Origin of the sequence: Ectopseudomonas oleovorans (assembly GCF_003052605.1) — a bacterium.
Taxonomy (GTDB): Bacteria; Pseudomonadota; Gammaproteobacteria; order Pseudomonadales; family Pseudomonadaceae; genus Aquipseudomonas; species Aquipseudomonas oleovorans_A.
In genome coordinates this window covers 1-57,094 of record NZ_QASO01000028.1, presented here as the reverse complement: position 1 = coordinate 57,094, position 57,094 = coordinate 1, and the positions used below count along the sequence as shown (strand labels likewise).

53 protein-coding genes and 2 pseudogenes (1 of these 55 cut by a window edge) are annotated in these 57,094 nt (G+C 62.9%); 18 read left to right on the top strand and 37 right to left on the bottom strand.

Annotation, left to right across the window (positions count from 1 at the left end):
- On the bottom strand, positions 1-672 hold the 5' end (the start) of the coding sequence (locus DBO86_RS04585; protein ID WP_108233094.1) for a methanol/ethanol family PQQ-dependent dehydrogenase. 1,104 nt of this gene lie to the left of the window's left edge; 672 of the gene's 1,776 nt are visible here — the first part of the coding sequence; it begins with the start codon at positions 670-672; its stop codon lies beyond the left edge, outside the window.
- A 217-nt stretch (positions 673-889) separates the two neighbouring features.
- Here DBO86_RS04585 and DBO86_RS04580 point away from each other — a divergent pair, with 217 nt between their 5' ends.
- Positions 890-1,276 (top strand): hypothetical protein, encoded by a 387-nt coding sequence (locus tag DBO86_RS04580; protein WP_074858991.1) that lies wholly within the window; start codon positions 890-892, stop codon positions 1,274-1,276.
- A 190-nt stretch (positions 1,277-1,466) separates the two neighbouring features.
- Here the strand turns inward: DBO86_RS04580 and DBO86_RS04575 are convergent, their stop codons facing one another.
- The 4 genes from DBO86_RS04575 to pedF form a co-directional block, all read right to left on the bottom strand.
- On the bottom strand, positions 1,467-2,396 hold the full coding sequence (locus DBO86_RS04575) for a quinoprotein relay system zinc metallohydrolase 1 (protein WP_108233093.1): 930 nt from the start codon (positions 2,394-2,396) through the stop codon (positions 1,467-1,469).
- Positions 2,397-2,515: 119 nt separating this feature from the next.
- Positions 2,516-3,265: a quinoprotein dehydrogenase-associated SoxYZ-like carrier gene (locus DBO86_RS04570; RefSeq protein WP_108233092.1), complete on the bottom strand. Its 750-nt coding sequence runs from the start codon at positions 3,263-3,265 to the stop codon at positions 2,516-2,518.
- Between the two features lie 21 nt (positions 3,266-3,286).
- Complete coding sequence (locus DBO86_RS04565; RefSeq protein ID WP_108233091.1) at positions 3,287-4,159, bottom strand: substrate-binding periplasmic protein; 873 nt, start codon at positions 4,157-4,159, stop codon at positions 3,287-3,289.
- A 148-nt stretch (positions 4,160-4,307) separates the two neighbouring features.
- Complete coding sequence (gene pedF, locus DBO86_RS04560; protein ID WP_003461185.1) at positions 4,308-4,727, bottom strand: cytochrome c-550 PedF; 420 nt, start codon at positions 4,725-4,727, stop codon at positions 4,308-4,310.
- Positions 4,728-5,017: 290 nt separating this feature from the next.
- Between pedF and exaA the strand changes: the two genes are divergently transcribed.
- Both exaA and DBO86_RS04550 read left to right on the top strand, forming a co-directional pair.
- Entirely contained in the window at positions 5,018-6,880 is a 1,863-nt protein-coding gene (exaA, locus tag DBO86_RS04555) for a quinoprotein ethanol dehydrogenase (RefSeq protein WP_084341924.1), read from the top strand.
- Between the two features lie 99 nt (positions 6,881-6,979).
- On the top strand, positions 6,980-7,639 hold the full coding sequence (locus tag DBO86_RS04550; protein WP_039964713.1) for a pentapeptide repeat-containing protein: 660 nt from the start codon (positions 6,980-6,982) through the stop codon (positions 7,637-7,639).
- A 236-nt stretch (positions 7,640-7,875) separates the two neighbouring features.
- Here DBO86_RS04550 and DBO86_RS04545 read toward each other — a convergent pair whose 3' ends face one another.
- From DBO86_RS04545 to DBO86_RS04535, 3 genes are read right to left on the bottom strand one after another with little or no spacing between them, the layout of a single operon-like run.
- Positions 7,876-8,526: a response regulator transcription factor gene (locus DBO86_RS04545; RefSeq protein ID WP_108233090.1), complete on the bottom strand. Its 651-nt coding sequence runs from the start codon at positions 8,524-8,526 to the stop codon at positions 7,876-7,878.
- Positions 8,523-9,788: a sensor histidine kinase gene (locus DBO86_RS04540; protein ID WP_108233089.1), complete on the bottom strand. Its 1,266-nt coding sequence runs from the start codon at positions 9,786-9,788 to the stop codon at positions 8,523-8,525. Before DBO86_RS04540 ends, DBO86_RS04545 begins: the two co-directional genes overlap by 4 nt.
- 13 nt (positions 9,789-9,801) lie before the next feature.
- Positions 9,802-10,239 carry a cupredoxin domain-containing protein gene (locus tag DBO86_RS04535; protein ID WP_108233088.1) on the bottom strand — a complete coding sequence of 146 codons (438 nt, stop codon included), beginning with the start codon at positions 10,237-10,239 and terminating at the stop codon, positions 9,802-9,804.
- A gap of 248 nt (positions 10,240-10,487) precedes the next feature.
- On the opposite strand from DBO86_RS04535, the gene DBO86_RS04530 reads away from it, so the two are divergent.
- The 8 genes and pseudogenes from DBO86_RS04530 to DBO86_RS04495 form a co-directional block, all read left to right on the top strand.
- A complete protein-coding gene (locus DBO86_RS04530; protein ID WP_108233087.1) occupies positions 10,488-11,444 on the top strand; it encodes a tetratricopeptide repeat protein in 957 nt (318 codons plus the stop codon).
- Between the two features lie 121 nt (positions 11,445-11,565).
- Positions 11,566-12,747: an ABC transporter substrate-binding protein gene (locus DBO86_RS04525; protein WP_108233086.1), complete on the top strand. Its 1,182-nt coding sequence runs from the start codon at positions 11,566-11,568 to the stop codon at positions 12,745-12,747.
- 208 nt (positions 12,748-12,955) lie between these two features.
- Positions 12,956-13,921, top strand: coding sequence for a YVTN family beta-propeller repeat protein (locus tag DBO86_RS04520; protein ID WP_108233085.1), 966 nt, complete (start codon positions 12,956-12,958; stop codon positions 13,919-13,921).
- Positions 13,918-14,766 (top strand): ABC transporter ATP-binding protein, encoded by an 849-nt coding sequence (locus DBO86_RS04515; RefSeq protein WP_108233084.1) that lies wholly within the window; start codon positions 13,918-13,920, stop codon positions 14,764-14,766. The genes DBO86_RS04520 and DBO86_RS04515 overlap by 4 nt, the downstream gene beginning before the upstream one ends.
- Entirely contained in the window at positions 14,763-15,554 is a 792-nt protein-coding gene (locus DBO86_RS04510) for an ABC transporter permease (RefSeq protein WP_003461155.1), read from the top strand. Before DBO86_RS04515 ends, DBO86_RS04510 begins: the two co-directional genes overlap by 4 nt.
- A gap of 248 nt (positions 15,555-15,802) precedes the next feature.
- On the top strand, positions 15,803-16,378 hold the full coding sequence (locus DBO86_RS04505) for a PQQ-dependent catabolism-associated CXXCW motif protein (protein ID WP_108233083.1): 576 nt from the start codon (positions 15,803-15,805) through the stop codon (positions 16,376-16,378).
- Positions 16,379-16,401: 23 nt separating this feature from the next.
- Positions 16,402-17,067 (top strand): response regulator transcription factor, encoded by a 666-nt coding sequence (locus DBO86_RS04500; RefSeq protein WP_074859020.1) that lies wholly within the window; start codon positions 16,402-16,404, stop codon positions 17,065-17,067.
- Between the two features lie 86 nt (positions 17,068-17,153).
- Positions 17,154-17,282 (top strand): annotated as a pseudogene (locus DBO86_RS04495) (IS110 family transposase); the annotation flags it as partial.
- A gap of 72 nt (positions 17,283-17,354) precedes the next feature.
- Here the strand turns inward: DBO86_RS04495 and DBO86_RS04490 are convergent.
- From DBO86_RS04490 to DBO86_RS04455, 8 genes are all read right to left on the bottom strand, one after another.
- Positions 17,355-17,849 carry a hypothetical protein gene (locus DBO86_RS04490; protein WP_003461147.1) on the bottom strand — a complete coding sequence of 165 codons (495 nt, stop codon included), beginning with the start codon at positions 17,847-17,849 and terminating at the stop codon, positions 17,355-17,357.
- A gap of 89 nt (positions 17,850-17,938) precedes the next feature.
- Positions 17,939-18,610, bottom strand: coding sequence for a hypothetical protein (locus tag DBO86_RS04485; protein ID WP_108233082.1), 672 nt, complete (start codon positions 18,608-18,610; stop codon positions 17,939-17,941).
- A complete protein-coding gene (locus DBO86_RS04480) occupies positions 18,607-19,179 on the bottom strand; it encodes an RNA polymerase sigma factor (RefSeq protein WP_108233081.1) in 573 nt (190 codons plus the stop codon). The genes DBO86_RS04485 and DBO86_RS04480 overlap by 4 nt, the downstream gene beginning before the upstream one ends.
- The gene (locus DBO86_RS04475) at positions 19,176-20,864 is read right to left on the bottom strand and encodes a vWA domain-containing protein (RefSeq protein ID WP_108233080.1); all 1,689 of its coding nucleotides are present in this window, start codon (positions 20,862-20,864) and stop codon (positions 19,176-19,178) included. Before DBO86_RS04475 ends, DBO86_RS04480 begins: the two co-directional genes overlap by 4 nt.
- Positions 20,865-20,949: 85 nt before the next feature.
- Positions 20,950-22,395, bottom strand: a complete 1,446-nt coding sequence (locus DBO86_RS04470; protein ID WP_104727841.1) for an aminotransferase-like domain-containing protein — start codon at positions 22,393-22,395, stop codon at positions 20,950-20,952.
- A 177-nt stretch (positions 22,396-22,572) separates the two neighbouring features.
- Positions 22,573-23,385 (bottom strand): OmpA family protein, encoded by an 813-nt coding sequence (locus DBO86_RS04465; RefSeq protein ID WP_074859028.1) that lies wholly within the window; start codon positions 23,383-23,385, stop codon positions 22,573-22,575.
- Positions 23,385-23,735 carry a DUF4398 domain-containing protein gene (locus tag DBO86_RS04460; protein WP_075747068.1) on the bottom strand — a complete coding sequence of 117 codons (351 nt, stop codon included), beginning with the start codon at positions 23,733-23,735 and terminating at the stop codon, positions 23,385-23,387. Before DBO86_RS04460 ends, DBO86_RS04465 begins: the two co-directional genes overlap by 1 nt.
- Positions 23,736-23,744: 9 nt before the next feature.
- Complete coding sequence (locus tag DBO86_RS04455; RefSeq protein WP_108233079.1) at positions 23,745-24,578, bottom strand: substrate-binding periplasmic protein; 834 nt, start codon at positions 24,576-24,578, stop codon at positions 23,745-23,747.
- A gap of 107 nt (positions 24,579-24,685) precedes the next feature.
- Between DBO86_RS04455 and DBO86_RS04450 the strand changes: the two genes are divergently transcribed.
- A complete protein-coding gene (locus tag DBO86_RS04450; RefSeq protein ID WP_108233078.1) occupies positions 24,686-25,612 on the top strand; it encodes an alpha/beta fold hydrolase in 927 nt (308 codons plus the stop codon).
- Positions 25,613-25,677: 65 nt separating this feature from the next.
- Here the strand turns inward: DBO86_RS04450 and DBO86_RS04445 are convergent, their stop codons facing one another.
- Entirely contained in the window at positions 25,678-26,607 is a 930-nt protein-coding gene (locus tag DBO86_RS04445; protein WP_003461133.1) for an electron transfer flavoprotein subunit alpha/FixB family protein, read from the bottom strand.
- Positions 26,608-27,357, bottom strand: coding sequence for an electron transfer flavoprotein subunit beta/FixA family protein (locus DBO86_RS04440; protein WP_024307880.1), 750 nt, complete (start codon positions 27,355-27,357; stop codon positions 26,608-26,610).
- Between the two features lie 324 nt (positions 27,358-27,681).
- Here DBO86_RS04440 and DBO86_RS04435 point away from each other — a divergent pair, with 324 nt between their 5' ends.
- Positions 27,682-29,346 (top strand): electron transfer flavoprotein-ubiquinone oxidoreductase, encoded by a 1,665-nt coding sequence (locus DBO86_RS04435; protein ID WP_108233077.1) that lies wholly within the window; start codon positions 27,682-27,684, stop codon positions 29,344-29,346.
- Between the two features lie 122 nt (positions 29,347-29,468).
- Here DBO86_RS04435 and DBO86_RS04430 read toward each other — a convergent pair whose 3' ends face one another.
- From DBO86_RS04430 to leuC, 15 genes are all read right to left on the bottom strand, one after another.
- Positions 29,469-30,245 (bottom strand): SDR family oxidoreductase, encoded by a 777-nt coding sequence (locus tag DBO86_RS04430; protein WP_108233076.1) that lies wholly within the window; start codon positions 30,243-30,245, stop codon positions 29,469-29,471.
- A 2-nt stretch (positions 30,246-30,247) separates the two neighbouring features.
- Positions 30,248-31,459 carry an O-succinylhomoserine sulfhydrylase gene (locus tag DBO86_RS04425; protein WP_108233075.1) on the bottom strand — a complete coding sequence of 404 codons (1,212 nt, stop codon included), beginning with the start codon at positions 31,457-31,459 and terminating at the stop codon, positions 30,248-30,250.
- A 47-nt stretch (positions 31,460-31,506) separates the two neighbouring features.
- A complete protein-coding gene (purF, locus tag DBO86_RS04420; protein ID WP_003461126.1) occupies positions 31,507-33,015 on the bottom strand; it encodes an amidophosphoribosyltransferase in 1,509 nt (502 codons plus the stop codon).
- Positions 33,016-33,090: 75 nt separating this feature from the next.
- Entirely contained in the window at positions 33,091-33,612 is a 522-nt protein-coding gene (locus DBO86_RS04415) for a CvpA family protein (RefSeq protein ID WP_108233074.1), read from the bottom strand.
- Positions 33,613-33,698: 86 nt separating this feature from the next.
- Positions 33,699-34,316, bottom strand: a complete 618-nt coding sequence (locus tag DBO86_RS04410; protein ID WP_003461124.1) for an SPOR domain-containing protein — start codon at positions 34,314-34,316, stop codon at positions 33,699-33,701.
- Between the two features lie 14 nt (positions 34,317-34,330).
- The gene (gene folC / locus DBO86_RS04405; protein WP_108233073.1) at positions 34,331-35,608 is read right to left on the bottom strand and encodes a bifunctional tetrahydrofolate synthase/dihydrofolate synthase; all 1,278 of its coding nucleotides are present in this window, start codon (positions 35,606-35,608) and stop codon (positions 34,331-34,333) included.
- Positions 35,605-36,489 carry an acetyl-CoA carboxylase, carboxyltransferase subunit beta gene (gene accD, locus DBO86_RS04400; RefSeq protein WP_092374952.1) on the bottom strand — a complete coding sequence of 295 codons (885 nt, stop codon included), beginning with the start codon at positions 36,487-36,489 and terminating at the stop codon, positions 35,605-35,607. The genes folC and accD overlap by 4 nt, the downstream gene beginning before the upstream one ends.
- Before the next feature lie 138 nt (positions 36,490-36,627).
- Complete coding sequence (locus DBO86_RS04395; RefSeq protein WP_108233072.1) at positions 36,628-37,281, bottom strand: phosphoribosylanthranilate isomerase; 654 nt, start codon at positions 37,279-37,281, stop codon at positions 36,628-36,630.
- Positions 37,282-37,305: 24 nt separating this feature from the next.
- Positions 37,306-38,169 (bottom strand): tRNA pseudouridine(38-40) synthase TruA, encoded by an 864-nt coding sequence (gene truA, locus DBO86_RS04390; RefSeq protein WP_003461110.1) that lies wholly within the window; start codon positions 38,167-38,169, stop codon positions 37,306-37,308.
- Between the two features lie 7 nt (positions 38,170-38,176).
- A complete protein-coding gene (locus DBO86_RS04385) occupies positions 38,177-41,011 on the bottom strand; it encodes a motility hub landmark protein FimV (protein ID WP_108233071.1) in 2,835 nt (944 codons plus the stop codon).
- 155 nt (positions 41,012-41,166) lie between these two features.
- Positions 41,167-42,177 carry an aspartate-semialdehyde dehydrogenase gene (locus DBO86_RS04380; RefSeq protein WP_108233070.1) on the bottom strand — a complete coding sequence of 337 codons (1,011 nt, stop codon included), beginning with the start codon at positions 42,175-42,177 and terminating at the stop codon, positions 41,167-41,169.
- Between the two features lie 135 nt (positions 42,178-42,312).
- On the bottom strand, positions 42,313-43,425 hold the full coding sequence (asd, locus tag DBO86_RS04375; protein WP_003461106.1) for an aspartate-semialdehyde dehydrogenase: 1,113 nt from the start codon (positions 43,423-43,425) through the stop codon (positions 42,313-42,315).
- Positions 43,426-43,481: 56 nt separating this feature from the next.
- Positions 43,482-44,564, bottom strand: coding sequence for a 3-isopropylmalate dehydrogenase (leuB, locus tag DBO86_RS04370; RefSeq protein WP_041978574.1), 1,083 nt, complete (start codon positions 44,562-44,564; stop codon positions 43,482-43,484).
- A gap of 87 nt (positions 44,565-44,651) precedes the next feature.
- Positions 44,652-45,299, bottom strand: coding sequence for a 3-isopropylmalate dehydratase small subunit (leuD, locus tag DBO86_RS04365; protein ID WP_108233069.1), 648 nt, complete (start codon positions 45,297-45,299; stop codon positions 44,652-44,654).
- A gap of 11 nt (positions 45,300-45,310) precedes the next feature.
- Positions 45,311-46,738 carry a 3-isopropylmalate dehydratase large subunit gene (leuC, locus tag DBO86_RS04360; protein WP_108233068.1) on the bottom strand — a complete coding sequence of 476 codons (1,428 nt, stop codon included), beginning with the start codon at positions 46,736-46,738 and terminating at the stop codon, positions 45,311-45,313.
- Positions 46,739-46,961: 223 nt separating this feature from the next.
- On the opposite strand from leuC, the gene DBO86_RS04355 reads away from it, so the two are divergent.
- Both DBO86_RS04355 and DBO86_RS04350 read left to right on the top strand, forming a co-directional pair.
- On the top strand, positions 46,962-47,843 hold the full coding sequence (locus DBO86_RS04355; RefSeq protein WP_108233067.1) for a LysR family transcriptional regulator: 882 nt from the start codon (positions 46,962-46,964) through the stop codon (positions 47,841-47,843).
- 102 nt (positions 47,844-47,945) lie between these two features.
- A complete protein-coding gene (locus DBO86_RS04350; RefSeq protein ID WP_108233066.1) occupies positions 47,946-51,233 on the top strand; it encodes a sensor domain-containing protein in 3,288 nt (1,095 codons plus the stop codon).
- A gap of 99 nt (positions 51,234-51,332) precedes the next feature.
- On the opposite strand, the gene DBO86_RS04345 is transcribed toward DBO86_RS04350, so the two are convergent.
- Together DBO86_RS04345 and DBO86_RS04340 are read right to left on the bottom strand one after the other, a co-directional pair.
- Positions 51,333-51,782: an Hsp20 family protein gene (locus tag DBO86_RS04345; RefSeq protein WP_003461095.1), complete on the bottom strand. Its 450-nt coding sequence runs from the start codon at positions 51,780-51,782 to the stop codon at positions 51,333-51,335.
- Positions 51,783-52,028: 246 nt separating this feature from the next.
- On the bottom strand, positions 52,029-52,976 hold the full coding sequence (locus DBO86_RS04340; protein ID WP_108233065.1) for a tRNA dihydrouridine synthase: 948 nt from the start codon (positions 52,974-52,976) through the stop codon (positions 52,029-52,031).
- Between the two features lie 96 nt (positions 52,977-53,072).
- On the opposite strand from DBO86_RS04340, the gene DBO86_RS04335 reads away from it, so the two are divergent.
- Positions 53,073-53,468, top strand: coding sequence for a hypothetical protein (locus DBO86_RS04335; protein ID WP_104726984.1), 396 nt, complete (start codon positions 53,073-53,075; stop codon positions 53,466-53,468).
- 6 nt (positions 53,469-53,474) lie between these two features.
- On the opposite strand, the gene DBO86_RS04330 is transcribed toward DBO86_RS04335, so the two are convergent.
- Positions 53,475-53,924: an acyl-CoA thioesterase gene (locus DBO86_RS04330; RefSeq protein WP_084341169.1), complete on the bottom strand. Its 450-nt coding sequence runs from the start codon at positions 53,922-53,924 to the stop codon at positions 53,475-53,477.
- 311 nt (positions 53,925-54,235) lie between these two features.
- On the opposite strand from DBO86_RS04330, the gene DBO86_RS04325 reads away from it, so the two are divergent.
- Positions 54,236-55,990, top strand: a complete 1,755-nt coding sequence (locus DBO86_RS04325) for a sensor domain-containing diguanylate cyclase (RefSeq protein ID WP_244185510.1) — start codon at positions 54,236-54,238, stop codon at positions 55,988-55,990.
- On the opposite strand, the pseudogene DBO86_RS04320 reads toward DBO86_RS04325, so the two are convergent.
- Positions 55,960-56,606: pseudogene (locus DBO86_RS04320) on the bottom strand (alpha/beta hydrolase); the annotation flags it as partial. The gene DBO86_RS04325 and the pseudogene DBO86_RS04320 sit on opposite strands and share 31 nt — an antisense overlap.
- A gap of 186 nt (positions 56,607-56,792) precedes the next feature.
- Between DBO86_RS04320 and DBO86_RS04315 the strand changes: the two are divergent.
- On the top strand, positions 56,793-57,094 hold a 302-nt coding region (locus tag DBO86_RS04315; RefSeq protein WP_482764203.1), incomplete at its 3' end, for a hypothetical protein.

The following is a 57,094-nucleotide window of genomic DNA, read 5'->3' as shown; positions in this document are numbered from 1 at the left end:
TTCGACGGTCGGGCGACTCCAGAGCAGCTCACCGTTCTTCGGATCGTAGGCTTCGATCTTGCCAACCACGCCGAACTCACCACCGGAGACGCCAGTGATCAGCTTGCCGTTGACCACCAGCGGCGCCGCGGTGATGGAGTAACCCGCCTTGTGATCGGCGACGTTCTTGCGCCATACCACCTTGCCGGTGTCCTTGTTCAACGCCACCAGCTTGGCATCGAGGGTGCCGAAGATCACCAAATCGTCGTACAGGGCGACGCCCCGGTTGATCACGTCGCAGCAAGGGCGGATATCGTCCGGCAGGCGCGCTTCGTACTGCCACAGCTCGCGCCCGGTGCGCGCATCGACGGCGAACACCCGCGAATAGGAAGCGGTGACGTACATCACACCGTCCTTGATCAGCGGCTGCGCCTGCTGACCACGCTGCTTCTCACCACCGAAGGACATGGTCCAGACGGGGCGCAGTTCCTTGACGTTCTGCTCGTTGAGGATGTTCAGCGGGCTGTAGCGCTGGCCTTGCAGACCGAGGCCATTGGTGACGATCTCGTCGGTGGTGGTGGCGTCCTTGAGAATCTCGGCGTCGGTGACCGCCAGCGCGGCGGCGGACGGCAACAGCATGGCGGCACAGAGTGCGGTGAGGAGGAAAGGCTGGCGAAGACCGGCGTGTTTCATTGCGGCTACCTCTGCGGGTTCATTGTTATTGCCGGGAAATTTTCCCGGTCTGCCGCAAATTCTTGGCTCGCACAGGCCACCCAACAATTGCACCCCCAGCCGATTTTCCTCGTTCCTTGGTAGCAATACCTGCTCCACAAGCCATGATCATGACGATTGCGGCGGCCCCGGCTTTGCCCGACACTTGGCCGCCCGCACATTCTGATCGGAGACGCCCGTGCCCCACCCTCGCCAGGAAATTCTCAACCATCCCGATGCACTGGACTGCACGGTCTATCGCCCGGACGAGCAGGACCCGGATGCCGAAGAGCAGGATCTAGGCGACGGCAAGGTGCTGATCACCGGTGCCTTCGAGCCGCCGCAGGATTGGGATGCGCACCAGCGCGAGGACTATTTCGGCGAAGAAGACCCCACCCACTTCGTCAGCGCCCATATCGAATGCCTGGCCAAGCCAGCCACCCGGGAATTCTTCATGCCCGACAGCGGTGACTACGTGGCCGTGCAGTCCAACCAAGGCGACGTGGTGATGTATTACGTCTACGACCACGAAGAGACCGAGCACGGCCGTCATTACGTGCTGATTCGTGATGACGAAGAGCTCTAGGCACCAGGCTCGCAACGCCGAGCGCTCGTAGCGCAGGTTGTAGGGTGGACTCCGGAGCGCAGCGAACAGTCCACCAACTGCTCCCGGCGTACTACTTCGCGAGTACGCCCTACTCGGCTGGTGCTCTTGTAGGAGCCGGCTTGCCGGCGATAAAGCCCACCGGCCAACACCATCGCCCGCAAGCGGGCTCTTACGGATTGGCATCCACCCGCGCCATGGCCTGGCGCTCGTAGCGTGGGTAGAGGTGGCTGACGCTGCGGATTAGCTCGTAGCGCGACAGGTTGACCTGAGCGAAGCGCTCAGGGATCGGAGCGCGGATCAGTTCGTTCATCTCCGCGCCCTGCTCTGCCCCCTGACGCAGCAAGCCATCGAGCCAGCCCAGGTAATCACGCATCTGCACGAACGGCGCCGCATCCGTGGTTACCGGCCCATGGCCGGGCACGATCTGCTTCCATGGCATTGCTTCGAGCCGATCCAGATCGGCCAGCCACACGTCCAGCCCCGGACTGTTCGGCGTGGTCAGCGCACGCTGATAGAACAGGATATCGCCGGCGAACAGCACGCCCGTACGCTCATCCAGAATTGCCAGGTCGGCGCCGGTATGCCCTCTTAGCGCAAGCAGTTGCAGGCGCCTGCCGCCAAATTCCAGCGTGCCTTCCTGCACCACCTCGGTGGGCAACACCACTTCGGTGCCGCGCATCCAGTCGCCGACCAGGCGATACATGTTCTCCGCCATGGCGTCGCCCTGTTCGGCCAGCAACCGAGTGGTCTCAGGCAATGCCGCGATGGGCACCCCGGCGAAAGCCTGGTTGCCCAGCACATGATCGGGGTGATGGTGAGTCAGCAACACGCGCAGCACCGGTTTGCCGGTGGTTTTCTCGATGCTCTGGCGCAGCGCCTCGCCATAACGCCGCGACGGACCGGTGTCGATCACCACCACGCCGTCCGCGGTTTCGATGAAACCGACGTTGACGATATTACCGCCATTGTCCACCGCAAAATTGTCGGTACTGCCCTCCAGCAACCAGACGCCCTCGGCGATCTGTCGGGGTTGCAGGTGGTAATCGAGCGCCTGCGCAAACCCGCTACCGAGAGCCAGCAGAAACAGTATCCAGCGCATGCTTTTCTCCTCGAAATCTGCCTGAGCCGCGAGCTTCGCCCCGAGGCGGGGCTCCTACAGACAGGGCGAACATTGTTGCTTCTTGTAGGAGCCGCGCCCCGCGGCGAATGAAAACACGGTCAGAACGCGGCCCGGAATTCGTTGCCGTTGTTGTCGCGCAACCACAGCTCGGCCTGCCGGTCGCCGCGCAGGTCGAAGGTCAGCGTCGGGTTCTCGCTGACAGCGGGGAACAACTCGATACGCCCCAGCACCTGGCCATCGGCATCGCGCAGCTCAGCTTCTTCGATGTAAAACTCGGGGATGCCGCCGACCAGACCGTTGTCCATCGGGTGCGAAACCTGCAGGCGCAGGCGGCTGTCCTCACCACGTACGAAGCGCTTGCCCAGCACTTGCCCCAGGCGTTCCTCCCAGCCAGCCTCGGCACGTACCACGCTGGGCGCGGTACAGCCGCCACCTGCTGCTTCGACGCGAGCCGAGCCGATATGCCAGACGCCATCGTCGGTGAGCACCGCCGCGCGAATCGGCGTGGCCTGCTCGACGCGGATGCGGATGGCCAGGCTAGGTTCGAGCTGCGCGCCGGGAGCAAAATCGAAGATCTGCGGGATGGGGTTGAGCTCGGCCCAAGCCAGAATGCGCTTGACCTTGCCACGGTAGGCGCTGGCGTTGATCTGGATCGGCACCTGGCGCGCATCCTCGGCGAATGGCGGCACCTCGAGGCGAATCTTGTCGTCGAAGACGAAGGCCTCACCGTTGAGCAGGCGCTGGTGGTAGTAGTCCCACATCACCGAGGTGACCGGATCGGGCGCGGCGGCCCTTGCTTCCCAGGCCCAGGCAAACAGGGCCAGCAATATCAGGCTACGCCAATCCATCGCCCACCTCCGGCTCGACTCTTATTGGTATTGTTCCGGCTTCTCAAAGCGCAGCCCGTAGCGCGCGTACAGGCGTTCGAGCGAGCCGTCGAGAATCAGGTTTTCCAGCTGTTCTTCCAGGGCATAGGCCAGTTGCCGATTGGTTTCGTGCACCGCCATGCCGATTTCCCAGATCTGCCGGCCCATGTCCGGATAGGCGTTCTCGGCCAGCGCCAGCTGCGGGTCATTGGCCTCGTGCAGCAGCCAGTCCACCTCGCCACGCAGCGCCATCACCGCATCCACTTCACCACCCTGCATGGCCGCAAAAGCCAGCTTCGGCGTTGGGTAATGGCGGGTTTCCTGGCTGAGCATGCCGCCCTGCACCGAACTCAGGTAGAACGAGGGCACACTCTCGACTTCCACGCCCACTGGATGCTGGCGCAAGGCATGAATGCTCGGCACCTCGGGCAGACGCCGACGATCGAACGCCAGTTGCCAGCGCTCGCGCTGATAGGGGCCGAACATCACCACGCGTTCGTTGACCAGCTCGCCCAGCTCATTGCGCATCTGCGCGTAGTCGCGGTCGTATGGCACGCGCAACATCACATCGGCCAACTTCCCCTGCGCGGTCACCCGGCCACGCCAGATGTAGTCGCGTAGGTCATCGTCGAGTTTTTCGCCTGGCGGCGCCCACATCACTTCCAGCTTGAGCCCAAGCCCTTCTGCCAGCGCCTTGGCCAGCTCGTAGTCGACGCCACGCGGCTGACCGTCCTGCTCGTAACTGTAGGGCGGGAAGTTCTGGTACAGCGCCACGCGCAGGGTGCCCGACTCGGTGATGCGGTCGAAGTCGCGCACCTGCGCCTGGGCCGTACCCTGGCACAGCAGCAGGCCACACAAGAGGATCAACAGGCGCATGACGCGAGCGCTTATGAAGAAATTGTCGCGAGCGATGGCAGGTCGCGCTGGGCCTGCGCGTAGCAAGCGGAATGTATTGAAATACATGAGCATTGCGAGCACCGCCGAAACGCGAGATGCCGAGCGCAGCAGATTTATCATCAAGCGCTTACTCCTCGACGTGCACGCTCTCCAGGTAGCTACGCACAGCCCACAATGCTTCCTGGCTAAGGAAGTCGGCCATCTTCGGCATGTACACGCGGCCATCGCGCACCGCACCGTTGATCACCCGTTCCTTGTACCACTCGTCACCCATGGCACCCAGCTCGAGCAGGCGCAGGTCCGGGGCGATACCGCCGGACTTGGCTTCCAGGCCGTGGCAGGCGGCGCAGTTCTGGTTGTAGGCCGACGCGCCGATCTCGATGGCGCGTGGGTTGTCGCGATAGGGGTTCTCGTCCAGCCATTGATCACCCAGCGGTTCCAGGCCATCGGTGTTCACCGCCTGCGGTACCACATCACCGTGCGCCCAGAGGTTGGTCGATGCGGCGAGCAACAGCAGCGCCAGGGTGGATTGGATCTTCTTGTTCATGGCTAGGACCTCATCTAATGCACGCAATACAGCCCATACAGAGCTCGTGGCGACCATCTTAGAAAGGCCGTGCAACGCGCCGAATGCTGCTTTGGTGGTCGCGTTCTAGTCCCTTGGTAGTAGGGCTTGTGAGGGGGTGTTGGCGATGCCTTGGCAGCAAGGCCAAGTCATGCCCCGGCCGGGAAATCCTCCCGGTAAAGGCGGGAGTTTTTCCGTAGGCGCGAAGGTGGCCGGGTACCACCATCGACTTGCCACTGCGGCGATCACTTTCTTCAACGGGAAGCACAACCATGACAACAAGAAACCTACCCAGCACCCCGCGTCCCCTGGCGCTTGCCCTGATGCTGGCCGGCGGCCTGGCGCTTAGCCAGGGCGCGCTCGCCAAGCCGGTCACCTGGGAAGACATTGCCAACGACCACACCACCACCAGCAACGTGCTGCAGTACGGCATGGGTACCAACGCCCAGCGCTGGAGCCCGCTGGCTCAGGTGAACGCCGAGAACGTGTTCAAGCTGACTCCGGCGTGGAGCTATTCCTTCGGCGACGAGAAGCAGCGCGGCCAGGAATCGCAGGCCATCATCCACGACGGTGTGGTCTACGTGACCGGCTCCTACTCGCGCGTCTTCGCCCTCGACGCCAAGACCGGCAAGCGCCTGTGGACCTACAGCCACCGCCTTCCCGACGACATCCGCCCATGCTGCGACGTGGTCAACCGCGGCGCCGCCATCTATGGCGACAAGATCTACTTCGGCACCCTCGATGCCCGCGTCGTGGCGCTGAACAAGGACACCGGCAAGGTGGTGTGGAACAAGAAATTCGGTGATCACTCCGCCGGCTACACCATGACCGGCGCGCCGACCATCGTGAAGGATGGCAAGACCGGCAAGGTGCTGGTCATCCACGGCAGCTCAGGCGATGAATTCGGCGTGGTCGGCAAGCTGTTCGCCCGCGATCCGGAGACTGGCGAAGAAGTCTGGATGCGTCCGTTCGTCGAAGGCCACATGGGCCGCCTGAATGGCAAGGAAAGTACCCCGACCGGCGACGTCAAAGCACCGAGCTGGCCGGATGATCCCAACCACCCGACCGGCAAGAAGGAAGCCTGGAGCCAGGGCGGTGGTGCGCCGTGGCAGAGCGCCAGCTTCGATGCCGAGACCAACACCATCATCATCGGCGCCGGCAACCCGGCGCCGTGGAACGGCTGGGCGCGGACCAGCGATGGCGGCGACCCCAAGGACTACGACAGCCTGTACACCTCCGGCCAGGTCGGCGTCGACCCCACCACCGGTGAAGTGAAGTGGTTCTACCAGCACACCCCGAACGACGCCTGGGACTTCTCCGGCAACAACGAGCTGGTGCTGTTCGACTACAAGGACAAGGACGGCAAGGTCACCAAGGCTACCGCCCACGCCGACCGCAACGGCTTCTTCTACGTGGTCGACCGCAGCAACGGCAAACTGAAAAATGCCTTCCCCTTCGTCGACAAGATCACCTGGGCCAGCCACATCGACCTGGAAACCGGTCGCCCGGTAGAGAATCCGGGGCAACGCCCGCCGAAGCCCAAGCCCGGTGAAAGCAAGGGTGAAGTGGTCGAAGTCTCCCCGCCGTTCCTCGGCGGCAAGAACTGGAACCCGATGGCCTACAGCCAGGACACTGGCCTGTTCTACGTCCCGGCCAACCACTGGAAGGAGGACTACTGGGCCGAGGAAGCCACCTACAAAAAAGGCTCCGCCTACCTGGGCATGGGCTTTCGCATCAAGCGTCTGTTCGACGATCACGTCGGCATCCTGCGCGCGATGAACCCGACCACCGGCAAGGTCGCCTGGGAGCACAAGGAGCGCCTGCCGCTATGGGCCGGCGTACTGGCCACCAAAGGCAACCTGGTATTCACCGGCACCGGCGACGGCTACTTCAAGGCCTTCGACGCCAAGAACGGTAAGGAGCTGTGGAAGTTCCAGGTCGGCACCGGAATCATCTCCCCGCCCGTCACCTGGGAACAGGACGGTGAGCAGTACATCGGCGTAACTGCCGGCTACGGCGGCGCCGTGCCGCTGTGGGGCGGCGACATGGCCGAGCTGACCAAACCGGTTGCCCAGGGCGGTTCCTTCTGGGTGTTCAAACTGCCGAGCTGGGACAAAGCCAGCGCCCAACGCTAAAGGCTGAACGCATGGCGCACCTGGTGCGCCATGCATGCTACCTGTGGGAGGGGCTTTAGCCGCGACTGCCTCACCCACCATCCCATTCGAGGACTCGCCATGAACTACCTGCCCCTGCTTATCCCGGTCCTGCTGCTGGTAATCGGCAGCCACGCCATCGGCGCCGAGACCGACAACGACGGAGTACCGCAGATCAACGGCTGCCGCATCGAACCCGACAGCCAATGCCCCAACGCCAACCTGCGCGGCGCCGACCTGCGCAACCTGGACATGCGCCGCATGAATCTTTCCGGCGCCGATCTTTCCGGCGCGGATCTGCGCCACGTCAACCTTGACCTGGCCAACCTGGAAAAGGCCAAGCTGCGCGGCGCCAAACTCAACCGCGCCAGCCTGCAACAGAGCAACCTGCGCCTGGCCGACCTGTCCGGCGCCAGCCTGGTGGCCATCAGCGGCTGGGGCCTGTTCGCCCAGGCCGCGCAGTTCGAAGGCGCCGACATGCGCGCCGCCAATCTGGAGTTCGCCCGCCTCTCCGGCGCCAAGCTGCACAACGTCCAACTGCAGGCGGCCAATCTGGAAATGACCTGGCTGAGCAAGGCCGATCTGAAAGGTGCGCATCTGCAAGACGCCAACCTGCAGGAAGTGAAGCTCGGCGGCTCCAACCTGGAGAATGCCAACCTCACCGGTGCCCGCACCCGCTTCGGCAACTTCCAGGACGCCAACATGCCCGGCTGCGTGCAATGCCCCAAGGGCTGGGACTGATCCCCGCCCGCACCCCCCAAAAAAACATCGTAGGGCGGGCCGGGCGGCGATCCGCTTCAGCCCACCAACGAAGCGCACAGCCAACACCAACCCGTCGTTTACCCCGTAGGAGCGGCTGGCAGCATTTCGTTTCAGCCGCGAAGCGCTCATGAACATCGCGGCTGAAGCCACTCCTACGGTCTGCGGCCGAACGCTGATTTGCGTAGGAGCGGCTTCAGCCGCGAACCCACCCTGAATCAAGCACTCTCCAACCCCACCCGCACCACCCCACTATCAATCGCCAAATGCACCAACTCCGCCTGCGAGCTGATCTGCAATTTGTTCTTTACCAAAGTCTGATAATTGGACAGGGTCTTGGCGCTGATGCATAGCTTCTCGGCGATCTGCCGGGGCGGCAGGCCACGGGCGAGCATGACGAAGATTTCGAATTCGCGCTGGGTCAGTTCGCGCAGGCGCGGGTCGAGGCCGTCGCTGCTGGTTGGGTTGCAGGCCAGTTGGGTCGCCAACTGCTGCTCGATATAGGCGTGGCCGGCGGCGGTGCGTTTGACCGCCTCCACCAGCACTTCCGGCGAGGAGTTCTTGGTCAGGTAGCCGATGGCGCCGGCGTCCAGCGCCTGGCGCACCAGGGGCAGTTCGTCGTGCATGCTGAAGAACAACACGCGTAGTTGCGGCAGGCGCTGGCGCAGACGGCGGGTGGTTTCCAGACCGCTGATTCCGGGTAGGCCGATATCCATGATCACCAGGTTGGGAATCTCTTCCTGCACTCGCTGCAGAGCCTGTTCGCCATCACAAGCCTCGCGCAGTTGCACCTCGGGCAACAGGGCGCGCAGCAGGCTGGCGTAGCCCTGACGCACCACGGCGTGGTCATCTACCAGTAGAACCTTCATCGCGTTGCCTCCAGAGGAATGTTCAGGCACAGCGCCCAGCCGGCTTGCGGGCGGCTGTGCAGGCGCAGTTCGCCACCTAGGCTGCGGCTGCGTTCACGCATCGAGCGCAGGCCGATGCCGGGGCGCAGCGGCAGTGCAGTACCCTGGCCGTTGTCGCGCACCAGCAGGCGCAAGCCATGACCACGGCGTTGCAGGCGAATGCGTACTTCGCTGGCCTCGGCATGGCGGGCGACGTTGGTCAGCGCCTCCTGCACCAGGCGATAGAGGTGGGCCTTGCTCGCCAGCGGCAGGCTCGGCAGGTGCTCGCCCAGTTGCAGGCGGCAGCGAATGCCTTGCGCCTGCTGCCAGTCGGCTGCCAGTTGCTGCAGCGCCGGGCCCAGCTCCAGGCGCTCCAGCACCACCGGGTAGAGGTCGCGAATCAGGCTGCGAAAGCCCTGCTGCAGGCGCTCGCAGTTGTCGTCGAGCAGGCGCGCGGTGTCCTGCACCTGCTGCGGCCGGTCAGCAATCACCTTGAGCAGGCAGGCCTGGGCGCGAATGCCGCTAAGGTATTGGCCGAGGTCGTCATGCAGGGTCTGACCGAGGCGCGTGCGCTCGCGCTCCTGCAGTTCCAGCAACGCCTGGGTCAGCTCGGCGTTGTCCGCCTGCACCTGCTGCAGGGTGGTGGTCATGGCGTTGAAGTGGCCGGCCAGGCGCTGCGCCTCGGCCAGACCGTGGTGGTGCAGGCGGGTGTCGAAGTGGCCGGCGCCGACCTGGCTCAGGGCGGCCAGCAGCTCGTCGAGCACGCGCAGGCCGCGGCGCACGGCGAAGCGGATGGTCAACAGGCTCAGGACCAGGGCGAAGCCGCTGAGCAGCAGCAGTTGCAGCAGCGAATCCTGGATTTCCTCGATCTCATCAAAGGGATCGAGGGCGATGCGCAGTTCGCGGCCATCGTCCAGCGGCCAGGCATCGGCCACCAGTGATGCCGAGCCCAGCAGGCGTTCGGCGATCCAGTGCTCGATGGCACTTTCGGTTTGCTGCTTGGGCTCTTCGCCCGGGCGCAGCCAGCTCACGCGGATATGCCGCAGGTTCTCGGTCAGCTCCGGACGCAGGCTGCCGGGGTTGCTGCGCGCCACTTCGCCCAGGTACTCGACCACCGCCTCGGCCGCCAGCAACTCGCGGCGCACGTCGTGGCCGGCCTGGCGCAACAGCAGCGCCAGCCCGGCCAGGGTCACCAGCACGAACAGCAGGCTGACGCCGAGGTTGATTCGACCGAGGGCGGTCATCTACTTGACCACGCTACTTGACAACAAAATGGCCGAGCATTCCCTTGCCCTCCAGGCCCTTAGCGTAGAAGCGGTATTTGCCCGGCTTGACCGGCAGGAAGAAGATCTCCGCCTCGCCGGCGTCCTCGAACTCCAGCTCGGTGAGAGTCACCGCCTTGATCTCCACGCCGCCGGCCTCGACCTTGCGCAGGTAGATGGCGGTGGCGAACTCCGGCGCCTGGAAGGCGTATTCCTTCTGCCCGCTGGCGATGATCTTGAGCTGGTAGGCCTGGCCGGTCTGCAGCTGGTACTCGGTCTGCGACATGAAGTAGTCGCTGTCGTCGTTACCCAGCACCAGGTCGGGCAATGCCACCGGGCGGCGGGTCATGTCACCAGCGGCATGCAGTTGATCGACACCGACCAGGCTGATGATCAGCAACAGCGGCAGTAGCAGGGCCTTGAAAATACGCATGGCGTTCACCTGTTCTTGTTATTGGACGTCGCCTGCCATGCTAGGAAGTAAAGGCCCGCACCGGGTTACTACCTTGGTACTGCCCAACTGGTACTTTGGGCAGATTTCCCGCCAGATCCGGGCCCAATGCCCATCGCCTCTGCCCTACCCGCCACCATCGGCCCATCCATCCGCCACCATCGAACTAAATACCGCACGTACCCGGCTTGTTAGCCTGACTCACCGCTTCCACCCTATGGAGTACCACCATGCGTCATCTCGCCTGCCTGCTGCTGGGCACACTGCTGAGTACGCCGCTGAGTGCCGGCGACGACGAACAGACGCGTATCGCCCGCGAGATGATCCAGGTGCTGGATGCCTATGCGGTATACAAGATGGGCGACTTCGACGAGGCCTTCGAGCGCTATCGCCAGCTTGCCGAAGCCGGTAACCGCCAGGGCATGCTCAACCTCGGTAACATGTACGCCGCCGGCCTGGGCACCGCAGCCGACCTCGAGCAGGCGTTGGCCTGGTACCAGCGCGCCGCCGATGCGGGTGACGCCATCGGCATGTACGAGGTGGCCCGCGCCCATGACCTGGGGTTGGGCACCGAGGCCAACCCGGACCAGGCGGTGCAGTGGTATCGACGTGCTGCCGAGCAGGACAACGCCGAAGCGCAGTGGACGCTGGGTGAACGCCTGTACAAGCAAGGCCAGCACAGTGCCGGGCTGAGCTGGATACGGGCCGCGGCCAGGCAGGGAGAACATCCGCAGGCCCAGCAGTTTCTCGCCAGCCGCGAAGGCAGCCGCACAACCATCACCCCGACCGAGCACGAACGCCACGCCGCACTGGCGGCCCTCGCGACGGTCGACCAGGCAGCCCAACGCCAGGATGCCGAGGCACTGGTGACGCTGATCGACGATGACGCGCAGATCCTGGTGCGACTGCCGCACGAGCGTAACTGGCAGCATCTGAGCAAGGCGCAGCTGCGCACGCTCTGGCAACAGACCTTTGCCCAGGCCGACGAGTACAGCTACCAGCGCAATGAACCCGAACTGATAAACGCAGGCGGCACTATCCTGGCCTTCTCGCTGATCCGGGAGAAGCTGAAACGCGGCGACCGGATACAGCAGCTGGAAATTCGCGAAAACGCCCAGTTACGCGTCCGCGACGGCAAGGCCAGCATCCATGGCCTGCGCCTGGATATCCGCCAACAAGGCGAGTGAAGGCCTTCAAGAACGGCCCTGAAGAGCTACGACCTTTGTACTAAGCCGGCGCGACCTTGGGCATATTTCCCGACCTGGCGACGCTTCCTATGCTGGCGACAACCTCTGCAGGAGTCGCCCCATGCACCGGATCAGTTGCCGCCTGTTGTTCTGCCTCGTTGCCACACTCGGCCTGGCGACCAATGCCGCAGCGAACGACTTGCAGATACGCATCGGCTACCTGGGCCACCTACCGCCGCGCGGCCCGCTGCTGTCCAACGTCATCCCCGAACCAACCGATGCCGGCCGTCGTGGCGCCGAGCTGGCGATCGCCGACAGCAACAGCACCGGGCGCTTTCTCAAGCAGAGCTACAGCCTCGAGGCAGTCGAAAGCGAGGATGCGCCGACTCTACTGGCCACGGCCGATAACCTGCATGCGCAAGGCATTCGCCTGTTCGTGGTCAACGCCCCAGCCGATACCCTGCGCCAGCTCAGCCAGCGCCTGCCGGACAGCCTGCTGTTCAATGCCGGCAGCAGCGATGACGGCCTGCGCCGCGAGCAGTGCCTGGGCAACGTGCTGCACACCCTGCCCAGCCGCGCCATGCTGGCCGATGCCCTGGCGCAGTTTCTCGCCGCGCGCAAATGGACGCGCTGGCTGCTGGTGAGCGGCAATACCGAGGACGACCTCGCCTATGCCAATGCGCTCAAGCGCGCCGCCAAGCGCTTCGGTCACAAAATCGTCGCTGAGAAGCCCTGGAGCTTCGACAACGACCAGCGCCGCAGCGCCCAGGCGGAAATGCCGCTGTTCACCCAGGCCAGCGAGTACGACGTGGTGCTGGTGGCCGACGAGCGCGGCGACTTCGGCGAATACCTGCCCTACAACACCTGGTACCCGCGCCCGGTGGCCGGAACCCAGGGCCTGACCCCGACTGCCTGGCACAAGACAGTGGAAACCTTTGGCGCCGCGCAGTTGCAGAAGCGCTTCGAGGAACTAGCCGGCCGCTGGATGAACGACCGCGACTTCGCCGCCTGGATGGCCGTGCGCAGCTTGGCCACGGCCATCACCAAGCGGCGCGCCGCCGAGCCGCAGGGCATTCGCTACCTGCTGCTGAACGAACAACTACCGCTGGACGGCTTCAAGGGCCGCAAGCTGAGTTTCCGCCCGTGGAACGGCGAGCTGCGCCAACCGATTCCGCTGGTGCACCCGCGCGCGCTGGTCAGCACCTCGCCGCAGGACGGTTTTCTCCATCCGAGCAACGAAATGGACAGCCTCGGCTACGACAGGCCTGAGGTGAGCTGTGATCTGGCGGGAATACCTCTGTAGGAGCCGGCTTGCCGGCGATCATCGCAAGGTATCGCCCGCAAGCGGGCTCCTACAGAAAAGCAGAACACTTGTGGGAGGCGCTTCAGCGGCGACTGTCGCGGCTGCGACTGCAGGGATGCAGGAGGTAGAACGAAGCAGGATGCCCGAGTCGAAAGCCCCTCCCACAAAAGCAACGGCTACCAACCACTACAACAAGAGGATCAACCCCATGCGCCTGACCCGTCTCGCCTGTGCCGTCGCCTTCGGCCTGGCCTGTCACTCGGCCTTCGCCGCCACTGCCTACGTGTCCAACGAGAAGGACGACAGCATCAGCGTCATCGACCTCGACAGCCTGGAAGTCACCGCCACTCTCGATGTCGGCATGCGCCCGCGCGGGTTGCTGCTGTCTTCCGACAACAAGCTCTTGTACATCTGCGCCAGCGACTCGGACCGCGTGCAGGTGATGGACCTGGCCACGCGCAAGATCATCAAGGAGCTGCCCTCCGGCGCAGACCCCGAGCAGTTCGCCCTGCATCCCAACGACCGCTGGCTGTATATCTCCAACGAGGACGATGCCCTGGTCACGGTGGTCGATACCCAGAGCGACGAAGTGCTGGCGCAGATCGAAGTCGGCGTGGAGCCCGAAGGCATGGCGGTGAGTCCCGACGGCAAGTGGGCAGTCAACACCAGCGAAACCACCAACATGCTGCACTGGATCGATACCAGCACCAATCAACTGGTGGACAACACCCTGGTCGACCAGCGCCCGCGTCACGTCGAGTTCGACAAGGACGGCAAGCGTCTGTGGGCCTCGGCCGAAATCGGTGGCACGGTGACGGTGCTGGACGTCGACTCGCGCCAGGTGCTCAAGGTGCTCAACTTCGCCATCAAGGGCGTGCACCCGGACAAGGTGCAACCGGTCGGGGTCAAGCTCACCGACGACGGCAAGTACGCCTTCGTCGCCCTCGGCCCGGCCAACCATGTGGCGGTGGTGGATGCCAAGACCTTCGAGATTCTCGACTACCTGCTGGTGGGCCGGCGCGTCTGGCACCTGGCGTTCACCCCGGATCAGAAGCGCCTGCTAACTACCAACGGCGTCAGCGGCGACGTATCGGTGATCGATGTCGATGCCCTCAAGGTGACCAAGTCGATCAAGGTTGGCCGCTATCCCTGGGGCGTGGTGGTGACGCCATGAATGCGCTGGAGGTGAGCGGCGTCGGTTTCGCCTATGGCGCCCGCCAGGCGCTCAACGACCTGGCCTTCGAGCTGGCGCCGGGGCGCTTCGGTGCCCTGCTCGGCCCCAACGGTGCCGGCAAATCCACGCTGATCGCCCTGCTCACCCGCCTGTACGACCTGCAGCAAGGCGATATCCGCATCTTCGGCCACAGCCTGCGCGAGCAGCCGCGCCAGGCGTTGCGCCAGTTGGGTGTGGTGTTCCAGCAGAGCACGCTGGATCTAGACCTGTCCGTGCAGCAGAACCTCGCCTACCACGCCGCGCTGCACGGCATGCCGCGCCGCCAGGCGCAGGCGCGCATCGACGAGGAACTGCTGCGCCAGGATCTCGCCGAGCGCCGTCATGACAAGGTGCGCACGCTCAACGGCGGCCACCGTCGCCGCGTGGAGATCGCCCGCGCCCTGCTCCACCAGCCGCGCCTGCTGCTGCTCGACGAAGCCAGCGCCGGGCTCGACCCGGCCAGCCGCCTGGCGCTGGGCCGACATGTGCGCAATCTGTGTCGCGAGCAGTGCCTGAGCGTGCTGTGGACGACCCACCTGCTGGACGAGATCGAACCCGCCGACGAGCTGCTGATCCTGCATCGCGGCGCGCGCGTGGCCTGGGGCAAGGCCAGCCAGTTCGGCGACGACCTGGTCATCAGCTTCGCCCGTCTGACCGGCGACGAGGCGCTGGGTCGTGGCCATGTACGTGAGGCGCTACGGCCGAACGGTGGGAGGGGCTTTAGCCGCGAGCTCTTCGATATCGTGGATCTCGCGGCTAAAGCCCCTCCCCCCCCCACAGACTCCGCAAAGGAGCCGCAACCATGACCGCCTATTGGGAATGCCTGCGTGGCATCGTCCTGCGCGAATGGCTGCGCTTCGTGTTGCAGCGCTCGCGCTTTCTCAGCGCCCTGGTGCGCCCGCTGCTCTGGTTGCTGGTGTTCGCCGCCGGTTTTCGCGCCGCGCTGGGCATCGCCATCATCGAGCCGTACGACACCTACATCACCTACGACACCTACATCGTGCCGGGCCTGGCCTGCATGATCCTGCTGTTCAACGGCATGCAGGGTTCGCTGTCGATGGTCTACGACCGCGAGATGGGCAGCATGCGCGTGCTGCTCACCAGCCCGCTGCCGCGCGCCTTCCTGCTCGCCGCCAAGCTGCTGGCCACGGCACTGATCTCGCTGCTGCAGGTCTATGCCTTTCTCGCCATCGCCTGGGTGTATGGCGTGCAACCGCCGGCCTGGGGCCTGCTCGCCGCCCTGCCGGCACTGCTGCTGGTGGCATTGCTGCTCAGCGCCCTGGGCTTGCTGCTGTCCAACGGCATTCGGCAGTTGGAGAACTTCGCCGGGGTGATGAATTTCGTCATCTTCCCGATGTTCTTCCTCTCCTCGGCGCTCTACCCGCTGTGGAAAATGCGCGAGTCCAGCGAGTGGCTGTACTGGCTGTGTGCGTTCAACCCCTTCACCCATGCGGTGGAGTTGGTGCGAAATGCGCTGTACCTGCGCCTGCATGTCGAGGCGCTGGCGGTGTGTACCGGCCTGACGCTGGTGCTCACCCTGCTCGCCGTGGCCAGCTTTAACCCGCAACACGCGGCGCTGCGCAAGGCGGGCTGAAACCAGCAATGCACTTGATCGTTGCTCTCGCTCCACGTGGGAATGGCTCTGCGTCCGCTGCCGAATGCAGCCCAAATCCGTAGGGCGGGTGCAACCCGCCAATAGCGCGACGGCGGGTTGCACCCGCCCTACGGACGTCTCAACAGCCCCTCTACTACTTTGGTACTGGTTTCCCTCTCCAACGTAGAATTCCCAAGCCTGCGACCATGGCCTGTAATACCGGCACAACAATAAGTAGAGACCTTGCCATGAAGTACCGTCTGCCCGTGCAAGCAGGCTTGATGCTCGCCTCCCTGCTGCTGGTCTGCGTCGTGCACTCCGAAGAACTGTTCGATGCCGAGGGCTATCGCAGCAGCCAGTACCGCAGCCCGACACCGTCAACGCTTGAAGGTGTCCAGATTCTCGATACTCCTGCTCTGAAAAAACTACTCGACGAACGCCCCGATGTTCAACTGATCGATGTCTATCGTCAGCTGTGGCGCCATGATCGCTTCATCGAAGAAGAGCCCCACGCCAACATCCCCGGCAGTCTGTGGCTACCCAACACCGGCAGCGGCAACCTGGAAACGCTATGGCTGCGCTACTTCACCCACTACCTGAGCCAGGCCAGTAAAGGCGATCTGAACAAGCCTTTGGTTTTCTACTGCCGCCCCGACTGCTGGCCGAGCTGGAATGCCGCGCGCCGCGCCCATGCCATGGGCTATCGCCAGCTCTACTGGTACCGTGATGGCATCGACGCCTGGGAGCAGGCCGGCCTGCCGATGGCGCCTGCTCAACCCGCCGAACTGCCTGCTGCTTTCCTCACGCCCACTGCCACACCATAATCACAACAACGAGGTGCAAGGCCATGTACAAGATTCTGATTGCCGACGACCATCCGCTGTTTCGTGAAGCCATCCATAACGTCATCGCCGACGGTTTTCCCGGCAGCGAGATCATGGAAACCGCTGACCTGGACAGTGCCCTGGAGCTGACCCAAAGCCACGACGACCTGGATCTGATCCTGCTCGACCTGAACATGCCCGGCATGCACGGCCTGGGCGGGCTGATGAACCTGCGTAACGAGGCGCCGACCATCCCGGTGGTGATCGTCTCCGCCGAGCAGGACAAGCAGATCGTGTTGCAGGCCATCACCTACGGCGCAGTGGGTTTCATCACCAAGTCCTCGCCGCGGGCGCAAATGACCGAGGCCATCGCGCAGATTCTCGACGGCAACGTCTACCTGCCCCCGGACATCATCCGCTCACAGAAGAGCGGCGGCCATCGCCACCACCCCGACCACCACAGCATCTCGCCGGAACTGCTGCAGGCCCTGACGCGCAAGCAGCTGCTGGTGCTCGAACGCATGACCAAGGGCGAATCGAACAAGCAGATCGCCTACAGCCTGGATATCGCCGAAACCACGGTCAAAGCGCATGTCTCGGCCATCCTGCGCAAGCTGGGCGTGCACAACCGCGTGCAGGCGATCCTCTCGGCCGGCGATATCGACTTCGCCTCCTACCTGCGCCGTTAGCGTCCGACAGGTTGGCTGTCATTCCCGCGCAGGCGGGAAGCCAGAATTCAAGAAGCACCTGGGCTCCCGCCTTCGCGGGAGTGACGAACGATGCGCAGGCAATTTGTGAAGCAGCCAGCAGGCCCACCATGCGTTATGTCGAGGTCAAGACAGCAGAGCAACAGGCGAGCCACTCGGTGCATCGGATCAGAGGCCGGCTGATGAAGGCTCGAACGCATTAGTCACAGCGACACTACCGTTTCTGAGCAGAATGAAGCCTGGCCATGGGTAGGGTACGCCGCTCCCTACTACTGCTTGAACTCGAACTGCAGCTCAGCGCCTTCGATGGAATCCCAGTAGTCGTCCACTCGCTCATTGCTGATCAGCCGACCGCTGATCTGGAACGGGCTCTGGACTTCGGTTTTCTCACCAAACAGCGGCGGCAGCAAGGGAGAGAAATCCTCGCGGGTTTCACTTTCCAGCGCCTGCTCGAACAGCTCCTGCGGCACGCTCAGATCCAATGCCAATTTCGATTCAGGCTCCACCGGCTTGGGCTGTGGCGCTACAACAGGCTTGGGCTTGGCGACGACGGGCGATTTGGCGGCGGGCACGGGCTTGCTTTCAACCACCTTGGCAGGCGGTGCTGGTTCGACAGGCTCTGGCTTGGCGACCTCGGCAACGGGCGCAGTAGCAGTGACCACTGCCGGCGCTGGCGCGGGCTGCTGTGCAACGGGTTCCGGCTCACGCTCACAGGCGCTCAGCCAACCCAGGCACAGCAATAGAAGAATGGACTTACGCATCATGGGACAAGGGCAGCTCGATCAGTACGCGCCCATGTTCCTCCGCCTGGGCGCGCCTGACAAGCCGACTTACACGACCTTTACCTCGTGCCTCATTCACGCGGCGACTCGGTGGCCAGATGAGCGAGCTCAGCCTCGATATCCAGGTGTGGATAGTCGGCCTTTAGCTGCTCCAGCAACCGCTGCGCCTCCTCCTGCTCACCCGCCTTGCGCAGCTCCAGCAGACGCAGCAGCGCCTCGCGCGGTTCGCTCTGGATCACCAGTTCGGCCATGGGTGCCAGCGCAGCGCCACTGGCCATCGGGGCCTCAGCCATATCGGCAGACGGCGCCTGACGTGCCATGGCCTGGCTTGTCATGCGTTCCTGCGGGGCAGCCACAGGTGCAACCGTCTCCTGCTCTGGCCCACGCTTGGCCGCCATCGGCGCCGGTGCGACGGGGCTCATCGCCACGCTGGGTGGTACAGCATCGAAAGCCTCCGGCGTCTGCTCCAGGGTGTGCCAGGTCAGGCTGACGCCGATGCCGACGCAAGCCAGCCCGGCCACCGCCACCGACCAGCGCTGGCGGCCACTGCCGAACAGCCATTGATGCAGGCGCTGCGCCCAGCCGGATTCAGCCGTGCCGGACTGCTGCGCTTCACAGGCGGCCGCACTGGCCGCCGCCAGGATGCGCGCATCCAGCTCGGCCGAGGGTTCGCCGCTGCCATGGGCACTGAAATGCGCCAGCAGCACCTGCTCGTGATCCAGAGGTTCTCGTTGATCTTTCATGCGGACAACTCCTCGGTGGCCAGCAGCCGGCGCAGCTTCTGCAGGGCATAGCGCAGACGGCTCTTGACCGTCTCGGCCGGCGTGCGGGTCAACTCGGCAATCTCGTTCAATTCCAGGTCGCCATGGGCGCGCAGCAGGAACACTTCGCGCTGATCTTCCGGCAGGTCGGCCAACGCCGCCTGCAGCCGCTCACTGTCGCGACTCAGGCTCCACTGCTGTTCCGGACCGGGTTGCGGATCGGCCTGGGCATGCTGGCCTTCATCGTATTCGTCATGCCCGGCCTGATGGCGGCCCGTCTTGCGCCAGTGGTCGATCAGGCGGTTGCGCGCGATCTGGTACAGCCAGGTCTTGAACAGCACCGACTCGCGCTGCTCACTCTGGCTGCGGATCAGGCTCACCCAGGTTTCCTGGAACACTTCTTCGGCCAGGGCGTGATCGCCGCACAGGCCGAGCAGAAAGCGAAACAGGCCCAGCCGATGGCGCTGGTAGAGCGCGTTGAAGGCCGCGGCATCGCCGCGACGGTAACGCCGCAACAAAGCGGCGTCGTCATCCGTGAGAGGTGCGTTCACTGCTGGGCTCGTACAGGGGTGGAGCCGGAAGTGTGCAGGCTCTGGGCGATTTCGGCCAGCTGGATGAACTCACCGCGCAGGCCGAAGCGATCCTCACCCTTGGCCGAGCGCGCCAGTTCGATGCTCTGCGCCATAGCGAAGTCGCCGGTGTAACGGCCGTCCTTGAGCTGCTGGGCGAATGCGGCTACCGCAGCGGCGAAGCGCAGATCCTCACTGGCGGCGTTCATCGTCTTGGCCTCGTCACGCGCGATGGGGCGTTCCAGCAGTCGACTGCTCATCTCCTCCGGCGTCTTGTAGCGAATCCGCAACCAGGCCAGCTCGCCACTCTTGCTCGCGGGTTGGGCAGTGGCCTGATAACGCAGCGGCTCCAGCCACCCCTTGCTGCCTGTCGGAACGATCTCGTAGAGCGCAGTGACGGTGTGCCCGGCGCCAATATCACCGGCATCGACCTTGTCGCTACTGAAGTCCTCGCGCTTGAGCGCACGGTTGTCGTAGCCCAGCAGGCGGTACTCGCTGACCTCGCTCGGGTTGAATTCCAGTTGCAGTTTCACGTCGCTGGCCAAGGTGGCCAGGGTCGAGCCGAGCTGATCGACCAGCACCTTGCGCGCCTCGCGCAGGTTGTCGATGTAGGCGTAATTGCCGTTACCAGCGTCGGCCAGCTGCTCCATCAGGCGCTCGTTGTAGTTGTCCACGCCAAAACCCAGGGTGGTCAGCGAGACGCCGCTCTTGCGCTTGTCGGCAGCCAGTTGCTTGAGGCTGTCGAAGTCGCTGATGCCGACGTTGAAGTCGCCATCGGTGGTCAGCAGGATGCGATTGATGCCGCCATCGATCAGGTGCTTGCCCGCCTGCTGGTAGGCCAGTTGGATGCCCGACTCCCCGGCCGTCGAACCACCGGCGCTGAGTTGATCGATGGCCGCACGGATCTTCGCCTTGTCGCTACCGGGCGTGGAATCGAGCACCACCTGGCAGTCACCGGCATAGGTGACCAGCGAGACGCGATCCTGCGGGCGCAACTGCTCGACCAGCAATTTCAGGGTGCCCTGCACCATCGGCAGGCCTTCGCGGCGATGCATCGAGCCGGACACATCGACCAGAAACACCAGGTTGGCCGGCGGCAGCTCCTCAACGCTGCGATCCGACGCCTTGATGGCGATGCGCAGCAGGCGCGTTTGCGGATTCCACGGCGTCACCGCCAGTTCAGTGCTGACGCCGAAAGGCGCATCGCCCTGCGGCAACGGGTAGGCGTAGGGAAAGTAGTTGACCAGTTCCTCCAGACGCACGGCGTCCTTCGGTGGCAGTTGCCCGCCGTTGAGGAAGCGCCGCACGTTGGCGTAGCTACCGGTATCGACGTCGATGCTGAAGGTGGATACCGGCGTCTCGGCGACAGCGAACACCGGGTTGTCGGCGTAGGCCTGGTACTGCTCGCGCGACTCGTCACGGTAGCCCGGCGGCACGATATCGGCGATGGGAGACGGTGCGTGTGCCAGGGTCGCCAGACGCTTGTGGCTGGCCTCGGCCGCCGCGGGCGCAACCAGGCGCTCGCGTACGAGCGGTGACGCCGTGGCCGGGCTGGCCTGTACTTCCGGCTCCGGGCCGGAGGCGCTGCAAGCGGCGAGCAGCAGCAAGGCGCTGGCCGAAAAACCGACGGCGAACGGACGAACGAGCAACAAGGAACGAGCAGACATGGTGCACCTCCTGAGCAATGGCACGAGACCTTCGCTCAGGTAGACGCAGCCCTCGATGAAACGGGTTAACCCAGGACGTGCTTTCTCAACCTTCCCAGGAACCGCCCGCCTCCTGGCACAACTGTGTGGCCAGCATCCCAAGGGTCATCAGCGCCCTTTCGGCTTCGCGGTTCCAGGGAATGCCGCAGTTGAGCCGCACGCAATGATTGAACTGCTCGGTGTTGCTGAAGATCAGCCCAGGTGCGATAGAAATACCCTGCTGCAGCGCGCGCACGTGCAGATCCTTGGTATTGACCCGCGCCGGCAGGCTGACCCAGAGGATAAAGCCGCCCTTGGGCCGGGTCATCTGCGTGCCGACCGGAAAGTACTGCTGCACCGCCAGCTGGAAGGCATTGAGGTTCTTGCGGTACTCCTGGCGAATATGCCGCAGATGGCGGTCATAGCCACCGTTCTCCAGATAAGCCGCCACCGCCATCTGGGTGACGCTGCACGCCGAATGAGTGGAAAAGGTCTGCAGCCGCTGGATCTCGTCCTGATACTTACCGGCGACGATCCAGCCGATACGCACACCCGGTGACAGCGTCTTGGAGAAACTCGAGCAATAGATCACCCGGCTGTCGCGATCATGCGACTTCAGTGCCTTGGGCGGCCCCTGTTCGAACATCAGCTCGCCGTAGATATCGTCTTCGACGATCTGGAAATCGTAATCACCGGCCAGGCGCAACAACTGACGCTGACGCTCCTCCGGGATGGTGCCGCCCAGCGGGTTGGACAGCCGCGCAGTCAGCACCATCGCCTTGATCGGCCACTGGTTGGCCGCCAGTTGCAGCGCTTCAAGGCTGATGCCGGTAGTCGGATCGCAGGGAATCTCGATGACCTTGAGCCCTAGCAGGTCGGCCAGTTGCAGCAGGCCGTAATAGGTTGGCGACTCTACCGCGATGAGATCGCCCGGCTTGGTCAGCACACGCAGGCTCATCTGCAGCGCATCGACGCAGCCATGGGTGATCACCACCTCGGACGGATCGACCACCACACCGGCATCACGCATGCGAATCGCCACCTGGCGGCGCAGCGGTTCGAAGCCGGGGCTGAACATGTAGCTGAAAGCGCGCGGGCTGTGAAAACGGGTGACCTTGGCCAGTTGCTGGTGCAACGCTCGCACCGGCAAATAGTCGACATGCGGCACCGCGGCGCCCAGCGGAAATACGCCCTCACGACGCGACTCGGTGAGGACCTGGTTGATGATGCTGGCGCGGGTGACCAGACCTGGTCGCTCGACCTTGGCGATGTCCGGCGTCGGCGCGGTCAGCGCTGGCGTCTGGTGCACGTAGAAGCCGGATTGCGGGCGTGCACGAATCAACCCCTGATCTTCAAGGTTGGCGTAGGCTTGCAACACCGTGGCGTGGCTGACATTGAGCTGAGCGCTCATCTTGCGCACCGAAGGCACGCGCTCGCCAGGCTGGTAGACACCGCGACGAATATCCTCGGCCAACTGCTGGGCGATACGTTGATAGAGCAGCAGATTGGTCATGGCGATATCCTCCGTGGTCACTGGAGCATAACAGTAACCTATTGCTACACAATTGTACCGGCACAGATAGGATCTGTTTTCTCCTTACGCCATTGCTTGCCAACCGTGCACGGCATCGTCGCCATTTCAGTGCATAAAAAACCTCGGACTCTGCCGGGGTTCTGTCAGGCATTTCGCTCAGCGCTCGGCACCAAGCTGGCCTCGCTCGTCGGAGAAGACGATTTCCACCCGCCGATTCTGCGCCCGGCCACGTGCCGATGCATTTTCCGCAACCGGGAAGTCGACACCGTAACCGACGACCTGAATACGCTTGGCTTCCACGCCCAGATCCACCAGCAGATCGGCCACAGCCTGCGCGCGCGCGCGCGACAGTTCGAGATTCTCGGCGGCATCACCGGTATTGTCGGTATAGCCTTCGATCCGCACTCGGCGCTGCGGATTGATCTGCAGGAACTGCACGAGCTTGAGCGCCGTACGGTTGGCTGCTGGTTGCAGATCGGCGCGACCGGCGTCGAACAACATATCGCCCAGGGTCATCACCAGGCCGCGCTCGGTCTCGTTGGCGGCGAGTCTGACCATCTGCTCTTCCAACCAGTCGTTGTGCTGCTGCACGCTCATCAGCTTGGCTTCGCGCAAGGTCAACTGCAGACGCTGGCGTTCCAGCTCGAGCTTGGCTGCGCGTTCCTGGTTGAGACTGATATCGCTGTGTTGCCGGGCGATCTCGGCATAGCGCTGGCTAAGGTAGGCGTAATGACGCACATCGTCGCCACTGCCCCAGTAACTGGACAGGCGCTCAGCACGGCCCAGCGATTCGCCTGCGCGAATCACGTCCTTGGGTGCGGCGCGCAGCACACTGGGATCTTCCTTGACCGACTGAAAACTCAGACGCGCTTCTTCCAGAGCCTGCTCACTCGCCAACTGACTGGACGCACAACCACTCAACAGCGTACCGACCAGCATCAGACCGCCCAGATGACCAAAAGTCTTCATCACATGGCTCCCAGTTGCTGGCGCAGACGGCCGATGCGTTGATTGAGTTCGGTCAGTTGCTCCCGACCTTTGGCATTGAGGTGCTCAGCTTCAGCCAGGCGCGCATCCAGCTCGGCCTGTTCGGCCAGCAGGCGCGCCTGCTTGTGTTCACCGTCCTGCATAGCCGCCTGGGCCTGCGCGAACTTCTCTTCAGCCTGGTGAAGTGACGCGGATTGTTCGCTGACCACCCCCAGGGATTTGGTCTGCGCCAACGCCTGTTCGGTCAGCCGCATCTGCTCGGTGGGAGCAGGATCGCTGGCGCAGGCTGTCAGGCCCAGCGCCAGCAGCAAGGGAAGGGTTCGATTGATCACGAAAATTTCCTACTGAGTGACGTCGCCAACCGGATCAGGCTGCATCTGCTGCGCCTTCCACAGATCCAGATTGCGTTGCAGGAACTGCTCAGGCAGCCCGGCGGCGACCATTTCTGTCATCTTCCGCGCCAGTTGGCCACGCAGCCAAGGCTCGTTGCACGCCGAATTATGTGACAGGGCAAGGTAGAGGCCTTCGCTGGAAATCGGCGGATCCAGCACCTCCAGATCATCTTCCATGCCCAGCGTCTCGGCGAGCGCCAAGCCTGGGTAGCGCTCGTAGAGCACATAGTCGGTGCGGCCAAGCAGCAACTTCTGGAACGCCTGAGTCAAGCTGGGGACGCCCTCGAGCTTCAGGTTCTGCTTGGCGAAGGTATCGAACTGCTGACCAAAACTGTTGCCCACCAGGGTGTCGCCAGTATGCCCCTGCAAGTCGATCCAGCTGCCGTAGGGGAAGGCTTCGCCCTTGCGCACCCAGACTACGCTGGGCGTATAGAAGAACGCTGGGTGCACATAATCCATTTGCTCCAGACGTGGCAGGGTGATGAACGCGCCCGCGATTAGATCGACACGACCAGTGCGCACTTCATCCTGCGCGCGTGACCATGGCCCGGTGTAAATCACGTCGATCACCACACCCAGCTCTTTACCCAAATGCTTGAGCAAATCGGCATTGGCGCCGACCAGTTGCTGCGGGTTCTGCGGATCACGCCAGAGATAGGGCGGATACTCGGGGTTACCGGTCGCCACCAGGCGCTCGCATTTACCAGCAGCAAGGGCCGCAGTTGGCATGACGACCAGTGCGCACCACAACAACAGCGACTTAAACAGACAACGCTCAGGCATTGGCTACTCTCGGTTCATACGTGGGTCGGCGGGACAGCGGCCCCGGAGTCCTGTGTATTCATGCTAGCTTAATGGCGCCACCGGAATCAGTGCGATAAGGACGCGCCATGAAAAAACTGCTGTTCGCGCTGCTGCTCCTGCTGTCAGGTAGCGCAGCTACGCTGTATTTCTTTCCTGCGACTCAACTGGCCAGCCTGCGTCTGCTGGAACAGTACCGCGCCGGTCTCGCTAACGAGCAGCTGACTGTCCATAATCTTAACATCCATTACTACCAGGGCGGGCCGGCAAGCGCTGAAACGCTGGTGTTGCTTCATGGTTTTGCCGCCGACAAGGATAACTGGCTGCGCTTTGCTCGCCACCTGACCGCGAACTATCGCGTCATTGCCCTGGATCTGCCAGGCTTCGGCGACAGCGACCTGCCTAGCGGTAGCTACGATACCGGCACTCAGGCCGAACGTCTGGCGGATATTCTCGACGCCATGGGTATCCAGCAGGCGCACGTGCTGGGTAACTCGATGGGCGGACAGATCGCCGCCCTCTTCGCCGCACGCTACCCGGAACGCGTCCGCTCGCTGGCGCTGTTCGCCAATGCCGGAATCGACAGCCCGCAAAAGAGCGAGCTATATCGTCTGCTCGCTCGTGGCGAGCCCAATCCCCTGGTGAGCAAGCAGCCGCAGGATTTTGACAAGCTGCTGCACTTCATCTTCGTCGAGCCGCCCTATCTGCCCGAGTCGCTCAAGCGCTATCTGGGTGAGCGCGCCATGGCCCGTGCCGGGCATTACGAGATGGTGTTCAAGCAGTTGCGGGAACGCGCCATTGCTCTGGAGCCCCAGCTGACAAGAATCCAGGCACCCACCTTACTGCTGTGGGGCAAACAGGATCGAGTGCTGGACGTATCCAGCATCGAAGCCATGCAACCGTTGCTGCGCCAGCACAGCGTGGTGATCATGGATGACGTTGGTCACGCCCCCATGCTTGAACGCCCCGAAGAAAGCGCCCTGCTCTATCGGCGGTTTCTGGAAGGCCTGAAGTGACACCGGGCACACAGGAATAAAAAACCCGCTCTGGTGAGCGGGTTTCTCGTTGCGGGAAAAGCGGCTTAGAGCGACTTCTCCAGCTCCGGTACAGCTTCGAACAGGTCGGCGACCAGGCCGTAGTCAGCCACCTGGAAGATCGGCGCCTCTTCGTCCTTGTTGATCGCAACGATCACCTTGGAGTCCTTCATACCGGCCAGGTGCTGGATCGCGCCGGAGATACCGACGGCAATGTACAGCTGCGGCGCAACGATCTTGCCGGTCTGACCGACCTGCATGTCGTTCGGCACGAAACCGGCATCGACGGCAGCGCGAGAAGCGCCGACGGCAGCGCCCAGCTTGTCGGCCAGGGCGTACAGGTGCTTGAAGTTGTCGCCATTGCCCATACCGCGGCCACCGGAAACGACAATCTTGGCAGCGGTCAGTTCCGGACGGTCGGACTTGGCCAGCTCTTCGCCAACGAAGGCGGACTTGCCGGCGTCAGCCGGGCCGGAAACGGCTTCAATGGCAGCGCTGCCGCCTTCGGCAGCAGCGGCGTCAAAACCGGTGCTACGCACGGTGATCACCTTGATAGCAGCCGAGGACTGCACGGTGGCGATGGCGTTACCGGCATAGATCGGACGCTTGAAGGTGTCGGCGCTTTCAACGGCGATGATCTCGGAGATCTGATCGACGTCCAGGGCTGCAGCGACGCGCGGCAGGATGTTCTTGCCGTTGCTGGTGGCGGCAGCCAGGATGTGGCTGTAGTTCTTGCCCAGTTCGGCTACCAGCGGCGCGACATTTTCCGGCAACTGATTGGCATAGGCAGCGTTGTCGGCAACCAGCACCTTGGCTACGCCAGCGATCTTGGCAGCGGCTTCGGCAGCGGCGCCAGCGTTGGCACCGGCGACCAGAACGTGAATATCGCCACCGATCTTCTGCGCCGCAGCAACAGTGTTCAGGGTAGCGGGCGCCAGGGCGGCATTGGTGTGTTCAGCGATAACCAGGATAGTCATTTAGATTACCTTCGCCTCGTTCTTCAGTTTCTCGACCAGTTCAGCCACGGACTTGACCTTGATGCCGGCGCTGCGAGCAGCCGGTGCTTCGACTTTCAGGGTCTTGACGGTGGAAGCGGTGGAAACGCCCAGCGCGTCCGGAGTGACGGTTTCCAGCGGCTTCTTCTTGGCCTTCATGATGTTCGGCAGCGACGCGTAGCGCGGCTCGTTCAGACGCAGGTCGGTGGTGACGATCGCCGGCAGGTTCAGCGCAACGGTCTGCAGACCGCCATCGATCTCACGAGTGACGTTGACCTTGTCGCCAGCCACTTCAACCTTGGAGGCGAAGGTGCCTTGGCCGAAGCCAGTCAGGGCGCCCAGCATCTGGCCGGTCTGGTTGTTATCGCTGTCGATGGCTTGCTTGCCCATGATCACCAGCTGCGGCTGCTCCTTGTCGACCACAGCCTTGAGCAGCTTGGCCACGGCCAGGGAGTTCAGCTCATCGTTGGACTCGACCAGGATGGCGCGGTCGGCGCCGAGGGCCAGCGCGGTGCGCAGTTGCTCCTGCGCAGTAGCCGGGCCGATGGTGACGACGACGATCTCGCTCGCCACGCCCTTTTCCTTCAGGCGTACGGCCTCTTCCACGGCGATTTCGCAGAAGGGGTTCATGGACATCTTGACGTTGGCGAGGTCGACGCCGCTGTTGTCCGCCTTGACGCGAACCTTGACGTTGTAGTCGACCACTCGTTTGACAGCTACAAGAACCTTCATGGATTCCTCGTTACTCTCCGGTGAATAAGAATGTCGCCAAGGCGAGCCTGGCCGGTGATGCAAAAGCGACCGCATCCAACCTTTCAGCTCAGACGGCGAGCGCAAAACCGCCCGTATCTTGACCCCGCAGCCTAGCCTGGTCAATACAGCGAACCGGCCGGTCATCTGCGATGTAGTAGGATTCTAGCAGGCCTACAGAAAATTCAAACAAACGTTTGTATTGGCCCGCCGAGAGGGTGTAGATATAATGCCCACGCCGTGCTTAGGGAGCGAGCCGCGCCCTCCCCTATAAAACATCGAAGAGCCTTGAGTAGGAGATAGCCTGTGGAACGCGAATTTATGGAGTTCGACGTCGTCATCGTCGGCGCCGGCCCGTCCGGACTGTCCGCCGCCTGCCGACTGAAGCAGAAAGCCGCAGAAGCGGGCCAGGAGATCAGCGTCTGCGTGGTCGAGAAAGGCTCCGAAGTTGGCGCTCACATCCTCTCCGGTGCGGTCTTCGAACCGCGCGCCCTGACCGAACTCTTCCCCGACTGGAAAGAGCTGGGTGCACCGCTCAATACCCCGGTCAAGCGCGACGATATCTACCTGCTGCGCGACGCCGACAAGGCTACCCGAATTCCTGACTTCTTTGTGCCGAAAACCATGCACAACGAAGGCAATTACATCATTTCCCTCGGCAATCTGTGCCGCTGGCTGGCCCAGCAGGCCGAGAATCTGGGCGTGGAGATCTACCCGGGCTTCGCTGCTCAGGAAGCGCTGATCGACGAAAACGGCGTGGTGCGCGGCATCGTCACCGGTGATCTGGGCGTCGACCGCGAAGGCAACCCCAAGGAAGGTTACTACACTCCCGGCATGGAGCTGCGTGCCAAGTACACCCTGTTCGCCGAAGGCTGCCGTGGCCATATCGGCAAACAGCTGATCAAGAAGTACAACCTCGACAGCGAGGCCGACGCTCAGCACTACGGCATCGGCATCAAGGAAATCTGGGACATCGATCCGGCCAAGCATGAACAAGGCCTGGTGGTACACACTGCCGGCTGGCCGATGGACATCATGGGCACCGAGAACACAGGCGGCTCCTTCCTCTATCACCTGGAAAACAACCAGGTCGTAGTGGGCCTGATCATCGACCTGTCCTACGCCAACCCGCACCTGTCGCCGTTCGACGAGTTCCAGCGCTACAAGCACCATCCGGTGATTGCCCAGTATCTGGAAGGCGGCAAGCGCGTCGCCTATGGCGCTCGCGCCATCTGCAAGGGTGGCCTGAATTCGCTGCCGAAGATGGTCTTCCCCGGCGGCGCGCTGATCGGCTGCGACCTTGGCACCCTCAACTTCGCCAAGATCAAGGGCAGCCACACCGCCATGAAGTCCGGCATGCTGGCTGCCGACGCCATCGCCGAAGCCCTGGCGGCCGGCCGCGAAGGTGGCGACGAGCTGACCAACTATGTCGATGGCTTCAAGGCCAGTTGGCTGTACGACGAACTGTTCCGCAGCCGCAACTTCGGTGCGGCCATCCACAAGTACGGCGCCATCATCGGCGGCGGCATCAACTGGCTGGACCAGAACATCTTCGGCGGCAAGGCCCCCTTCACCCTGCACGACAACAAGCCGGATTACGCCTGCCTGAAGCCGGCGGCCGAGTGCGCGAAGATCGCCTACCCGAAACCGGACGGCAAACTGAGCTTCGACAAGCTCTCCTCGGTGTTCCTCTCCAACACCAACCATGAAGAAGAGCAGCCCTGCCACCTGAAGCTCACCGACCCGAGCATCCCGCTGGCGAAGAACCTGCCGCTGTACGACGAACCGGCGCAGCGCTACTGCCCGGCTGGCGTATACGAAGTGGTGACGCAGGAAGACGGCGAGAAGAAGTTCCAGATCAACGCGCAGAACTGCGTTCACTGCAAGACCTGCGACATCAAGGACCCGGCCCAGAACATCACCTGGGTGGCGCCGGAAGGCACCGGCGGCCCGAATTACCCCAACATGTAATTCGGCCACGCATGAAAAAGGCTCCTTCGGGAGCCTTTTTCGTTTTTGCCAAATCTGCAACAGTTGTAGGGCGGGTTTAACCCGCCACAGTCTGCCGGCGGGTTGCACCCGCCCTACCGCACTCAATCCTGATAGATCATCTTGCGACTCATGCCGCCGTCGATGATGAACTCCTGTCCGGTGATGAAACCGGCCGCATCGGAGAGCAGCCAGGCGACCTGCGCCGCTACATCCTCAACGGTACCCACACGGCCGACCGGATGTTGCGCATGATCGAACACCGACAGCGGCTCCAGGCGCTGCTGCGACGGGTCGCGAGAGTCGATCCAGCCTGGGCTGACGCAGTTGACGCGCACCTCCGGGCCCAGGCTGATCGACAGCGCGTGAGTGAGCGCAACCAACCCGCCCTTGCTCGCAGCATAGGCCTCACAATCGGCCTCGGACTGGCTGGCGCGGGTGGAGGCGATATTGACGATGGCGCCGCGATGCCCACGCAAATATGGCGCACAGTGCTTGGCCAGCAGCATGGCGCCGGTCAGGTTGACCGCCAGCAGGCGATTCCAGCGCTTGAGGTCGAGCGACTCCAGCGGCGGCGTGTGCGGATCGGAGATAGCCGCATTGCACACCAGCGCATCGAGGCGGCCGAACTGGCCGAGTATCTCGGCAACACCGACACTGACCTGATCTTCCTTTGCTACGTCCATGGCGACGAACCAGGCATTGTTACCCAGCACACGCGCTACTTTGGAGCCCCGCTCACGGTCCACGTCGGCCAGCACCACCTGCCAGCCCTCGGTGATCAGCCAGGCGCTGATGCCTAAGCCAATACCGCGCGCGGCTCCGGTGACCAACGCGACACGCCCATTGTTGGGCGTGTCATTCGTGCCCCACTCCAACATGCTCAGAGTGCGGCCAGGCCGCGCGCCAGGTCTGCCTTGAGGTCTTCCAGCTCTTCCAGGCCCACTGCAACGCGAATCAGGCTGTCGCGGATGCCAGCGTTGGCGCGCTCCTGCGGCGTCAGCCGACCGTGCGAAGTGGTTGCCGGGTGGGCGATGGTGGTCTTGGTGTCGCCGAGGTTGGTGGTGATCGAGATGACGCGAGTGCCATCGATCACTTTCCACGCGGCGTCACGACCGCCCTTGACCTCGAAACTGACCACCGCGCCAAAGGCGCTCTGCTGCTTCTTCGCCAGCTCGTGCTGCGGATGGCTGGGCAGGCCAGCGTAGTACACACGCTCGACCTGCGGCTGCTGTTCCAGCCACAGCGCCAGTTGCAGGGCACTCTCGCTCTGCGCGCGCATACGGATGCGCAGCGTCTCCAGGCCCTTGACGAACATCCAGGCGTTGAACGGGCTGAGGGTCGGCCCGGCTGTACGCAGGAACCCCACCACTTCTTTCATCTGCTCACTGCGACCGGCAACCACACCGCCCAGGCCACGCCCCTGGCCGTCGATGTACTTGGTCGCCGAATGCATGACGATGTCTGCGCCAAGTTTCAGCGGCTGCTGCAGGGCCGGCGTGCAGAAACAGTTGTCCACCGCCAGCAGCGCGCCGCGAGCATGGGCGATCTCGGCCAGTGCGGCGATATCCACCAGTTCGGCCAGCGGGTTGGAAGGCGATTCGACGAACAGCAGCTTGGTATTGGGCTTGAACGCGGTCTGCCAGGCATCCAGATCCGCCAGCGGCACGTAATCCACCTCGATGCCAAAGCGCTTGAGGTACTTCTCGAACAGGCTGATGGTCGAACCGAATACGCTGCGCGATACCAACACATGGTCACCGCCACTGCACAGGCTCATGACGATGGCAAGAATCGCCGACATACCGGAGGCAGTGGCCACCGCCTGCTCGGCGCCTTCCAGTGCGGCAATGCGCTCTTCGAAGGTACGCACGGTGGGGTTGGTATAGCGCGAATAGACGTTGCCCGGCACTTCGCCAGCAAAACGCGCGGCGGCATCGGCAGCGGTACGGAACACGTAACTGGACGTCAGGTACAACGCTTCGCCATGCTCACCCTCAGGCGAACGGTGCTGGCCGGCACGCACCGCCAGGGTGTCGAAGCCTACGCCATCCAGGTCACTATCAAGCCTGCCGGCTTCCCATTCCACAGCCATATCGCTACCTCACAAAAAGGGCAGGACTACTGCCCTGCCCGCTCGAATCAGTTGTTATACAGATCGATGATCGCGCTGACTGCCTGCGACTTGACCTTGCTGGCATCGTTGCGTGCCTGCTCGATCTTATCCAGGTAGGCCTCATCGACGTCACCAGTGACGTACTTGCCGTCAAACACTGCGCAGTCGAAGTTGTCGATCTTGATCTTCTTGCTGCCGCTGACTGCTTCGATCAGGTCCGGCAGGTCCTGATAAACCAGCCAGTCGGCACCGATCAGCTCGCAGACCTCCTCGGTGCTGCGGCCATGGGCGATCAGCTCATGGGCGCTGGGCATGTCGATGCCGTAGACGTTCGGGTAGCGCACCGCCGGGGCTGCCGAGCAGAAGTAGACATTCTTCGCGCCGGCCTCGCGGGCCATCTGAATGATCTGCTTGCAGGTGGTGCCACGGACGATGGAGTCGTCCACCAGCATCACGTTCTTGCCGCGGAACTCCAGCTCGATGGCGTTGAGCTTCTGCCGTACGGATTTCTTGCGCGCCGCCTGGCCGGGCATGATGAAGGTGCGGCCGATGTAGCGGTTCTTGACGAAACCTTCGCGGAATTTCACGCCCAGGTGATTGGCCAGCTCCAACGCCGCGGTACGGCTGGTGTCAGGAATCGGGATGACCACGTCGATGTCATGATCCGGACGCTCGCGCAGGATCTTGTCGGCCAGCTTCTCGCCCATGCGCAGACGCGCCTTGTACACCGAGATACCGTCCATGATCGAGTCCGGGCGCGCCAGGTAAACGTGCTCGAAGATGCAGGGCGCATACTGCGGGTTGGCCGCGCACTGACGGGTGAACAGCTTGCCCTCTTCGGTGATGTAGACCGCCTCGCCCGGCGCCAGGTCGCGGATCAGGGTGAAGCCGAGCACGTCCAGCGATACGCTCTCGGACGCGATCATGTACTCGACGCCTTCATCGGTATGGCGCTGGCCGAAGACGATCGGACGAATGCCATTCGGGTCGCGGAAGCCGACGATGCCATAGCCGGTGATCATCGCGACGACGGCGTAACCGCCCAGGCAGCGCTCGTGCACGTGGGTAACGGCGGCGAACACATCTTCTTCGGTCGGCTGCAGCTTGCCGCGCTGGGCCAACTCATGGGCGAACACGTTGAGCAGCACTTCCGAATCGGAGTTGGTGTTCACGTGACGCAGATCGGACTCGTAGATTTCCTTGGCCAACTGCTCGACGTTGGTCAGGTTGCCGTTGTGCGCCAGGGTGATGCCGTACGGCGAGTTGACGTAGAACGGCTGAGCTTCGGCCGAGCTGGAGCTGCCAGCGGTCGGGTAGCGCACATGGCCGATGCCCATATGGCCAACCAGGCGCTGCATGTGGCGCTGCTGGAACACGTCACGCACCAGGCCGTTGTCCTTGCGCAGGAACAGGCGGCCATCATGGCTGGTGACAATACCGGCAGCATCCTGGCCGCGGTGCTGGAGGACGGTGAGCCCGTCATACAGCGCCTGATTGACGTTCGATTTACCGACGATACCGACGATGCCACACATGTGCCACGACCCCTGCTAGATAGTTCAGGCTAATTCAGCGACCGATGCAGCGGTTACTCCGCAGCGGTCACTCTTTTAAAGCAGATCAGCTGGGTGAGCCGACCTACCGGTAAACCACTGATCGGACCACCCCAGAATGAGGTTCTTCGACCAATCGGCGACCATCAGAAAATGCGGCACCAGTTGCGACTGTTGCCACCACGTATCCTGCTCCACTGGCGCCAGGCTGATCAGCCCGACCAGCAGCACCACCAACAAACCACCACGTGCGGCGCCGAATACCATGCCGAGAAAACGGTCGGTACCGGACAGGCCAGTCACGCGGATCAGCTCACCAATGAGGAAATTGACCAGAGCGCCCACCAGCAAGGTGGCGATGAAGAGAATGGCACAGGCTGCGATGACCCGCGCGGAAGGCGTTTCGATAAACTCGACGAGATGCTGGGCCAGTGCGCCACCGAACATCCAGGCGACCACACCTGCGATGATCCAGGTCAGCAGCGACAGGGCTTCCTTGACGAAGCCGCGCTTGAGACTGATCAAACTAGAAATGGCGATGACGGCGATGATCGCCCAATCGACCCAGGTGAATACCACGGTGCGGCCTACCAGCGGAAAAGGCGGAGCATTTTAGCAGAGCCCGGCACATCGAGTAACCAGGCACTGCAAAGTCCCTTGCTTGCTTAGCCTGCCTCCGGCTGGAAGCGCACGACAAAACCACTGAGCTTGTGCTGGCGATTGAGCTGATCACGCAGACGCTCGGCTTCGGCACGCTCGATCAACGGCCCGACAAACACCCGGTTCATGCCGTCGAAGGCACGGATATAGGCGTTGTAGCCCTGGCTGCGCAGGGTTTTCTGCAGATTTTCTGCTCCAGCGCGACTGGACAAGCTGGCCAGCTGCACCGACCAGCTGATCGGCAGGCTATTGGCGTCCAGGCGCCCTTCCGGCTTGGCAGGAGCAGCGCTCGCCGCCTGTTCGGTCTTGACCGGATCGGGCTTGCTCTGTTGCGCGACAGGCGGCGGGGTCGGCTTGGGCTGCTCAGGCACCTCGACGATCTGAGGTTCCACCTCTTCGACGGGAACCGGCTCCTGCGGCAACTCCTCGGGCTCGACGACCTCGGCAGGCTGCACGATGACCTCGGCAGCAGCCGGCGCTTGCGGCATGGCCGGCGCATCCACTACCACGCGGCGCATCTCGTCCTCGCGCGACAGCAGCATCGGCAGGAAAATCACCGCCAGCGCCACCAGCACCAGAGCACCGACCATGCGCTGCTTGAGCCCACTGTCCAGCATTGCCATCCCCAATCCCCTTATCAAGCCGGGCGGGCCAGCCAATCCAGGGCCTCGGCCACGCAGAAAAACGATCCGAACAACAGTATCTCGTCACCCTCTGCCGCCTGCTCGCACTGCGCATCGAGCGCGGCACGCACATCCGGGTACTGCACCACCGCCGCGCCCTGCCCCCGCAGGTGCTCGGCCAGGTCATCGGCAGAGCGTGAACGCGGCGTATCCAGCGGCGCCACGGCCCAGCCAGCAACCAGACTCAGAAGCGGTGACACCACGCCGGGCAGATCCTTGTCGGCCAACAAACCGAACACCGCCCAGCGCTGCCCGGCCAGCGGGCGACTCTCCAGGCGCTGCGCCAGATAATCGGCGGCATGAGGATTATGCCCAACATCGAGCAACAGTGTGAGTGACTTGCCTCGCCAATCCAGCGCACGACGATCCAGACGCCCGGTTACCCGCGTGGCGAGCAGGGCCTGAACGACCTGCTGGTGATTCCACGGCAGCGGCAGAAGCGCATAGGCCTGCAACGCCAGCGCCGCGTTTTCCATCGGCAGATCGAGAAGCGGCAGCTGCTCCAACCGCAGCACCTGGCCATGCGCATCGAGGCCATACCAGGACCAGTCCTGCGCCTGCACACTGAGGTCGTAGTCACGACCACGCAGGAACAACGGCGCGTCCAAAGTCACCGCCTGCTCCAGCAAGGGCTGCGGTGGGTCGAGATCACCGCACAACGCAGGCATGCCGGCGCGCATGATCCCGGCCTTTTCGAAGGCGACCGATTCACGGGTATCGCCCAGCCAGTCGGCGTGATCCAGACCAATGCTGGTGATCAGGGCCAGATCGGCATCGACCAGGTTCACCGCATCCAGGCGTCCACCGAGGCCGACTTCGAGCACCACGGCATCCAGCTGAGCACGCTCGAACAGCCAGAAGGCCGCCAGCGTACCCATCTCGAAATAGGTCAGGGAAATTTCACCACGCGCGGCCTCGACCGCAGTGAAAGCCCGACACAGCTCTTCATCGCCCGCCTCGCGCCCATCCAGCAACACACGCTCGTTGTAACGCAGCAGGTGCGGTGAACTGTAGACACCGACACGCTGCCCCTGGGCTGCGATCAGGCTGGCGAGAAAGGCGCAGGTAGAGCCCTTGCCATTGGTACCGGTGACGGTAACCACCAATGGCGCAGGTTTGCCCAGGCCGAGCCGCTGCGCCACCTCACGCGAGCGCTCCAACCCCATGTCAATGGACGACGGATGCAACCGCTCGAGGTAGGCGAGCCACTCGCCCAGGCTACGTTCGGTCATGCAGTGGCCGGCAGGGGAACCGGAGACGGACGATTCATCATTTGCGCAAGCAGACGCGCCAGGCGTGGACGCAGTTCATTGCGCGAAATGATCATGTCGATGGCGCCATGTTCCAGCAGGAACTCGCTACGCTGGAAGCCTTCCGGCAGCTTCTCGCGCACGGTCTGCTCGATCACGCGCGGGCCGGCAAAACCGATCAGCGCCTTCGGCTCGGCCACGATGACATCACCAAGCATCGCCAGGCTGGCGGAAACACCGCCATAGACCGGATCAGTCAGCACGGAGATGAACGGCAGGCCTTCTTCACGCAGGCGCGCCAGGGCGGCGGCAGTCTTGGCCATCTGCATCAGCGAGATCAGCGCTTCCTGCATGCGTGCGCCGCCGGAAGCGGAGAAGCACACCAGCGGGCAGCGTTTTTCCAGCGCGACATTGGCCGCCCGAACGAAACGCTCGCCAACGACGGCGCCCATGGAACCACCCATGAAGGAAAACTCGAACGCGCAAACGGCGATCGGCATACCTTCGAGGGTGCCGCTCATGGAGATCAGCGCGTCTTTCTCGCCAGTCTGCTTCTGCGCAGCGCTCAGACGATCCTTGTACTTCTTGCTGTCGCGGAATTTCAGGCGGTCGACCGGCTCGAGATCGGCACCGATCTCCTCGCGCCCCTCGGCATCGAGGAAGAGGTCGATACGCGCACGAGCACCGATACGCATGTGGTGATTGCACTTGGGGCAGACATCGAGTGCCTTTTCCAGCTCAGGACGGTAGAGCACGGCATCACAGGACGGACATTTGTGCCACAGGCCCTCGGGCACAGAGCTCTTCTTCACCTCGGAACGCATGATCGAGGGAATGAGTTTGTCTACCAACCAGTTGCTCATGCTGTCATTTCTCCATAACCGTTGGTTCGGATGAACGCCTCATCGTGAAACGCCCATCTCCAGCAATTCTTTTCTGCCGCACCCAGCGCCCGCCGAAACGAGCCAAGGCGGCGTGACAGGCTAATTGACGGCCCTGCTTCAATCGCCGTCACATCGAGCATCACGCACTGCCCGCACGAATGCACGAATCTTGCCTGCATCCTTTATGCCTTTACTGGCCTCTACCCCGCCGCTGACATCCACGGCATAGGGCCGCACCTGGCGAATAGCCGTCGCGACATTGCCTGCATCCAGGCCGCCGGCCAGGATGATTGGCTTGGCGGCATTTTCCGGCACCAGCGACCAATCGAACGAAGCGCCCGTACCACCCGGAACGCCCTCGACGAAGGTATCCAGCAGAATACCCCGCGCACCAGCGTACGGCGCCATGGCGGCCGATACGTCCTCACCGGGGCGAACCCGCAGCGCCTTGATATAGGGGCGGCCATGGCCTTCACAGTCGGCCGGCGACTCATCACCGTGAAACTGCAGCAGATCCAGCGGCAGGCGCTGCAACAACTGTTGCAGCTCGTCGTGCGGCATGTCGACGAACAGCCCGACACTGGTCACGAACGGCGGTAACGCCTGCAGGATAGCTGCGGCCTGCTCGATGCTGACTGCTCGCGGGCTTTTCCCGTAGAACACCAGACCAATGGCGTCGGCTCCCGCCTCCACCGCTGCCAGAGCATCCTCGATGCGGGTGATCCCACAAATCTTGCTACGTACGACCGTCACGTTCATACCTCTCGCCATCCGGGCTCGGATGGTAACAAAGGGTTATAGCTGTCGCACGTCCGGCAGACCGGAGAGAAAATGCGGCCCGAGATAGCGCTGCGGCAATTCGAACTCCTCCGGGTAATCGACTTGTATCAGATAGAGACCGTAGGGGTGCGCCGTCACTCCCCCGCTATGTCGATCGCCGCGCTCGAGCACCTCGCGCGCCCATTCCGGCGGCCGCTCACCCGCACCAATGGTCATCAACACGCCGGCGATGTTACGCACCATATGATGCAGAAAAGCATTGGCGCGAATATCCAGCACGATGAAGCGACCATGCTCGATAAGTTGCAGGTGGTGCACGGTCTTGATCGGTGACTTGGCCTGGCAACGGGTTGCCCGGAAGGCGCTGAAATCATGAGTGCCGACCAGCGCCAGGGCCGCTTCACGCATGCGCGCCACATTCAGCGGCCGATGATTCCAGGTGACTTCCTCGGCCATATGCGCCGGGCGAATCGGATCGTTGTAGATCACGTAGCGGTAGCGTCGCGCGATGGCCGAGAAGCGTGCATGAAAGTGCGCCGGCATCACCTTCGCCCAGGTCACGCTAATGTCACCGGGCAAATTCATGTTGGCGCCCATGATCCACGCGTGCAGCGAACGCTCGACAGTGGTATCGAAATGCACCACCTGACCACTGGAATGCACAGAAGCATCGGTACGCCCTGCGCACAGAATGCTGACCGGGGCACCACCGGCGACCTTGGACAAGGCATTTTCCAGGTGACCCTGGATCGACGGAACATTCGCGCCCTGGCGCTGGAACCCGCGATAACGTGCGCCCTTGTATTCGAGGCCCAGGGCGATTCTGAAAAAGCCAGCGGCCGCCATTTCGGCGGCCGCTACAGGCACTGCATCAGACATTTATCAATCAAACCAACTTGCTAATCATCTCACGAGCTTCTTGCTGCTGGGCGTCACTGCCCTCGGCAACCACTTCTTCGAGAATGTCGCGCGCACCTTCGGTGTCGCCCATGTCTATATAAGCCCGAGCCAGATCCAGCTTGGTCGCAGTTTCATCGGTGCCGGACAGGAAGTCGAAGTCATCATCGCCATCCAGATCACTGGACAGGCTGCTGGCCGGCGCCAGCGGAGCTGCTTGCGGCTCTTCGAAGTCAGCTGACAGCTGATCCAGCTCGGCGGTCACTTCATCCAGCTGCGCAGCGAAGCTGTCGGATGCAACAGCCGGCTGAACCGGAGTTTCGTCTTCGAGCGAGAGATCGAAGTCAGCCGGCAGATCGAGATTGGCAGATGGCGCTTCTTCAGCCAGATCCAGGCTCAGATCGGAAAGATCCTCGGCCGGCTGGTTCAGCGGTGCATCGTCATCGAGGCTCAGCAGGAAATCATCAGCTTCATCGCTGGCTGCCGGAGCCGCCTCATCCAGATCCAGGCTGAAGGCGGACAGATCGTCGGTCGGCTGGGACAGCTCAACCTTGTCATCATCCAGGGCGAGATCGAAGCCCAGATCGTCGTCGGCAGAAGCTGCCGGCGCGGCGGGTTCATCGACCAGACCGAAGTCCAGATCATCATCCAGCGACAACGGCGCTTGCTCAGCCTTGCTCGACTGAACATCGCTCTCCAGATCGGCCTCCAGGTCATCGAGGCTCAGATCGAAGGCATCATCCAGATCAGCGCCGGTGGAAGCAGGCGTTTCTGCGGTCGGTTCATCCAGACTGAGGTCGTCCAGACTGAAGTCGCCCATGTCGTCATCGACGGAGGCAGCGGCAGCTGCGGCACCCACACCTGCGAAGGCTGCGATCGCTGGATACTTGGACTTCAGCAGCTCGGCTTCTGCATTAACACCGCCAATCTCGCGCAGCTCGTTATCCTGACGCGCAAAGCCTTCGCGGTCACCCAGCTCGGCGTAGACTTCCATCAGCTTCAGACGCAGATCGGCGCGGTGCGGCTCGTCATTAATCGCGTTCTGCAGCAGTTCGGCCGCCTGATTGAAGCGCCCGTAAGCAATGTAGATATCAGCCTCGCCCAATGCGTCGCCGGTCTGCGCCGTCACGCGCTCCTCGCCAGCGGCCTGGGCGGCTTGGACAGGCTCGTCGTCGAGACCTGCGAAGCTGTCTTCAGGCATGTCCAGGCCGGAGGCAAACGCCTGTTCCTGAGACAGGTCGTCGGCCAGTTCATCTTGCAGCTCGGACTCTTTCTGGGCGTTGCGGCGCGACAGCGCCATCAGGCCGGCCAACAGAAGCAGAAGCGCCCCACCACCGGCCAGACCCAGCATCATCGGGTTAGCCAGCAGGTCATCAATGAAGCTCTGTGGGGCCGGCGCAGGTGCAGGAGCAGGAGCAGGAGCAGGTGTAGCAGGTTTGGCTGCTTCGGCCGGCTTGACCGGGGCGGCTGGTTCAACGGCAGCAGCCGGCTCACTGGCCGGCTGTTGGGTTGCGGCGGCGCTGTCCTCGACGGGCGCAGCCGGTTCCTCGGAATAGTTGTAGTCAGGCGCTGCCTCCTCAGGCGGCGTAGTCGGCGGCGTGGCCGCCTCCACAGCGGGCGGCGCGGCCTCAGGCGCTGCTGCCGGAGTTTCCGCAGGCGGTTCTTCCGTTGCAGCAGGAGCTGCGGGCGCAGCCGACAGGTCGGCCTGCAACTTGGCCAACTGACTGTCCTTCAGCTCCACCAGACGCTGCAGCTTGTCCAGCTGGCTTTGCAGGTCACTGACACGGCTCTGCAGTTCGGCGTTCTCACGACGAGTCGAATCCAGGCTTTCCTGAGTCACTGCCAGCTTGTCGGCCAATGCCTTGCTGCCATCCGCACCGGTATCGCTACCGCGAGTGGACTGACCTGCTTCAGCAGCGACCAGTTTCAGGCTATCACCCGCCTCAGCAGTCGCCGGCGCAGCGCCCGCTGTGGTGCGGCGAGTGGCATCCAGCTGACGCGAAGCGACAGCACGGCCTTCACGCCAGGCGGCATTCTGCTCGGCAACCTGAGCGATCGCCTCGGCATTGCTGCGGCTGCGAATCTGCTGTTCGTCCGGTAGGCGTAGTACCTGACCGCTCTTCATACGGTTGATATTGCCGCCGATGAAGGCATCCGGATTCAGATCCTGAATGGCCAGCATGACCTGATTGACCGAGCCACCACCGACGCGCTGGGCGATTTCCCAGAGCGTATCGTTGGCAGTGGTTCTGTATTCGTTACCGGCAATGGCGCGCGACGCCGGTGCCGGTGCGGCAGGACGCGGGGCCGGAGCGGGTGCTGCAGTGCGCGACGCAGAAGCGGAAGCAGGCGCCGCAGACGGACGCGGTGCAGGCGCGGCGATAGGCAGTTGCGGCGCAGCGGCTACGGTAGTTTGCGGAGAGTAAAGCGGCGGATCGAGCAGCAGGGTGTATTCACGCAACAAGCGTCCGTTCGGCCAGAGCACTTCAACCAGGAAGTTGAGGTAAGGCTCACGCACGCTCTTGCTCGAGGTGATGCGGATAACGCTCTTGCCGTTGGGCTTCAATACCGGGGTGAACTTGAGGTCGGTCAAAAAGTACTGACGGTCGACGCCAGCTTTGATGAACTCCTCAGGGGACGCGAGGCTGGGAATCACCTCATTGGAAGCAAGGTCGCGTACCTCCAGCAATTCGATTTCCGCTACCAACGGCTGATTCAGCGACGATTGCAGGGTAACCTCACCAAGTCCCAGCGCATGCGCCATACCGGAAGACAGCGCGGAAGCGGCTGCGATTGCCAGCACCAGTTTGCGAACCCGAACCATAGCGTTATCCCTTGTTTTATCTTTTTTCTCAGCATGCGAGAGGGTCTTGAGAACTGCTGCCTGCCTCCGCTCTACGAGCGGCTCCCCATTCAGCAATCAACTCAGCCAGTATTGCCAAGCTAGAAAGATTCTTCAAATTTCTAGGTAAGTATCTTTTACAGATAGTGTTTTATCAATAACTCAGCTATCTGCACAGCATTCAGAGCGGCGCCTTTTCTTACATTATCAGACGCAATCCACAAATTGAGTTGCCGTAGATCGTCCACGCCACGACGGACGCGCCCCACATAGACCTGATCCTGCCCCACCGCATCGCCCACTGCCGTCGGGTAGTCGCCTGCTTCAACCAACTCGATGCCTTGCGCCACCTCGAGCAACTGCTGCACGGCATTGATATCGATATCCGAATCAGCATACACGCCCAGTGCGAGACTATCGCCAAAGAACACCGGCACCAAGGCGCAGGTGGCTGCTACCGGAAGCCCAGGCAGACTCAATAACTGTTGAATCTCGGCCACCAGACGCTTCTCCAACTGAGCATGCCCGTGGTCATCCACCTCGCCGACCTGCGCCAGCAGATTGAACGCGATCTGTCGATCTACCGCCTTCGATTCCAGCGGGCGCCCGTTGAGCAGCTCGGCGGTCTGCCGCGCCAGCTCCTGCACACCGCTACGCCCCAGAGTGGAGATCGACAGCATGGCAGTCACCTGCAGCTGCTGGGGTTGCAGTACAGGCCTCAGCGTCGCCAGCACCAGCGCACAGGCAACCGCCGAAGGCGTCGGCGCACTGACACACCACGGCTTGGTCAATGCCGGCAAACCTGCGGCGCCAAGTTCGGGCAATACGCATGGTGCTTGCTCCAGCGAAAAAGCAGCACTCAGATCGATAACGGAACAACCGGCTGCGACCACGCGCTCATGATGGCTGCGCGTCACGTCAGAGCCCGCAGCAAAGAACGCCAGTTGCACCTGAGTGAAATCGAAGGCATCGAGCGATCTGACCCGCACCTGCCGACCACGGAAAGAAAGACTCTGTCCAGCCGACTCGCTGCTGGCCAGCAGATGCAGATCCTTCACCGGAAACTCACGCTCTTCGAGCAATTCGACCAGCGCTTCGCCGACGTTGCTGGTGGCGCCGATCACGGCGATATTGATGGACTGACTCATGAGCTGACCTACAACACAGAGGGAGCGGCACTGTAACTGCGGCCCATCGCCCAGGCAATCGGCTCCTCCAGAAAACACAAAGCCCCTCTGCCGAGACAGAAGGGCTTTGTTTGATACTGGATGCCGGCTTCGCGCTTAGCGCTCGAGCAGGATCCGCAGCATGCGACGCAGCGGTTCGGCAGCCCCCCACAGCAGTTGGTCACCGACGGTGAACGCCCCCAGGTACTGCGAGCCCATGTTGAGCTTGCGCAGACGGCCGACCGGAACGCTCAGGGTGCCGGTCACGGCAGTCGGGCCGAGGTCACGGATGGAATCTTCGCGGTGGTTCGGCACCAACTTGACCCAGGGATTGTGCTGGCTGATCAGGCCTTCGATGTCAGCCATCGGCACATCCTTGTTCAGCTTGATGGTCAGCGCCTGGCTGTGGCAACGCATGGCACCGATGCGCACGCAAATGCCATCGACCGGGATCGGGTTCTTGAAACGACCGAGAATCTTGTTGGTTTCGGCCTGAGCCTTCCACTCTTCACGGCTCTGCCCGTTCGGCAGTTCCTTGTCGATGTAGGGGATCAGGCTGCCAGCCAGCGGCACACCGAAGTTGTCGACCGGGAAGCCTTCGCCACGCATGGCCTCGGCCACCTTGCGATCGATATCGAGGATGGCGCTGGCCGGGTCGGCCAGTTCATCAGCGACAGCGCCGTTGATTGCGCCCATCTGCTTGATCAGCTCACGCATGTTCTGCGCGCCAGCACCGGAAGCAGCCTGGTAGGTCATGGCACTCATCCACTCCACCAGACCGGCTTCATACAGACCGCCGAGGGCCATCAGCATCAGGCTGACGGTGCAGTTGCCGCCGATGTAGTTCTTGGTGCCGGCGTCCAGCGCCTGGTCAATCACCTTGCGGTTGACGGGGTCGAGCACGATCACCGAGTCGTCATCCATGCGCAGGCTGGAGGCCGCGTCGATCCAGTAGCCCTGCCAGCCGGCTTCACGCAGCTTGGGGAATACTTCATTGGTGTAGTCGCCGCCCTGGCAGGTCAGGATCACGTCCAGGCCCTTGAGGTCGTCAATGCTGTAGGCATCTTTCAGCGCAGCGATGTCCTTGCCAATGGCAGGGCCTTGGCCACCGACATTGGAAGTGGTGAAGAACACCGGCTCGATCAGGTCGAAGTCCCGCTCTTCCAGCATGCGCTGCATGAGCACGGAACCGACCATGCCACGCCAACCGATCAGACCTACACGTTTCATAACGACTACACCTATATAAACAGCCCGCCGGAACCACCCCGGCGGGGCTGGGAAGATTACAGACTACGCAGCGCGGAGGCCACTGCATCACCCATGGCAGCGGTACCGACCTTGGTCTTGCCCTCGGACCAGATGTCACCCGTGCGCAGGCCCTGATCCAGCACCAGGCTCACCGCCTTCTCGATGGCATCGGCGGCAGCGACCTGGCCGAAGCTGTAACGCAGCATCATCGAGACCGAGAGAATGGTGGCCAGCGGGTTGGCGATGCCCTTGCCGGCGATGTCCGGCGCGGAGCCATGGCACGGCTCGTACATGCCCTTGTTGTTGGCGTCCAAGGATGCCGACGGCAGCATGCCGATGGAACCGGTCAGCATCGAAGCTTCGTCGGACAAAATGTCACCAAACATGTTGTCGGTGACCATCACGTCGAATTGCTTGGGTGCGCGTACCAGTTGCATGGCGGCGTTGTCGACGTACATGTGGCTCAGTTCGACGTCCGGGTAATCCTTGGCCACTTCCTCGACCACAGCGCGCCACAGCTGGCTGGACGCCAGGACGTTGGCCTTGTCCACCGAGCACAGCTTCTTGCCACGCACGCGCGCCATGTCGAAACCGACCTTGGCGATGCGGCGGATTTCGCTCTCGCTGTACGGCAGGGTGTCGTACGCCATGCGCTCGCCGTTTTCCAGCACCTTGCTTTCGCGCGGCTGGCCGAAGTAGATGCCGCCGGTCAGCTCACGGACGATGAGGATGTCCAGGCCGGCGACCACTTCCGGCTTGAGGCTGGAGGCCTCGGCCAGCTGCGGATAGAGGATCGCCGGACGCAGGTTGCCGAACAGGCCCAGTTGCGAACGGATCTTCAGCAAGCCGCGCTCGGGGCGAATGGCCGGATCGATGGCGTCCCACTTCGGCCCGCCAACGGCGCCGAGCAGCACGGCATCGGCGGCCTTGGCGCGTGCCAGAGTCTCGTCGGCCAGCGGCACGCCGTAACGGTCGATGGCCGCGCCACCCAGATCATCGAAGCTCAGTTCGAAACCCAGGGCGTACTTGTCATTGGCCAGGTTCAGCACCTTGACCGCCTCGGCCATGATTTCCGGGCCGATACCATCACCTGGGAGAACCAGAATCTGCTTGCTCATTGCATCCTCATCAAACCGTAGGGTGCGCCGTGCGCACCACTTAAATAGTCTTAAATCAGGCGCGCATAGCGCATTCTATCGAACGCCTTACTTGATCGCGCCGAACAGCCAGGGGCTGCTCTGCTGGTGTTTGGCTTCGAAAGCCCTGATCGCGTCCTGATCCTGCAGGGTCAGGCCGATGTCGTCCAGACCATTGAGCAGGCAGTGCTTGCGGAAGGCATCGACCTCGAAGCTGTATTGCACGCCGTCGGGACGGGTCACGGTCTGCGCTTCGAGATCGACGGTCAGTTGATAACCCTCGGTGGCCTCAGCCTGCTCGAACAGCGCATCGACTTCTTCATCCTTGAGGATGATCGGCAGCAAGCCGTTCTTGAAGCTGTTGTTGAAGAAGATGTCGGCGAAGCTCGGCGCGATCACGGTGCGGAAACCGTACTCGTCCAGCGCCCACGGCGCGTGCTCGCGCGAAGAGCCGCAGCCGAAGTTCTCGCGGGCCAGCAGTACGCTGGCGCCCTGGTAGCGCGGGAAGTTGAGCACGAAATCCTTGTTGATCGGGCGCTTGGAGTTGTCCTGGTTCGGCTGGCCAACATCCAGGTAGCGCCACTCGTCAAACAGGTTGGGGCCGAAGCCGGTGCGTTTGATCGACTTCAGAAACTGCTTGGGAATGATCTGGTCGGTGTCGACGTTGGCACGGTCGAGTGGGCAGACCAGGCCGGTGTGTTGGGTAAAGGCTTTCATCATCTAGCTCCTCAGGCCTGGATCAATTCGCGCACGTCGATGAAACGACCGGTAACCGCCGCCGCGGCAGCCATGGCCGGGCTCACCAGGTGGGTACGACCACCGGCGCCCTGACGGCCTTCGAAGTTGCGGTTGGAGGTGGACGCGCAATGCTCGCCACTGCCCAGCTTGTCCGGGTTCATCGCCAGGCACATGGAGCAACCCGGCTCACGCCATTCGAAACCGGCCTCGATGAAAATCTTGTCCAGCCCTTCCGCCTCGGCTTGCGCCTTGACCAGACCGGAGCCCGGCACCACCAGCGCCTGCTTGACGGTCGCGGCGACCTTGCGCCCCTTGGCCACCTCGGCAGCGGCGCGCAGGTCTTCGATGCGCGAGTTGGTGCAGGAACCAATGAACACGCGATCGAGCTGGATATCGGTGATCGGCTGATTGGCGGTGAGGCCCATATATTTCAAGGCGCGGGTGATCGAGTCCTTCTTCACCGGGTCGGCTTCGACGGCCGGGTCCGGCACGTTCTGATCGACGGCCAGAACCATCTCCGGCGAAGTGCCCCAGCTGACCTGTGGCTTGATGTCCTCGGCACGCAGCTCGACCACAGTGTCGAACACCGCATCGGCGTCGGACACCAGGTTCTGCCACTGCGCCACGGCTTTGTCCCAGTCGCTACCCTTGGGCGCGAACGGACGATCCTTGACGTAGGCGATGGTTTTCTCGTCCACCGCCACCAGGCCGACACGGGCGCCGGCCTCAATGGACATGTTGCAGATGGTCATGCGCCCTTCCAGCGACAGGTCGCGAATCGCGCTGCCGGCGAACTCCAGGGCATGGCCATTGCCGCCAGCGGTGCCGATCTTGCCGATCACGGCCAGCACGATGTCCTTGGCGGTAACGCCGAACGGCAGCTTGCCTTCAACGCGCACCTGCATGTTCTTCATTTTCTTGGCGACCAGGCACTGGGTGGCGAGCACGTGCTCGACCTCGGAGGTGCCGATGCCATGGGCCAGGGCACCGAAGGCGCCATGGGTGGAGGTGTGCGAGTCGCCGCAGACCACGGTCATGCCCGGCAAGGTGGCGCCCTGCTCCGGCCCGACCACGTGGACGATACCCTGACGCACGTCGTTCATCTTGAATTCAAGGATGCCGAAGTCATCGCAGTTCTCGTCCAGGGTCTGTACCTGGATGCGCGAGACTTCGTCGGCGATGGCCTCGAGGCCGCCCTGACGCTCGGCCTTGGTGGTCGGCACGTTGTGATCCGGCGTGGCGATGTTGGCGTCGATGCGCCACGGCTTGCGCCCGGCCAGACGCAGGCCTTCGAAAGCCTGCGGTGAGGTCACCTCATGGAGGATGTGACGATCAATGTAGATCAGCGAGGAACCGTCGTCGCGACGTTTCACTTCGTGCATTTCCCAGAGCTTGTCGTAGAGCGTCTTGCCAGTCATCAGCCTTACCTCATCAGCGCCTTTTGAGCACATCCGGAAACTGCCTGCGTTATCACCGCCCGGCGTCAGAAGTGCACCTTTCTATGCCTGGGCGAAAATGGCCCTTCGGCTTATGGGGAGAATGCTATGGCCGGGGACGAAATAACTCAAATTCATATTTTTTATTCAAAGGATTCCGAAGAGGAATGTATGCTCAGCGCATCATTACTTACCGGAGCGCTCCATGGATCTGGCCAACCTCAACGCCTTTATCGCCATCGCCGAAACCGGCAGCTTTTCCGAAGCCGGCGAGCGCCTGCACCTGACCCAGCCTGCCGTAAGCAAGCGCATCGCCGGCCTGGAACAGCAACTGGGCGTGCGCCTGTTCGACCGCCTCGGCCGCGAAATCGGCCTCACCCAGGCAGGCCGCGCCCTGCTGCCGCGTGCTTACCAGATCCTCAACGTACTGGACGATACCCGCCGCGCGCTGACCAACCTGTCGGGTGAAGTCAGCGGCCGCCTGACCCTCGCCACCAGCCACCATATTGGCTTGCATCGCCTGCCTGCCCTGTTGCGCGCCTTTACCCGTACCCACCCGCAAGTGGCGCTGGATATCCAGTTTCTCGATTCGGAAGTGGCGTACGAAGAAGTGCTGCATGGCCGCGCCGAGCTGGCGGTGATTACCCTCGCCCCGGAAACCCGCGAACCGATCCGCGCCGTCGCCGTGTGGGACGATCCGCTGGATTTCGTCGCCGCACCGGAACACCCCCTGGCGCGCAGCCAGGTGATCAGCCTGGCCGATGTGGCGCAGCATCCTGCAGTCTTCCCCGGCGGCAACACTTTCACCCATCACATTGTGCAGCGCCTGTTCGAGGCCCAGGGCCTGACGCCCAATATCGCCATGAGCACCAACTACCTGGAAACCATCAAGATGATGGTCTCCATCGGCCTGGCCTGGAGCGTGCTGCCGCGTACCATGCTCGACGACCAGGTCGCGCGCCTGCCCCTGCCGGACATCCAGCTGACCCGCCAGTTGGGTTACATTCTGCATACCGAACGCACCCTGTCGAATGCCGCACGGGCATTCATGGATCTGCTCGACAGCCAGCGCGATGACCTTGCATAGGCATCCGAACTGAGACTAACGTGGCGACATAACGACAAAAACATATCTGCATACCTCTAACGCCCGCCCCGCGCATCGCGCACTCCAGAGGAAGGTCCGGCCATGGCCAGATCGACTGACCAGACCCCGCCGCTGCCACACATACCGGCGATGGACCCCGCCGAATTTGAGCAGACCTGGCAGGATGCGCCACGTTTGCTGGCCGCGCTGAACGGCGCCCATCTCGGCACCTGGTATTGGGACATTCGCAGTGGTCAGGTGAACTGGTCGCGCGGCGCCCAGGCCCTGTTCGGCCTCGACCCCAATCGCCCGGTCACGCGAGAACTGCACTACATCGAGCTGATCCCCGAAGAGGAGCGCGCCGAAGTCCTGGCGAAATTCGACGCCATCCTCAAGGGCGAACAGATTGGCAACGCCCTGCGCCACCGCATTCGCTGGCCGGACGGCAGCCTGCACTGGCTGGAGATCACCGGCAGCCTGCAACGCGAGGCCGATGGTCGGCCGCGCATGTTCGGCGTGATCCGCGACATCAGCGCCCAGCAGGAGCGTGCCGAAGCCCTGCGCGCCTCCGAGGAACGCTTCGCCAGCCTGTTCCGCCTGAGCCCTGACATCATGATGCTGGTGCGCTACGACAACAGCGAAATTCTCGAAGCCAACCAGCATTTCACCCAGGCCTTCGGCTGGCCCGCCGCGGAAATTCTCGGCCGCAGCACCCTCGACCTCGACCTCTGGGTCCATGCCGAGCAGCGCGACCACCTGCGCCAACAGGCGCCGCTGAGCCGCGAGCCGGTGATTCAGGAAGCACAACTGCGCACCCGTGGTGGCGATATTCTCGATGGCGTACTGTCGAGCCAGTACATAGAACTAAAGGGCGAGCGCCTGGTGCTCTGCACCTTCCTCGATACCAGCGAACGCAAGCGCGCAGAAAACGCCCTGCGCGCCAGTGAGGAAAAGTTCGCCAAGGCCTTCATGCATACGCCCGACGCGGTGGCCATTACTGATCGGGCGACCGGCCGCTTCATCGAGGTCAACCCGAGTTTCGAGCAGCAATTTGGCTGGAGCAGCGCCGAAGCCGTGGGCCGCACCTCACTGGAGCTGGGCATCTGGGTTGACCCCAGCAACCGCCAGCGTATGCTCGACGCCGCGCAGATAGGGCGCCTGAACAACCTCGAGGTACGACTGCTCAGCCGCAACGGCAGCGTCACCAGCAACTTGCTGTTCGGCGGCGAAATCGAGCTCAATGGCACCACCTGCTTAGTCCTCACCGTGCGCAACATCACCGAACAGCGCGCCCAGGAACAGGCCCTTAACGAAAGCAAACAACGCCTGCGCCTGGCCCTGGAATCCGCCGATCTCGGCACCTGGGATTGGCATATCCCCAGCAGCCGGCTGATCGCCAGTGCGCGGGCGTCCCAACTCCAGGGGCTGGAGGCAGCAACCTTCGAAGGCGCCTTCCTCGATTTCTTCTGCAAAGTACCGATGGAGGATCGACACAGCCTGCGCCAGAGCTACCAAAGCCTGGTCGCAGAACGCCGCAGCCACTATCAGATCACCTATCGCGTACAGCTGGAAAATGGCGGCCTGCGCTTTCTCGAAAGCACCGCCAAGCTGCAGTTCGACGATACCGGCCAACCGCAGCGCATGGTCGGCACACTGGTCGATATCAGCGAGCGGCTGCTGCGTGAGCAGCGTCTGCAAGCCTCGGAAGAGAAATTCGCCAAGGCCTTCCACTCCAGCCCGGACGCCATCACTATCACCGAACGCGACACCGCGCGTTACATCGAGGTCAACCAGGGGTTCAGCCGTCTCACCGGCTATGCGCCGGACGAGGTGATCGGCCGCACCGCCTTCGAGCTGAACATCTGGGCCTTCCCCGAAGAACGCGCGCAGATGGTGGAAAAACTGACCCACAACGGCCAGGTGCTGCACATGGAAATGCACGGCCAGCATCGCAACGGCGAGGTGCGTCTGGTCGACGTTTCCGTGCAACCCATCGAGCTCAATGGCGTGCCCTGCCTGCTGCTCACCGCGCGCGATATCAGCGAACTGAAGCAGGCACAGGCGCAGGTACAGCACCTGGCCTACCACGATGCGTTGACCAACCTGCCCAACCGCGCCCTGCTGATGGATCGCCTGACCCAGCAGATCGCCCTGCTCAAGCGCCATGATCTGCGCGGCGCCCTGCTGTTCCTCGACCTCGACCACTTCAAGCACATCAACGACTCGCTCGGCCATCCTGTCGGCGACTCCGTGCTGCGCCTGGTCACTGCGCGCCTGGAGGCCAGTGTGCGTCTGGAGGACACCGTGGCCCGCCTCGGCGGCGACGAATTCGTGGTGCTGCTCTCCGGTCTGGAAGGCAAGCGCTCGGAGGTCACCCGCCACGTTCGCCAGGTCGCCGACAAGCTGCGCCAGCTACTGGCCGAACCGATGCTGCTGGACGGTCACCGCCTGCAGGTGACCCCGAGCATCGGCGTCGCGCTGATTCCCGATCACGGCAATACCCCGGCGGATCTGCTCAAACGCGCCGATATCGCCCTCTACCGCGCCAAGGACTCCGGGCGTAACGCCATCCAGCTGTTTCGCACCACCATGCAGGACGCCGCCAGCGCGCGTCTGCGCCTGGAGAACGATCTGCGTCTGGCCCTGGCGCGCGGCGAGTTCGAACTGCACTTCCAGCCTCAGGTCGATGCTTGTGATGGCAAGGTGGTCGGCGCCGAGGCATTGCTGCGCTGGCAGCATCCGCAGTTGGGCCCACAGTCGCCCGCGCAGTTCATCCAGGTACTCGAAGAGAGCGGGCTGATCGTCGAGGTCGGTGGCTGGGTGTTGGCCGAGGCCTGCCATTTCTGCTCGCGCCTGATGGCAGATGGATTGGTCGACGGCGAACGCTTCAGCCTGTGCGTCAACATCAGCCCGCGACAATTTCGCCAGCATGACTTCGTCGACCGGGTCGCCAGCAGCCTGCGCAACAGCCAGCTACCCAACGCCATGCTCAAACTGGAGATCACCGAAGGCATCGTCATTCAGAATATTGATGACACCGTCGGCAAGATGTTGCGCCTGAAAAAGCACGGCGTCAGCTTCGCCATGGACGACTTCGGCACGGGTTACAGCTCGCTGACCTATCTCAAGCGCCTGCCGGTGGACATGCTGAAGATCGATCAGTCCTTCGTGCGTGACGCCACCCACGATCCCAACGATGCCGAGATCATCCGGGCCATCGTCGCCATGGCGCGCAGCCTGGGCCTGGCACTGATCGCCGAGGGTGTGGAGCAGCAGGACCAACTGGACTTTCTACAAGCGCAGGGTTGCCACCTCTATCAGGGCTACCTGTTCAGCAAACCGCTACCGCTGGAGGCCTTTCGTGAACTACTGGAAAGGCAGCGAGCGTAACCTGTCAGCCCCCTACCGAGGAGGCAGCCGCAGCCAGACTGTCGCTTGAAACGAAGAAGGCGCCCCGTGGGGCGCCTTCTTCGTTCATGCATCAGCGGCTCAGTTTTCCAGCGCAGGACGCTGGCTACCGATAGGAATACGCTTGGCCTTGGCCTCTTCCGGCACAATGCGTTCCAGCTCGACATGCAGCAGACCATTGACCAGATTGGCGCCCTTGACCTCGATATGGTCAGCCAGGCGGAAGGACAGCTTGAACGCGCGCTGGGCGATGCCCTGATGCAGGTAGCTGATGTTTTCAGCGCTGCGATCACGCTTGTTGCCGACCACGGTCAGCACGTCACGCTCGACCTGCAACTCCAGGTCATCTTCCTCGAAGCCGGCAGCCGCGACCACGATGCGGTAGTGGTCCTCGCCATGCTTCTCGACGTTGTAGGGCGGGTAGGAACTGCCAGCGTCATTGCTGCGCAGGGCAGATTCGAAAAGATCGTTGAAACGGTCGAAACCGACGGACTGGCGAAACAGTGGGGCCAGGGACAGTACGTTACTCATGAGTATTCTCCTGAAAATTTCAGCAAGGTTCATATCGCGGAACCCGACTTCGGCATCCCGCGGTCACTTATCTGAGGTCAGGTGGAGAATTTTCAAGCATCTGAAAAAAACGTTTACACAACACGGCGTTGCACATCCATTGTGCAACGCTCCCTAGGCAGACGGCACCGCTCATGTAGGAGCCGCGCCCCGCGGCGAAGCGACAGAGCCTCTTCAAAGCAAGAGCTTCGCCCCGAGGCGGGGCTCCTACGGAGATAGCGCAAGCAGCTGATCGATACGCTCGCAATCCTGCTCGCGGCGCACCTCGGCAAACAGCGCAACGGCCTCCGGGTAGGTGCGCGTGAGCATCGCCAACCATTGCTTCAGGCGCCCCGGCGCGTAGCGCGGCGCCAGCTTGCGCCGTGCCTGCTGCCAGAAGTCGAGCAACAGCGGCTGCAATTCGGCCCAGCTCATGTCCTCGGGCTCCTCACCAGCCCTGACGGCAGCGATCTGCCGCGCCAGCCCTGGCCGAGAAACCAGGCCGCGCCCCAGCATGATGTCATCCACACCGCTGATCTCACGGCAGCGGCGCCAGTCGTCCAGCGTCCACACCTCGCCGTTGGCGAACACCGGCACGCCGACCACCTCCTGCACCCGCGCCACCCACTCCCAGTGCGCCGGCGGCTTGTAGCCCTCGACCTTGGTGCGCGCATGCACGACGATCTGGCTCGCTCCGCCTTCGGCCAGTGCGCGCGCACAGTCAAGCGCGCCCTCCTTGCCTTCGAAGCCCAGGCGCATCTTCGCCGTGACCGGAATCTCCGCCGGCACCGTGCGCCGCACTTCGCGGACGATGGCATGCAACAGTTCCGGCTCCTTGAGCAGCACCGCGCCGCCACGCGACTTGTTCACCGTTTTGGCCGGGCAACCGAAGTTAAGGTCGATCACAGGAGCGCCGAGCGTGCAGGCGAAGGCGGCGTTGTCCGCCAGGCACTGCGGATCGGAGCCGAGAAACTGTACGCGCATCGGCGTACCGGCCCGGGTGCGTGAGCCGTTGAACAACTCGGGGGCCAGCTTGTGATAGGTGGCAGCCGGCAACAGCCGCTCGCTGACGCGAATGAACTCGGTGACGCACCAGTCGATACCGCCGATGCGGGTTAGCACGTCGCGCAGAATCTCGTCGACCAGCCCCTCCATGGGCGCCAGGGCGATTTGCATGAGGTTGTCCGGAAAAATGGGGCGCTTAGTTTAAGGGGTCGCACGCGCCGCACAAGATGGGCGACACTGCCGCTGACGCCAAACGGAGGCTTTACCATGCGCCTGATCGCACCCGCCTTGCTCGGCCTGTTCTGCATGGCCGCCCAAGCCAGCGATATCCCGCCCAGTGCTACTGAGCCGGCCCCCACCGATCCAGTGGCCGATGCACCGGCCCGGCTCATTTTCAGTCGCGACAACAACGCGCCGAATGCCTGCGATGTGGAGCTCTACGCCAACCAGCAGGTAGTGGCGAAACTCGGTCCCGGCGAGCAAACCAGCCTGGACCTGCCCAGCGGCGAACTGGGCGTCGCCGTGGCCATGTCGCCAGATGGCTATTGCGGCGGCCGTGGACCGGATGTGGCGCAGTCCGTCATCCTGCGCCCCGGTGAAACCCGCCAGTTCGCCATCATGGTCGAGCCGGAGCAGGTATTTCTCGCGCCGTTGATCGACTGAGCGGCCTTACAGCTCCAACGGATAGGGCTGCATCAGCGCCTTGCCATAACCTTCGACGAATTCCTCCGGCATGCGCTTCGGGCGCCCGCTGGACAGCTCAATGCAGACAAAGGTGGTCTTGGCGCGCAACAAGGTGGCGCCATCTTCCGGGCGCACCAGCTGGAAGCGCCGATCCATCTTCAGACGCTGGTCGGACTCGACGATCCAGGTCGCCATCTGCAGATGCTGCCCTTCGTAGGCGCTGGCCAGATAGTCGATCTCGTGACGCACCACCGCCATGGCCCGATCCAGACGGCGATACTCGACCAGGTCCAGCCCCAGGAACTGCGAATGCCGCCAGGCGCAGCGCTCCAGCCAACTGACATACACCGCGTTGTTGGCATGGCCAAGGCCGTCGATGTCCTCTGCGCTCACTTCGATATCGATGACGAAGGGGCTGGGCAACTCCCAGTTCATGACTGTACCTCCAGGTATGCAGCCTGCATACGGCAAGCTGGGTGATCCGATTCAAGAACATGGCCGCCTGCATCCTCGGCGACCGTTCGGCCGGGTGTCGCATGATACGCCGCACAGCCCGTCCATGCAGTGCCGAGCTTTCATCGCGCCATCACCGCGCGCCATAATGCAGCGCACTCGCCTGAGAGCCCGAGAACGAGCAATTGACTGCCATCCTGCGCCTATTGATGCTTCTACTGCTGCCAGCGCTGAGCTGAGCAGAAAGCCTGCCGCTGCCGATTGGTCAGACGCAGACACTGCCAGGCCCCTTTATGCACGTCTGGGAGGACCCGGATGGCCAGGCCGACCTCATCGATGTCCGCGCACTACCCGACTCCGCCTGGCGGGCCGTCGCCCGGCGCGATGCCAGCTTCGGCTACAGCGGCAGCACCTATTGGCTGCGCCTGGATGTACACAATCCGCATAATCGCTCGCTTGGCTGGGTTCTACTGATCAGCAATCCCTTGCTGGATCAACTCGACGCCTACGGCCTGGACGGCAAGCGCATCTACCGCGCCGGTGACCAGCGTCCCTTTGACTGGCGCTGGGTCGAACACCGGCAACTGGTACTCCCCCTCGACCTGGAGTCCGGCGAGCAGCAGCGCATCTGGCTGCGCATGCAAACCGACGGCTCGGCCAACCTCAGCGCCAGCCTGATGACCCGCGATGCCTTCGACCACCAGGAACAGAGCAGCCTGTTACTGCAGGGCATGTTCTTCGGCGCCCTGATGGCAATGCTGATCTACAGCCTGAGCATTTTCTGCATCACCCGAGACCGCAACTACCTTTGGTACAGCCTGTTCGTCGCCAGCTTCAGTCTCTACCAGTTCATCCAGCTCGGCTTCGCCCTGCAATGGTTGTGGCCCAACGCGCTGGCCTGGCATCAACTGAGCTTCCCGCTCAGCTCGGCACTGGCGACATGGTTCGGCATTCAATTCACCTACGGCGTGCTGGATCTGGACAAGGCCGCCAGGCCTTATCGCTGGGTCGCCAATACGCTCAAGGCCTGCGCCTGGTTGGTCCTGGGCATGGCGTTGTTTGGCCTGTACGCACCCGCCCTGATCGGCAGCTTCGTACTGGTGACCGCCTGCGCACTGGCCGCCTTCGTCATTACCCTGCTGCGCTGGCGCGGCGGTTACGCAGCCGCGCGCCTGTTCGCCCTGGGCTGGTTCGTGCTGATCGCCGCCAGCCTTGCCAGCATCCTCACCGGCACCGGACTGCTGCCCTACTCGCTGCTGACCCTGCATGCCCAGCAGATTGGCGGCCTGATCGAGATGACGGTGTTCTCCATCGCCCTGGCCTCGCGCATCCGCCAGGTGCAGCAAGCCGAACGCCAGGCTCAGGCCAAGCTGATCGACCAGGAGCGCCGCCTGCGCAGCGAACAGACCAAGCACCTGGAACTGCAAACGCAGATCAGCGAAAGCCTGGAACAGCGCGTACAGGAGCGCACCGCGACGCTGCAGGACACCCTGCAGCAACTGTCCAACGCCAACCTGCGCCTGGCGGAATTGAATCGCCGTGACGGACTCACCGGCCTGTTCAATCGCCAGACACTCAGCGAAGAACTGGCGCGCGCCTGCGCCCGCGCCCTGCGCAGCCGACAGTCACTGGCAGTCCTGATGCTGGATCTGGATCACTTCAAGCAGGTCAATGACCGCTACGGCCATCTCGCCGGCGATGCCTGCCTGCGCCATGCAGCCCAGCGCATCCAGCAGCGCCTGCGCAGCAGCGACTTGCTGGCACGCTTCGGCGGCGAAGAATTCGTCATCTTACTCGACAGCACCGATCTCACCGGCGCACTCGACCTGGCCGAACAACTGCGCGAAGAGCTCGCGCTCAATCCCTGCCTCTACCAACAACAGTCGATAGCGCTGAGCCTGAGCATCGGCCTGCATGCCGGCGTACCGAGCGAGCCGGACTGCGGCGAGCACTGGCTGGAACTGGCAGACCGTGCCCTGTATCGCGCCAAGGCAAGCGGTCGTAACCGCGTGGTCAGTTACGAAGCCAACGCCTTCAACGACGCCTGAGGCACTTGCTCCAGCAACTCGAGTACGGCCTGCAGAAGCACCGGATCGCTCAGCAAACGCTGATGCCCACCCGCTGGCAGACGCAGCAGCTGACTGTCGAACCAGGCCTTGTGGACAGATCGGCTTCGCCCACCGGTACCACCGGATCGTCCTCGGCATGCACGATCAGGCCCGGCAGATCCAGCTGATAACGCTGCACATCGAGATGCGCCGCGGGGATGCCCGCCGTCGTTTCAACGGCGCGAACGAAATGCGCTCGTGCCTCGGCCGGCAGCCCCATGAATCGAGCGAAACCGCGCAACAATCCGAGGATGCAGCTCGGCGCGGCAACGGTCACCAGCGTCTCGCAGCGCAAGCCCATTTGTGTGGCCAGCAGCGCACTGGCGCCGCCCATCGAGTGACCGATCACGGCCAGCAGCGCCGGCAACTCGCTGGCGGCCTCGAGCAATGCACGCGCAAACAGCACCACATTGGCTTCTCGTCCAGGTGAACGACCATGAGCAGGCGCATCCAGTGCGATGACGCCATAGCCTGCGTCGACCAGACCGCGGATCAACAACGCAAACTGGGTTGGTCGCCCCTCCCAGCCATGCATCAGCAGCACTGTCGAGCCGCGTCGAGGATTACGAAGCGCTGCTGCCGTGGAACTGCTCACCAACGACTGCATCCTGACCCGCTAACCCTGCTGACAGTAGGTGGGGTTTATGGAGCGCTTAGTGCGCCAGTTAAAGCTGGCGAAGGATAGTCGATGAAAGTTCGATACTGGTAAGAAATGGCGAATCAACCAGACCCCGAGTCATGCATGTTGCACCGCGAGGTGCAGGGTGAAGCGTTGACAGGGGAAACCGATGGGCCAGCCATTGAGCCGCGAAATCACAAGTTCGGGATGCCGATGCTGTTAAGCGAAGCAGAAGGCAACACGGAGCATGGCGTTTTACGCCAGTCATGCACTGATCCCGCGCGGTCGGAGACCCTCTGCACGTCGGGAAGTCCTTCGCACAGAAACTGGGAGATCTCAGCGGCGCCCGGTGCGCAACCACCGGGCGGAGCAGGAAAGGCCAAAAGCTGTAACCCTGCTGTCTACGCCGCCGAGAAGTCGGATAC

Bases quoted from the DNA above. Each gene is read 5' to 3' on its own strand.
- DBO86_RS04575 (WP_108233093.1), bottom strand. From the start codon at position 2,396: ATGCGCTGGATACTGTTTCTGCTGGCTCTCGGTAGCGGGTTTGCGCAG.
- DBO86_RS04570 (WP_108233092.1), bottom strand. From the start codon at position 3,265: ATGGATTGGCGTAGCCTGATATTGCTGGCCCTGTTTGCCTGGGCCTGG.
- DBO86_RS04565 (WP_108233091.1), bottom strand. From the start codon at position 4,159: ATGCGCCTGTTGATCCTCTTGTGTGGCCTGCTGCTGTGCCAGGGTACG.
- pedF (WP_003461185.1), bottom strand. From the start codon at position 4,727: ATGAACAAGAAGATCCAATCCACCCTGGCGCTGCTGTTGCTCGCCGCA.
- exaA (WP_084341924.1), top strand. From the start codon at position 5,018: ATGACAACAAGAAACCTACCCAGCACCCCGCGTCCCCTGGCGCTTGCC.
- DBO86_RS04550 (WP_039964713.1), top strand. From the start codon at position 6,980: ATGAACTACCTGCCCCTGCTTATCCCGGTCCTGCTGCTGGTAATCGGC.
- DBO86_RS04545 (WP_108233090.1), bottom strand. From the start codon at position 8,526: ATGAAGGTTCTACTGGTAGATGACCACGCCGTGGTGCGTCAGGGCTAC.
- DBO86_RS04540 (WP_108233089.1), bottom strand. From the start codon at position 9,788: ATGACCGCCCTCGGTCGAATCAACCTCGGCGTCAGCCTGCTGTTCGTG.
- DBO86_RS04535 (WP_108233088.1), bottom strand. From the start codon at position 10,239: ATGCGTATTTTCAAGGCCCTGCTACTGCCGCTGTTGCTGATCATCAGC.
- DBO86_RS04530 (WP_108233087.1), top strand. From the start codon at position 10,488: ATGCGTCATCTCGCCTGCCTGCTGCTGGGCACACTGCTGAGTACGCCG.
- DBO86_RS04525 (WP_108233086.1), top strand. From the start codon at position 11,566: ATGCACCGGATCAGTTGCCGCCTGTTGTTCTGCCTCGTTGCCACACTC.
- DBO86_RS04520 (WP_108233085.1), top strand. From the start codon at position 12,956: ATGCGCCTGACCCGTCTCGCCTGTGCCGTCGCCTTCGGCCTGGCCTGT.
- DBO86_RS04515 (WP_108233084.1), top strand. From the start codon at position 13,918: ATGAATGCGCTGGAGGTGAGCGGCGTCGGTTTCGCCTATGGCGCCCGC.
- DBO86_RS04510 (WP_003461155.1), top strand. From the start codon at position 14,763: ATGACCGCCTATTGGGAATGCCTGCGTGGCATCGTCCTGCGCGAATGG.
- DBO86_RS04505 (WP_108233083.1), top strand. From the start codon at position 15,803: ATGAAGTACCGTCTGCCCGTGCAAGCAGGCTTGATGCTCGCCTCCCTG.
- DBO86_RS04500 (WP_074859020.1), top strand. From the start codon at position 16,402: ATGTACAAGATTCTGATTGCCGACGACCATCCGCTGTTTCGTGAAGCC.
- DBO86_RS04490 (WP_003461147.1), bottom strand. From the start codon at position 17,849: ATGATGCGTAAGTCCATTCTTCTATTGCTGTGCCTGGGTTGGCTGAGC.
- DBO86_RS04485 (WP_108233082.1), bottom strand. From the start codon at position 18,610: ATGAAAGATCAACGAGAACCTCTGGATCACGAGCAGGTGCTGCTGGCG.
- DBO86_RS04475 (WP_108233080.1), bottom strand. From the start codon at position 20,864: ATGTCTGCTCGTTCCTTGTTGCTCGTTCGTCCGTTCGCCGTCGGTTTT.
- DBO86_RS04470 (WP_104727841.1), bottom strand. From the start codon at position 22,395: ATGACCAATCTGCTGCTCTATCAACGTATCGCCCAGCAGTTGGCCGAG.
- DBO86_RS04465 (WP_074859028.1), bottom strand. From the start codon at position 23,385: ATGAAGACTTTTGGTCATCTGGGCGGTCTGATGCTGGTCGGTACGCTG.
- DBO86_RS04455 (WP_108233079.1), bottom strand. From the start codon at position 24,578: ATGCCTGAGCGTTGTCTGTTTAAGTCGCTGTTGTTGTGGTGCGCACTG.
- DBO86_RS04450 (WP_108233078.1), top strand. From the start codon at position 24,686: ATGAAAAAACTGCTGTTCGCGCTGCTGCTCCTGCTGTCAGGTAGCGCA.
- DBO86_RS04445 (WP_003461133.1), bottom strand. From the start codon at position 26,607: ATGACTATCCTGGTTATCGCTGAACACACCAATGCCGCCCTGGCGCCC.
- DBO86_RS04440 (WP_024307880.1), bottom strand. From the start codon at position 27,357: ATGAAGGTTCTTGTAGCTGTCAAACGAGTGGTCGACTACAACGTCAAG.
- DBO86_RS04430 (WP_108233076.1), bottom strand. From the start codon at position 30,245: ATGTTGGAGTGGGGCACGAATGACACGCCCAACAATGGGCGTGTCGCG.
- DBO86_RS04425 (WP_108233075.1), bottom strand. From the start codon at position 31,459: ATGGCTGTGGAATGGGAAGCCGGCAGGCTTGATAGTGACCTGGATGGC.
- purF (WP_003461126.1), bottom strand. From the start codon at position 33,015: ATGTGTGGCATCGTCGGTATCGTCGGTAAATCGAACGTCAATCAGGCG.
- DBO86_RS04410 (WP_003461124.1), bottom strand. From the start codon at position 34,316: ATGGCAATGCTGGACAGTGGGCTCAAGCAGCGCATGGTCGGTGCTCTG.
- folC (WP_108233073.1), bottom strand. From the start codon at position 35,608: ATGACCGAACGTAGCCTGGGCGAGTGGCTCGCCTACCTCGAGCGGTTG.
- accD (WP_092374952.1), bottom strand. From the start codon at position 36,489: ATGAGCAACTGGTTGGTAGACAAACTCATTCCCTCGATCATGCGTTCC.
- DBO86_RS04395 (WP_108233072.1), bottom strand. From the start codon at position 37,281: ATGGCGAGAGGTATGAACGTGACGGTCGTACGTAGCAAGATTTGTGGG.
- truA (WP_003461110.1), bottom strand. From the start codon at position 38,169: ATGTCTGATGCAGTGCCTGTAGCGGCCGCCGAAATGGCGGCCGCTGGC.
- DBO86_RS04385 (WP_108233071.1), bottom strand. From the start codon at position 41,011: ATGGTTCGGGTTCGCAAACTGGTGCTGGCAATCGCAGCCGCTTCCGCG.
- DBO86_RS04380 (WP_108233070.1), bottom strand. From the start codon at position 42,177: ATGAGTCAGTCCATCAATATCGCCGTGATCGGCGCCACCAGCAACGTC.
- asd (WP_003461106.1), bottom strand. From the start codon at position 43,425: ATGAAACGTGTAGGTCTGATCGGTTGGCGTGGCATGGTCGGTTCCGTG.
- leuB (WP_041978574.1), bottom strand. From the start codon at position 44,564: ATGAGCAAGCAGATTCTGGTTCTCCCAGGTGATGGTATCGGCCCGGAA.
- leuD (WP_108233069.1), bottom strand. From the start codon at position 45,299: ATGAAAGCCTTTACCCAACACACCGGCCTGGTCTGCCCACTCGACCGT.
- leuC (WP_108233068.1), bottom strand. From the start codon at position 46,738: ATGACTGGCAAGACGCTCTACGACAAGCTCTGGGAAATGCACGAAGTG.
- DBO86_RS04355 (WP_108233067.1), top strand. From the start codon at position 46,962: ATGGATCTGGCCAACCTCAACGCCTTTATCGCCATCGCCGAAACCGGC.
- DBO86_RS04350 (WP_108233066.1), top strand. From the start codon at position 47,946: ATGGCCAGATCGACTGACCAGACCCCGCCGCTGCCACACATACCGGCG.
- DBO86_RS04345 (WP_003461095.1), bottom strand. From the start codon at position 51,782: ATGAGTAACGTACTGTCCCTGGCCCCACTGTTTCGCCAGTCCGTCGGT.
- DBO86_RS04340 (WP_108233065.1), bottom strand. From the start codon at position 52,976: ATGCAAATCGCCCTGGCGCCCATGGAGGGGCTGGTCGACGAGATTCTG.
- DBO86_RS04335 (WP_104726984.1), top strand. From the start codon at position 53,073: ATGCGCCTGATCGCACCCGCCTTGCTCGGCCTGTTCTGCATGGCCGCC.
- DBO86_RS04330 (WP_084341169.1), bottom strand. From the start codon at position 53,924: ATGAACTGGGAGTTGCCCAGCCCCTTCGTCATCGATATCGAAGTGAGC.
- DBO86_RS04325 (WP_244185510.1), top strand. From the start codon at position 54,236: ATGCACGTCTGGGAGGACCCGGATGGCCAGGCCGACCTCATCGATGTC.